The organism is Pseudomonas sp. WPR_5_2, assembly GCF_003634475.1.
Classification (GTDB): Bacteria; Pseudomonadota; Gammaproteobacteria; order Pseudomonadales; family Pseudomonadaceae; genus Aquipseudomonas; species Aquipseudomonas izuensis.
Map to the genome: position 1 here is coordinate 171114 of NZ_RBLA01000010.1, position 46208 is coordinate 217321.

45 protein-coding genes (1 of these 45 only partly in view) are annotated in these 46208 nt (G+C 60.7%); 20 read left to right on the forward strand and 25 right to left on the reverse strand.

Features of this window, described 5'->3' with window-relative positions; all coding sequences use genetic code 11:
• On the reverse strand, nt 1-286 hold the 5' end (the start) of the coding sequence (locus BJ917_RS29070) for an acyl-CoA dehydrogenase family protein (protein WP_121105767.1). 1364 nt of this gene lie to the left of the window's left edge; 286 of the gene's 1650 nt are visible here — the first part of the coding sequence; its start codon is at nt 284-286; its stop codon lies beyond the left edge, outside the window.
• Nucleotides 287-360: 74 nt separating this feature from the next.
• Nucleotides 361-2745 carry a hybrid sensor histidine kinase/response regulator gene (locus tag BJ917_RS29075; protein ID WP_121105769.1) on the reverse strand — a complete coding sequence of 795 codons (2385 nt, stop codon included), beginning with the start codon at nt 2743-2745 and terminating at the stop codon, nt 361-363.
• Nucleotides 2746-3134: 389 nt separating this feature from the next.
• Between BJ917_RS29075 and BJ917_RS29085 the strand changes: the two genes are divergently transcribed.
• The 4 genes from BJ917_RS29085 (at nt 3135) to BJ917_RS29100 (ending at nt 6648) form a co-directional block, all read left to right on the forward strand.
• A complete protein-coding gene (locus BJ917_RS29085) occupies nt 3135-3932 on the forward strand; it encodes a hydroxymethylpyrimidine/phosphomethylpyrimidine kinase (protein ID WP_095197261.1) in 798 nt (265 codons plus the stop codon).
• A gap of 18 nt (nt 3933-3950) precedes the next feature.
• Nucleotides 3951-4574, forward strand: coding sequence for a thiamine phosphate synthase (thiE, locus tag BJ917_RS29090; protein WP_096514928.1), 624 nt, complete (start codon nt 3951-3953; stop codon nt 4572-4574).
• Nucleotides 4575-4584: 10 nt separating this feature from the next.
• Nucleotides 4585-5868 carry a glutamate-1-semialdehyde 2,1-aminomutase gene (gene hemL, locus BJ917_RS29095; RefSeq protein ID WP_096514926.1) on the forward strand — a complete coding sequence of 428 codons (1284 nt, stop codon included), beginning with the start codon at nt 4585-4587 and terminating at the stop codon, nt 5866-5868.
• Between the two features lie 225 nt (nt 5869-6093).
• Nucleotides 6094-6648, forward strand: a complete 555-nt coding sequence (locus BJ917_RS29100) for a tetratricopeptide repeat protein (protein ID WP_096514924.1) — start codon at nt 6094-6096, stop codon at nt 6646-6648.
• A 113-nt stretch (nt 6649-6761) separates the two neighbouring features.
• Here the strand turns inward: BJ917_RS29100 and BJ917_RS29105 are convergent, their stop codons facing one another.
• The gene (locus BJ917_RS29105) at nt 6762-7091 is read right to left on the reverse strand and encodes a DUF1820 family protein (RefSeq protein ID WP_003185742.1); all 330 of its coding nucleotides are present in this window, start codon (nt 7089-7091) and stop codon (nt 6762-6764) included.
• A gap of 134 nt (nt 7092-7225) precedes the next feature.
• Between BJ917_RS29105 and miaB the strand changes: the two genes are divergently transcribed.
• The 5 genes from miaB (at nt 7226) to lnt (ending at nt 12617) form a co-directional block, all read left to right on the forward strand.
• On the forward strand, nt 7226-8554 hold the full coding sequence (miaB, locus tag BJ917_RS29110) for a tRNA (N6-isopentenyl adenosine(37)-C2)-methylthiotransferase MiaB (RefSeq protein ID WP_096514922.1): 1329 nt from the start codon (nt 7226-7228) through the stop codon (nt 8552-8554).
• 187 nt (nt 8555-8741) lie between these two features.
• Nucleotides 8742-9746, forward strand: a complete 1005-nt coding sequence (locus BJ917_RS29115) for a PhoH family protein (protein ID WP_121105773.1) — start codon at nt 8742-8744, stop codon at nt 9744-9746.
• A complete protein-coding gene (gene ybeY, locus BJ917_RS29120) occupies nt 9739-10233 on the forward strand; it encodes an rRNA maturation RNase YbeY (RefSeq protein WP_121105775.1) in 495 nt (164 codons plus the stop codon). The genes BJ917_RS29115 and ybeY overlap by 8 nt, the downstream gene beginning before the upstream one ends.
• A 5-nt stretch (nt 10234-10238) precedes the next feature.
• On the forward strand, nt 10239-11078 hold the full coding sequence (locus BJ917_RS29125) for an HlyC/CorC family transporter (protein WP_096514916.1): 840 nt from the start codon (nt 10239-10241) through the stop codon (nt 11076-11078).
• Nucleotides 11079-11093: 15 nt separating this feature from the next.
• Complete coding sequence (gene lnt, locus BJ917_RS29130) at nt 11094-12617, forward strand: apolipoprotein N-acyltransferase (protein WP_121105777.1); 1524 nt, start codon at nt 11094-11096, stop codon at nt 12615-12617.
• Between the two features lie 108 nt (nt 12618-12725).
• On the opposite strand, the gene BJ917_RS29135 is transcribed toward lnt, so the two are convergent.
• Together BJ917_RS29135 and BJ917_RS29140 are read right to left on the reverse strand one after the other, a co-directional pair.
• On the reverse strand, nt 12726-13487 hold the full coding sequence (locus BJ917_RS29135) for a YdcF family protein (protein ID WP_121105779.1): 762 nt from the start codon (nt 13485-13487) through the stop codon (nt 12726-12728).
• A gap of 105 nt (nt 13488-13592) precedes the next feature.
• Complete coding sequence (locus tag BJ917_RS29140; RefSeq protein WP_096514910.1) at nt 13593-13913, reverse strand: hypothetical protein; 321 nt, start codon at nt 13911-13913, stop codon at nt 13593-13595.
• A gap of 280 nt (nt 13914-14193) precedes the next feature.
• Here BJ917_RS29140 and leuS point away from each other — a divergent pair, with 280 nt between their 5' ends.
• From leuS to BJ917_RS29165, 5 genes are all read left to right on the forward strand, one after another.
• Nucleotides 14194-16800: a leucine--tRNA ligase gene (leuS, locus tag BJ917_RS29145; protein ID WP_121105781.1), complete on the forward strand. Its 2607-nt coding sequence runs from the start codon at nt 14194-14196 to the stop codon at nt 16798-16800.
• A gap of 88 nt (nt 16801-16888) precedes the next feature.
• A complete protein-coding gene (gene lptE, locus BJ917_RS29150; RefSeq protein ID WP_096515640.1) occupies nt 16889-17494 on the forward strand; it encodes an LPS assembly lipoprotein LptE in 606 nt (201 codons plus the stop codon).
• A 39-nt stretch (nt 17495-17533) separates the two neighbouring features.
• Nucleotides 17534-18571, forward strand: a complete 1038-nt coding sequence (holA, locus tag BJ917_RS29155) for a DNA polymerase III subunit delta (RefSeq protein WP_121105783.1) — start codon at nt 17534-17536, stop codon at nt 18569-18571.
• Between the two features lie 232 nt (nt 18572-18803).
• Nucleotides 18804-18968, forward strand: coding sequence for an alternative ribosome rescue factor ArfA (arfA, locus tag BJ917_RS29160; protein ID WP_003176285.1), 165 nt, complete (start codon nt 18804-18806; stop codon nt 18966-18968).
• 63 nt (nt 18969-19031) lie between these two features.
• Nucleotides 19032-20354 carry a lytic murein transglycosylase gene (locus BJ917_RS29165; RefSeq protein ID WP_096514904.1) on the forward strand — a complete coding sequence of 441 codons (1323 nt, stop codon included), beginning with the start codon at nt 19032-19034 and terminating at the stop codon, nt 20352-20354.
• A 92-nt stretch (nt 20355-20446) separates the two neighbouring features.
• On the opposite strand, the gene BJ917_RS29170 is transcribed toward BJ917_RS29165, so the two are convergent.
• The 13 genes from BJ917_RS29170 to BJ917_RS29230 all read right to left on the reverse strand — a co-directional run bounded on the left by BJ917_RS29170 (nt 20447) and on the right by BJ917_RS29230 (nt 33029).
• Entirely contained in the window at nt 20447-21397 is a 951-nt protein-coding gene (locus tag BJ917_RS29170; protein ID WP_096514902.1) for an LD-carboxypeptidase, read from the reverse strand.
• 173 nt (nt 21398-21570) lie between these two features.
• The gene (lipA, locus tag BJ917_RS29175) at nt 21571-22593 is read right to left on the reverse strand and encodes a lipoyl synthase (protein ID WP_121105785.1); all 1023 of its coding nucleotides are present in this window, start codon (nt 22591-22593) and stop codon (nt 21571-21573) included.
• A 1-nt stretch (nt 22594) separates the two neighbouring features.
• Nucleotides 22595-23242, reverse strand: coding sequence for a lipoyl(octanoyl) transferase LipB (gene lipB / locus BJ917_RS29180; RefSeq protein ID WP_121105787.1), 648 nt, complete (start codon nt 23240-23242; stop codon nt 22595-22597).
• A complete protein-coding gene (locus BJ917_RS29185; RefSeq protein ID WP_093229879.1) occupies nt 23242-23517 on the reverse strand; it encodes a DUF493 domain-containing protein in 276 nt (91 codons plus the stop codon). The genes lipB and BJ917_RS29185 overlap by 1 nt, the downstream gene beginning before the upstream one ends.
• Nucleotides 23518-23601: 84 nt before the next feature.
• A complete protein-coding gene (locus BJ917_RS29190) occupies nt 23602-24759 on the reverse strand; it encodes a D-alanyl-D-alanine carboxypeptidase family protein (RefSeq protein WP_096514898.1) in 1158 nt (385 codons plus the stop codon).
• Nucleotides 24760-24943: 184 nt separating this feature from the next.
• Entirely contained in the window at nt 24944-25954 is a 1011-nt protein-coding gene (locus BJ917_RS29195) for a septal ring lytic transglycosylase RlpA family protein (protein WP_096514896.1), read from the reverse strand.
• Nucleotides 25954-26964, reverse strand: coding sequence for a lytic murein transglycosylase B (gene mltB, locus BJ917_RS29200; protein ID WP_096514894.1), 1011 nt, complete (start codon nt 26962-26964; stop codon nt 25954-25956). Before mltB ends, BJ917_RS29195 begins: the two co-directional genes overlap by 1 nt.
• A 17-nt stretch (nt 26965-26981) precedes the next feature.
• Complete coding sequence (gene rodA, locus BJ917_RS29205) at nt 26982-28085, reverse strand: rod shape-determining protein RodA (protein ID WP_177435621.1); 1104 nt, start codon at nt 28083-28085, stop codon at nt 26982-26984.
• Nucleotides 28086-28116: 31 nt separating this feature from the next.
• Nucleotides 28117-30012, reverse strand: a complete 1896-nt coding sequence (gene mrdA, locus BJ917_RS29210; RefSeq protein WP_096514889.1) for a penicillin-binding protein 2 — start codon at nt 30010-30012, stop codon at nt 28117-28119.
• A 12-nt stretch (nt 30013-30024) separates the two neighbouring features.
• A complete protein-coding gene (gene rlmH / locus BJ917_RS29215) occupies nt 30025-30492 on the reverse strand; it encodes a 23S rRNA (pseudouridine(1915)-N(3))-methyltransferase RlmH (RefSeq protein WP_007937439.1) in 468 nt (155 codons plus the stop codon).
• Nucleotides 30493-30501: 9 nt separating this feature from the next.
• Complete coding sequence (gene rsfS, locus BJ917_RS29220) at nt 30502-30996, reverse strand: ribosome silencing factor (protein ID WP_008022922.1); 495 nt, start codon at nt 30994-30996, stop codon at nt 30502-30504.
• Between the two features lie 73 nt (nt 30997-31069).
• Nucleotides 31070-31789, reverse strand: coding sequence for a nicotinate-nucleotide adenylyltransferase (gene nadD / locus BJ917_RS29225; RefSeq protein WP_372237776.1), 720 nt, complete (start codon nt 31787-31789; stop codon nt 31070-31072).
• Nucleotides 31758-33029, reverse strand: coding sequence for a glutamate-5-semialdehyde dehydrogenase (locus BJ917_RS29230; RefSeq protein ID WP_096514885.1), 1272 nt, complete (start codon nt 33027-33029; stop codon nt 31758-31760). The genes nadD and BJ917_RS29230 overlap by 32 nt, the downstream gene beginning before the upstream one ends.
• 189 nt (nt 33030-33218) lie before the next feature.
• Here BJ917_RS29230 and BJ917_RS29235 point away from each other — a divergent pair, with 189 nt between their 5' ends.
• Complete coding sequence (locus BJ917_RS29235) at nt 33219-33917, forward strand: DNA-3-methyladenine glycosylase (RefSeq protein ID WP_096514883.1); 699 nt, start codon at nt 33219-33221, stop codon at nt 33915-33917.
• Nucleotides 33918-34104: 187 nt separating this feature from the next.
• Nucleotides 34105-35421, forward strand: coding sequence for a bifunctional DedA family/phosphatase PAP2 family protein (locus BJ917_RS29240; RefSeq protein WP_121105793.1), 1317 nt, complete (start codon nt 34105-34107; stop codon nt 35419-35421).
• Nucleotides 35422-35500: 79 nt separating this feature from the next.
• On the opposite strand, the gene BJ917_RS29245 is transcribed toward BJ917_RS29240, so the two are convergent.
• The 3 genes from BJ917_RS29245 to BJ917_RS29255 are packed head-to-tail and all read right to left on the reverse strand — an operon-like array spanning nt 35501 to nt 37181.
• Nucleotides 35501-36091 (reverse strand): LON peptidase substrate-binding domain-containing protein, encoded by a 591-nt coding sequence (locus BJ917_RS29245; RefSeq protein WP_096514879.1) that lies wholly within the window; start codon nt 36089-36091, stop codon nt 35501-35503.
• An 11-nt stretch (nt 36092-36102) separates the two neighbouring features.
• Entirely contained in the window at nt 36103-36819 is a 717-nt protein-coding gene (locus BJ917_RS29250; RefSeq protein WP_096514878.1) for an LrgB family protein, read from the reverse strand.
• Nucleotides 36816-37181 carry a CidA/LrgA family protein gene (locus BJ917_RS29255; protein WP_096514876.1) on the reverse strand — a complete coding sequence of 122 codons (366 nt, stop codon included), beginning with the start codon at nt 37179-37181 and terminating at the stop codon, nt 36816-36818. Before BJ917_RS29255 ends, BJ917_RS29250 begins: the two co-directional genes overlap by 4 nt.
• Before the next feature lie 198 nt (nt 37182-37379).
• Between BJ917_RS29255 and BJ917_RS29260 the strand changes: the two genes are divergently transcribed.
• The 3 genes from BJ917_RS29260 to BJ917_RS29270 all read left to right on the forward strand — a co-directional run bounded on the left by BJ917_RS29260 (nt 37380) and on the right by BJ917_RS29270 (nt 40336).
• A complete protein-coding gene (locus BJ917_RS29260; protein ID WP_096514874.1) occupies nt 37380-37835 on the forward strand; it encodes a MaoC family dehydratase in 456 nt (151 codons plus the stop codon).
• 113 nt (nt 37836-37948) lie between these two features.
• The gene (locus BJ917_RS29265) at nt 37949-39667 is read left to right on the forward strand and encodes a C13 family peptidase (protein ID WP_121105795.1); all 1719 of its coding nucleotides are present in this window, start codon (nt 37949-37951) and stop codon (nt 39665-39667) included.
• A gap of 27 nt (nt 39668-39694) precedes the next feature.
• Entirely contained in the window at nt 39695-40336 is a 642-nt protein-coding gene (locus BJ917_RS29270) for an oxidoreductase (protein ID WP_096514870.1), read from the forward strand.
• Nucleotides 40337-40462: 126 nt separating this feature from the next.
• Here the strand turns inward: BJ917_RS29270 and BJ917_RS29275 are convergent, their stop codons facing one another.
• The 4 genes from BJ917_RS29275 to BJ917_RS29290 all read right to left on the reverse strand — a co-directional run bounded on the left by BJ917_RS29275 (nt 40463) and on the right by BJ917_RS29290 (nt 44790).
• Nucleotides 40463-40747 carry a YceK/YidQ family lipoprotein gene (locus tag BJ917_RS29275; protein ID WP_096514868.1) on the reverse strand — a complete coding sequence of 95 codons (285 nt, stop codon included), beginning with the start codon at nt 40745-40747 and terminating at the stop codon, nt 40463-40465.
• Nucleotides 40740-41372, reverse strand: a complete 633-nt coding sequence (ubiX, locus tag BJ917_RS29280; RefSeq protein WP_096514866.1) for a flavin prenyltransferase UbiX — start codon at nt 41370-41372, stop codon at nt 40740-40742. The genes BJ917_RS29275 and ubiX overlap by 8 nt, the downstream gene beginning before the upstream one ends.
• Nucleotides 41369-42718 carry a UDP-N-acetylmuramate:L-alanyl-gamma-D-glutamyl-meso-diaminopimelate ligase gene (gene mpl / locus BJ917_RS29285; RefSeq protein WP_096514864.1) on the reverse strand — a complete coding sequence of 450 codons (1350 nt, stop codon included), beginning with the start codon at nt 42716-42718 and terminating at the stop codon, nt 41369-41371. Before mpl ends, ubiX begins: the two co-directional genes overlap by 4 nt.
• A 158-nt stretch (nt 42719-42876) precedes the next feature.
• Nucleotides 42877-44790 (reverse strand): sigma-54-dependent Fis family transcriptional regulator, encoded by a 1914-nt coding sequence (locus BJ917_RS29290; protein ID WP_121105797.1) that lies wholly within the window; start codon nt 44788-44790, stop codon nt 42877-42879.
• 298 nt (nt 44791-45088) lie between these two features.
• Between BJ917_RS29290 and BJ917_RS29295 the strand changes: the two genes are divergently transcribed.
• A partial coding sequence (locus BJ917_RS29295) for an aldehyde dehydrogenase family protein (protein ID WP_121105799.1) occupies nt 45089-46208 on the forward strand: 1120 nt, incomplete at its 3' end.

Below are 46208 nucleotides of genomic sequence, written 5' to 3' on the forward strand. Positions count from 1 at the left end.
GCATCAGTTGGTGATAGGCCGGGTGAAACTCCACCAGGTCGATACGGTGGCCAAAGCGGTCGTGACTGTTGAATACCGGTTTGTTCTGATTGGCCAGGAATCCCGCTTCCATCAGCGGCCCGCCGGCCAATGCGCCATAAGCCTCAATCCGCGACTCGGCCCAACCGGCCCCGAAACGCCGCGACCATTCCTGCAAAGGCAAATCGATGCGATACAGGTTGGCGCCGTCCAGTGAAGGCGGCTGGTTGGTGACTTCGTGGGTTTCGGCGAACTGATGCAGGTTCATGACGGGGCTCCTTTGGTCAGCCAAGGGATTTCAGTTAAGCACCGCCCCTTGGCCGATCAAAGTGTCATATCCGCCTAATTGTCGGCGCTTTCGCCCTGCTTCGGACAGAGCACCCGCCGATAGAGCGCAGCCTGCAAGTCTTCGAATTTCACCGGTTTGCTCAGGTAATCGATCAGCGCGCCGGTAGGACAGCGCTCTCGATCCACGCCCTGGGCGATCATGAACACCGGCAATTCGGCACAGCCTGGCAATTCCCGGATCTGGCAGCAGACAGACACTCCCTCCATCGGCGGCACCTGACCATCGAGCAATACGGCATCAAAGGATTCACCTTGCAGGAATTCGAGCGCGGCGATACCGGTATCAGCGGTGCGCACCCGGAACCCGAGCTTCAGCAACATACCGCGCATCACCAATTGATTGATGCTGTTGTCGTCCACCAACAGCACGGTGCAATCCTGTGGCAACCGCAGGCGTGGGAAGTCCCGCGTCATGAAGGACACTGACGGGGGCTCGACCGCCGGGAATTCGAACTCGACGTCGAGCTGGAAGCGACTGCCACGCCCAGGCTCGGAACGGTGCGTCAGGCGACCGCCGAGCAATTCGACCAGTTGCCGGCATATCGCCAGGCCGACCCCCAGACCGCCGTACTCGCGGGTCATCGAACCATCGAGCTGAAAGAATCGCTGATACATCGTCGCTTCACCCAGATCGGTGAAACCGATACCGGTATCGATCACCGCAAAGGACAGCGCCATTCGATCAGGGTTGACGGTTTTGCCGGTCACCCGCAGCGCCAGCCCACCGACCCGGGTGAACTTGATGGCGTTATCCAGCAGGCATTCCAGGCATTGCGCCAACTTGGCACTGTCACCGTGCAAACGATCCGGCACGCCGGGGGCCACGTCGACCTTGAAGTCCAGCGACTTGCTGGAAGCATTGCCGTCAAACTGCATGCGCAATGCGTCGACCACGCCGCGCAAGCTGAAGGTCGACGGGGAGGCCTTGAGCTTGCCGGCCTGCAATTCGGTCAGCGTGAGGATGCCGTTGACCATGCGCATCATGTCCCGCGCCGAGCCCGCGGCCGTTTGCTGGTATTGCTCCAGCTCCGGGTCCATTTCAACGGTCTGCATCAGTTCCAGCGAGCCGATCACGCCATTCATGGGCGTGCGCAATTCATGGGTCAGGGTCGCGAGGAATTCGTCCTTGAGCTGGTTACTGCGCGCCAGTTGCTGGTTGAGGACTTCCAGCTTTTGTCCCGCGTCGAACAGGGTTTGTGCCTGTTGCTCGCGCATGGCATTGATGCGGTCGGCCAGGGCCAGGGACAGCAGCGCCACCTCGATGGCCGAACCGATCTGGCTGGAATACATGGTCAGGAACACGTTCGGCAGATAACCCAGCACCATCAGGGTATTGATGATGCCGCCGAGCAAAAACGCCGACCAGGCAATGATGAAATAGCGCGCGACCCGCAGCCCGCGCAGCCAGGCGAAAATGCCCGCGGCAAAAATCACTACCGTGAAGATCAGCGCCAATGCCGTCGCCAGGCGCAGGGCCAGGGCATAACTGGTCATCAGCGATAACCCGACCACCAGTGCACTAAATACCACCAACGCCAGCAATAAACGGTCAAGCCAGCGGCTGTGGGTGGCCGTTTGCAGGAAACGGCGGGCGAACTGACTGCCGAACAGCCCGGCACAGCCAATGAAGAACGGCGTCGCCGCGTTGGCCCACCAGGGATTGTCCGGCCAGAAGTACTGCACGGCCGCACCGTTCACCGACAGCTGATACAAACCGAACGAGGCGATATAGAAAATGTAATAGAGATAGCTGGTGTCGCGCACGCTGAGGTAGATGAACAGGTTGTAAACCAGCATTCCCAGCAACACACCGTAAATCAGTCCCAACACGTAAAGCCTGACCGGCTGTGCTTCGAGGTACGCGGTGCTCGACCACAGCGTGACCGGTGCCTGTATCGAGCCCTGGCTCTGCAGGCGCAGATAGACGGTTTGTGTTTGGTCGGGGGTGAAATCCAGGTTGAACAGGAAGTTGTTCTGACGAATCTCGCGACTGGTGAACGGCAAGGCATCGCCGGTCTGGCGAACCAATTGATAGTTGCCGGCCGCATCGGGCAAGTACAAATCAAGGTGATCGAGGGGCGGATAGGCCAGTTCGAGCAGCCAGGTACGCTGCGCCGCCGGGTTGGTCGGACGGTATTGCAAATCGATTTTCAGCCAGAACACCGAACGCGAGTAACCGGCATTGAGGGTGGCTTTGTCGTGGGCTTTGAAGTTGCCTGCCGCCGCTTGGGCAAGCACATCCGCGATGGTCGCCTGACCAGCGGCGTCTTCAAGTACTTGCAAGGTTCGGCCCAGGGGGAGGCTTTGAGTGAACTCATCGAATTCGACGGCGTTCGCCAGGAGGGGCAAACACAATAGCAACATCAGCAAATAGCGCATTTATGCCCCAGCGTGGCCTGTCCGGTTCTGTCAGGAAGCCCCCCATTCCCTTTGAGCAGACGTAAACCGGTGTTACCTGTTATTGGTTTGGATCCACTCTAGCATAGCCGTTGATGGCCATTGAGCACTACTGAAATTTTTCATACAAAGGCTCTAGCACGGGTGTTCCAGCGAAGATTATTGAGATAGAGCTGTTTGACCGATCAAACCCCTGTCTGTAGGAGCGAGCTTGCTCCGGGCGACGTTCCGAAGATGAATTCATGGTCGCCGCGTTTATCCCGTAACCCGGCGTCATCATTAACGACCATCGCGAGCAATCGAGCGTCGACCGGCTGCTCCTATGGGCACCGTCATGACTCGTCGGTCGACTGGTGGTAAGCTCGCGCACCATGAATATCTACAGCTCTCGCCCCGTTGTCCTCTGTCTCTCCGGCCACGACCCAAGTGGTGGCGCCGGCTTGCAGGCAGATATCGAAGCCCTGCTCGCTCAGGGTTGCCATGCGGCTCCGGCCGTCACCGCCCTGACCGTGCAAGACACGGTCAATGTCACGGATTTCCGCGTCCTCGATCGTGAGTGGGTGCTGGCCCAGGCCAATGCCGTGCTCAACGACTCTGAAGTCGCAGCGGTCAAACTGGGCATGCTCGGTTCACTGGAAATGGTCGACACCGTTGTCGAACTGCTTTCGGCGCACCCGCATTTGCCAGTGGTCTGCGACCCGGTGTTGCGCGCCGGCGGCGGCGGACGACTGGGCAAGGACGAAGTCGGCTACGCCATGCGCGAACGCCTGCTGCCCCTGTCGATCATCGCTACCCCTAACCTTCCCGAAGCCCGGATCCTCGCCGAACTGCCCGAAGGCACCGCGGACGAGTGCGCTGAAAAACTCCTGCCGTTCGTCAAACACCTGCTGATTACCGGCGGTCATGGTGACGAAACTGAAATCCACAATCGCCTCTACAGCCGCGATGGCTTGCGCCAAACCTACACCTGCCAGCGCTTGCCCGGCAGCTATCACGGTTCCGGCTGCACCTTGGCCAGCGCCCTCGCCGGCCGTCTGGCCCAAGGTGAAAACCTCGCCAGTGCCGTTCAGACCGCGCTTAACTACACTTGGCGCACCCTGCGTGACGCCGAGCAACTGGGCAAAGGCCAGTTCGTGCCACGCCGCCTGCCACTGGACTTCTGTTCGTAACGCCATGAGGGCTGTCCGATGAAATTACGTGGCCTGTACGCCATTACCGACAGCCATTTACTGGACGGTAAATTGCTCGAGTACGTGGAGGCGGCGCTGCAAGGCGGCGTCACCCTGTTGCAATACCGCGACAAGAGCAGTGACGAAGCCCGTCGTCTGCGTGAAGCCGAAGCCTTGCGTGATTTGTGCGAACGCTACAACACCCGGTTGATCATCAATGATGACGCTGAACTGGCCGCACGCCTGAACGTCGGCGTGCACCTGGGACAGACCGACGGCCCACTGACCCCGGCCCGTGCGCTGCTCGGCTCCAGGGCCATCATCGGCTCGACTTGCCACGCGCAACTCGAACTCGCCGAACAGGCCGCCAAAGAAGGCGCCAGTTACGTCGCCTTCGGCCGCTTCTTCAATTCCAACACCAAGCCCGGCGCCCCGACCTGCAGCCTCGAACTGCTCGACCAGGCCCGCCAGCAGCTGCACCTGCCAATCTGCGCGATTGGCGGCATCACCCTGGACAACGCTGCTCCGCTGGTGGCTCACGGCGTCGATCTGCTGGCCGTGGTGCATGGCCTGTTTGGCGCCCAGAGCGCGGCTGAGGTGACCCGTCGCGCCCGTGCATTCAATGAATTATTAAAAGTCTGAGAGCCCGATCATGTCTCGTTCCGAAACGCTGTTTGCCAATGCCCAGAAACACATTCCCGGTGGCGTGAACTCGCCGGTTCGCGCGTTCAAGAGCGTCGGTGGCACGCCGTTGTTCTTCAAGCACGCCGAAGGCGCCTACGTCACTGACGAGGACGACAAGCGCTATGTGGATTACGTCGGGTCCTGGGGCCCGATGATCCTCGGCCACAGCCATCCGGATGTGCTGAACGCCGTGCGCAAACAGCTGGAGCACGGTCTGTCCTACGGCGCACCGACCGAGATGGAAACCCAGATGGCTGATCTGGTTTGCTCGCTGGTGCCGTCGATGGAAATGGTGCGCATGGTCAGCTCCGGCACCGAAGCGACCATGAGCGCGATCCGTCTGGCCCGTGGTTTCACCGGTCGCGACAGCATCATCAAGTTCGAAGGCTGCTACCACGGCCACTCCGACAGCCTGCTGGTCAAGGCCGGCTCCGGCGCACTGACTCAAGGCGTCCCGAGCTCGGCCGGTGTACCGGCGGCCTTCGCCAAACACACCCTGACCCTGCCGTTCAACGACATCGACGCCGTTGAAAGCATGCTCGCCGAAGTCGGCCAGGACGTGGCGTGCATCATCGTCGAGCCGGTCGCCGGCAACATGAACTGCGTACCACCGGCCCCCGGCTTCCTCGAAGGCTTGCGCACCTTGTGCGACAAGCATGGCGTGGTACTGATCTTCGACGAAGTGATGACCGGCTTCCGTGTCGCCCTCGGCGGCGCCCAGGCGCACTACGGCGTAACGCCGGACCTGACCACCTTCGGCAAGATCATCGGTGGCGGTATGCCGGTGGGCTGCTTCGGCGGCAAGCGTGAAATCATGTCGCGCATTGCTCCGCTCGGCCCGGTTTACCAGGCTGGCACCTTGTCGGGTAACCCGCTGGCCATGGCGGCTGGCCTGACCACTCTGCGCCTGATCAGCCGTCCGGGCTTCCACGCCGAGTTGACCGACTACACCACACGCCTGCTCGACGGTCTGCAAGTGCGTGCCGATGCAGCGGGCATTCCGTTCGTGACCACCCAGGCCGGTGGCATGTTCGGTCTGTACTTCAGCGGTGCCGACGACATCGTGACCTTCGATGACGTCATGGCCAGTGACGCCGCCCTGTTCGGCCGTTTCTTCCACCTGATGCTGGAAGGCGGTGTGTACCTGGCACCGAGCGCGTTCGAAGCCGGCTTCACCTCGATCGCCCACGGCGAAGCCGAATTGAAACTGACCCTGGATGCCGCCGAGCGCGCATTCGCAGCCTTGAAATAATGCAGTAGCGCTGACGTTGGCCATCGCCAGCGTCAGCTTTCACCTACACCCCAGCGCTTTTTCCTACTCATCTGCCAATAATCCCCCGCAAAGTGGGCGATATATTTCCCGTGCAGCAGAAAAACGAGTAAAGACTTTGTAAGGTTGGCCCTGCTTATTTCATAATGCGCGCTTATTGGATCCCCTCGATGGGTCCGCGCGCCCTTCAGAGGTAAGTCGATTCCCATGAACCGCACCGGCCGCGCCCTTTCACTGGGCTGCCTGTTGCTCCTTCAGCCCCTGCTCGCGCTCGCACAAGCAGGCGGTAACTCGTTGTTAATCCCAGCGATGGGTCGCTGCACCCTCAATACCCAGCCGCAAGACCTGGCACAGGCGTTGGCCGCCTGTCAGAAAGCGTCGGATGAAGGGGATGCGCAAGCGCAATACGAGTTGGGTGAGTTCTACTACGAAGGCAAAAACGCGCCGCGCGACCTCAATCAAGCCCTGAGCTACTTCGAAAAGGCCTCGCTGCAAGGCCATGCCCAGGCGCAATTCAAACTCGGCACCATGTTCTTCCACGGCGAAGGCGTCCCGGCCAATAACGTCCAGGCGTACATCCTGTTGAAAATGGCCGCGGTCAACGGCGCTGAAGATGCGCTGGACACCGCCGACGAAGTCACCGAGAAAATGCCCCGCGAAGAGCTCGAAGTCGCCACCCAGGTGCTCGGGCAAATTTTCCGCAAATACCTGATGGAACTGCAGAGTGCCGATGGGCGTACGCCCTTTTCGCCTCTTCCCTAGTTTTTTACCAGCCTTTCTGACGCCATCGCGAGCAAGCTATGCTCCTACCGAGGCGTAACACCTTCCTGTGGGAGCAAAGCTTGCTCGCGATTGGGGCGACTCGGTCTTGGGCCTTACTTCTCAGGCATCGGCATCGGAAACGGCATCACATTGCCGACCGCGCCGCGGGCTTCGCTGATTTTCGGGGTGCCCAGGCGCTCGACTTCATCGATGCGCACGATCGAATGCATCGGTACGAAACTGCGTACGACACCTTCGAATTGCGCCTTGAGCTTCTCTTCGCTCGGATCGACGACCACTTGCGTGCGCTCGCCAAAGACGAACTCTTCCACTTCCAGGAAGCCCCACAGATCGCTCTGATAGATCTGCTTGGCGTACATTTCGAACACCTGGCCCTGGTTGAGGAAAATCACCTTGTAGATTGGAGCTTCGCGTTTGGTCATGGCGGGCGGACAACACATCGGGGTAAAAATGAGGGCGCGAACTATAGCATAGCCACCGGACGCACAGCGGTAGGAACCTGGGAACATGTTCCCTATAATGCGCGGTTCTTCGAATCACGTGATGACCCTTTTCCATGGCCAAGAAGCTTTACATCGAAACCCACGGTTGCCAGATGAACGAGTACGACAGCTCGCGCATGGTCGATCTGCTGGGCGAACACCAGGCCCTGGAAGTCACTGCTCGGGCAGAAGATGCCGACGTGATCCTGCTCAACACCTGCTCGATCCGCGAGCGCGCCCAGGATCGCGTCTACTCGCAGCTCGGCCGCTGGCGCGAACTGAAACTGGCCAATCCGGACATGGTGATTGCCGTCGGCGGTTGCGTGGCCAGCCAGGAAGGCGCCGCCATCCGCGATCGCGCGCCCTATGTCGACGTGGTGTTTGGCCCGCAAACCCTGCACCGCTTGCCGGAAATGATCGACGCCGCGCGCACCAGCAAGTTGCCGCAAGTCGATGTTTCGTTCCCGGAAATCGAAAAATTCGACCACTTGCCCGAGCCGCGCATCGACGGCCCGAGTGCCTACGTGTCGGTGATGGAAGGTTGCAGCAAGTACTGCACCTTCTGCGTGGTGCCCTATACCCGCGGCGAAGAAGTCAGCCGTCCGTTCGACGATGTGATCGCCGAGATCATTCACCTGGCCGAAAATGGCGTGCGCGAAGTGACGCTGCTGGGGCAGAACGTCAACGGTTATCGCGGCACCACCCATGACGGTCGCCTGGCCGATCTGGCCGAGCTGATCCGGGTGGTCGCGGCCGTCGATGGCATCGACCGCATCCGCTACACCACCTCGCACCCGCTGGAATTCTCCGACAGCCTGATCCAGGCCCATGCCGAGGTCCCCGAACTGGTGAAACACCTGCACTTGCCGGTGCAGTCGGGTTCGGACCGGATCCTGGCCGCGATGAAGCGCAACCACACCGCGCTTGAGTACAAATCCAAACTGCGCAAGCTGCGGGCCGCCGTGCCTGGTATCTGCATCAGCTCGGACTTCATCGTCGGCTTCCCGGGCGAGACCGAAAAAGACTTCGAACAGACCATGAAGCTTATCCAGGACGTCGGCTTCGACTTCTCCTACTCGTTCGTCTACAGCCAGCGTCCCGGAACACCGGCTGCCGATCTGGCCGATGACACGCCGGAAGCGCTGAAAAAAGAGCGCCTGAATGCCCTGCAACATCGCTTGAACCAGCAAGGTTTCGAAATCAGCCGACAAATGGTCGGTTCGATCCAACGCATCCTGGTCACCGACTACTCGAAAAAAGACCCCGGCGAGTTGCAAGGCCGCACCGAAAATAACCGTATCGTCAACTTCCGCTGCGACAATCCGACTTTGATCGGCCAGTTCGCCGATGTGCGCATCGATGCAGCGCAGCCACACTCGTTGCGGGGCTCGCTGATCCAGTAACACCGCAAAACCCTGTAGGAGCAAAGCTTGCTCGCGATTGCCACGCCGCGGTCCGCCGGACAGATGGCGTTATCGTTCATCGCGAGCAAGCTTTGCTCCCACAGGAATATTTAAGAGCTTTCGCACCCAGGCCACTGGCGTTATCCTTGATTTCATCACTATTGCCCCAGGGCGGCTAAATACGACCTTGAACGCACCCATCGAACCACATCGTTTCATCCTCGAGCCTTTTGAGGCGCGCCGTTTCGCCAATCTGTGCGGGCAATTCGACGAGCACTTGCGCTTGATCGAACAGCGCCTGACCATCGAGATCCGCAATCGCGGAAACCAGTTCGAACTGATCGGCGAGCGTAAACACACCACCTCCGCGGAAAACCTCCTGCGCCGCCTGTACCGGGAAACCAAGGGTACCGAGCTGTCGCCGGACATGGTTCACCTGTTCCTGCAGGAATCCGCCGTCGAGGAGCTGGACAACCATTCGCCCGCCGACGCCTCCGTCGCCCTGCGCACCAAAAAAGGCATGATTCGCCCACGCGGCGTGAATCAGCAGCGCTACGTGAAGGAAATCCTCGGCAACGACATCAACTTCGGCATTGGCCCGGCCGGTACCGGCAAGACCTATCTGGCCGTTGCCTGCGCGGTGGACGCCCTGGAACGCGAGCAGATCCGTCGCATCCTGCTGGTGCGCCCGGCGGTCGAAGCGGGAGAAAAACTCGGCTTCCTGCCTGGCGACCTGTCCCAGAAGATCGATCCGTACCTGCGCCCGCTCTACGATGCGCTCTACGAAATGCTCGGCTTCGAACATGTGGCCAAGCTGATCGAGCGCCAGGTCATCGAAGTCGCGCCGCTGGCCTACATGCGTGGTCGTACGCTGAACAACAGTTTCATCATCCTCGACGAAAGCCAGAACACCACCGTCGAGCAAATGAAGATGTTCCTGACCCGGATCGGCTTCGGTTCAACGGCCGTCATCACCGGTGACATCACCCAGGTCGACCTGCCACGAGGCACCAAATCCGGTTTGCATCACGTGATCGAAGTGTTGAAAGACGTGCCAGGCATCAGTTTCACCCACTTCCAGCCCAAGGACGTCGTGCGCCATCCGTTGGTGCAGCGCATTGTCGAAGCCTATGAGCGCTTCGAAAATCGTGCGGCTGATGAAGCACCAAAGGACAACCGCCGCGATGCTTGAGCTTGACCTGCAAATCGCGACCGAAACACCCGCCCCCAGCGAAGCCGATTTCCGCCAGTGGTGTGAACTGGCCCTGCGCCAGCGCACCGCCGACTCCGAAATGACCATTCGACTGGTCGACGAAGCCGAAGGCCGCGAGCTGAACCACACCTGGCGGCAGAAGGATTATGCCACTAACGTATTGTCATTCCCGGCCGACGTGCCGGACGAGTTTCTCGACATCCCGTTGCTGGGCGACCTGGTGATCTGCGTCGCCGTGGTCGAGCGCGAAGCTGCCGAACAGGGCAAGGAACTCAAGGCCCATTGGGCACACCTGGTGATTCACGGCTGCTTGCATCTACTCGGTTACGACCACATAGATGATGACGAAGCCGAAGAAATGGAAGCACTGGAACGGGCATTGCTTGCAGAACTGGGCTATCCCGATCCGTACGCGGACGACGAAACCGAAACCTCCCCAACCGCCACAACAAAGGATTCAGAGTAATCGCTATGAGCGAAGATCGATCGAGCAACGGGCAGAAGTCCTGGCTGGGTAAAATCACCCAGGCTTTTGCCCACGAGCCGAAGAACCGCCAGGAGCTGCTGGAGCTGCTGCGCGATGCACACCAGAACAAACTGCTGGACAGCGAAGCGCTGGCCATCGTCGAAGGTGCCATCCAGGTGGCTGACCTGCAGGTACGGGACATCATGGTCCCGCGCTCGCAGATGATCAGCATCAAGGCGACCCAGACACCCCGCGAGTTCCTGCCTGCCGTCGTCGACTCGGCCCACTCCCGCTACCCGGTGATCGGCGAAAGCCACGATGACGTGATGGGCGTGTTGCTGGCCAAGGACTTGCTGCCGCTGATCCTCAAGGAGAACGGCGACCACTTCAACATCAAGGATCTGCTGCGCCCGGCCACCTTCGTGCCGGAATCCAAGCGCCTGAACGTATTGCTGCGCGAGTTCCGCGCCAACCACAACCACATGGCCATCGTCATCGACGAGTACGGCGGCGTGGCAGGCCTGGTGACCATTGAAGACGTGCTGGAGCAGATCGTCGGCGACATCGAAGACGAGCACGACGTCGAAGAAGACAGCTACATCAAGCCGCTGCCCAGCGGTGATTTCCTGATCAAGGCCCTGACACCGATCGAAAACTTCAACGAGTTCTTCGACAGCGAATTCTCCGACGACGAGTTCGACACCGTTGGCGGCCTGGTGATGAGCGCATTCGGACACTTGCCAAAGCGTAACGAAATCACTGAAATCGGCACCTATCGTTTCCGCATCCTCAATGCGGACAGTCGCCGAATTCATTTGCTGCGCCTGACGCCTATCGCCCGGTAAAAACTAAGGATTGAAATGCGCTGGATAACCCGCCCCGGCTGGCCCGGTAACCTGCTGGCCGTGGCGGCCGGTGCAATCACCACCCTGGCCCTGGCGCCGTTTGACATCTGGCCACTGGCCTTGCTGGCCGTCGGGTTGTTCTATGCCGGCCTGCGTGAACTGAGCCCGCGCCAGGCCCTGGGTCGTGGCTGGTGCTTCGGCTTCGGCCTGTTCGGCGCCGGGACCAGCTGGATCTACTACAGCATCCACCATTTCGGCGGCGCCTCGGTCCTGCTGGCCGGGTTCCTGATGCTGATATTCACCGCGGCGATTGCCTGGTTCTTCGCCCTCCCGGCCTGGCTCTGGGCGCGCTGGCTACGGCGCAACGAAGCGCCGCTGGCCGATGCCCTGGCTTTCGCGGCGCTGTGGGTTGGCCAGGAAGCGTTCCGCGGCTGGTTCCTGACCGGCTTCCCATGGCTTTATTCCGGGTACAGCCAGCTTGACGGCCCTTTGACCGGGCTTGCCCCCGTCGGCGGCATGTGGCTGATTTCCTTCACGCTGGCCCTGACCGCCGCGCTGGTTTACAACGGCTTGCGCCTGGTCCGCAGTGGCCGTAAAGGTTTCATCGCACTTGGCGCCCTGCTGCTGGTAGGCCCATGGGTGGCCGGCATGGCGCTCAAGCATCATGCATGGACCAGCCCGGCGGGCGCGCCGCTGAGCGTCGCGGCCATTCAGGGCAACATCGAACAGAGCATGAAATGGGACCCGGCGCAGCTCAATGCCCAGTTGGCGCTGTACCGCGACATGAGCTTCAGCTCCAAGCGTGTAGACCTGTTGATCTGGCCGGAAACCGCGATCCCGGTGCTCAAGGAGTCAGCTGAAGGCTACCTGGACATGATGGGCAAATTCGCCGCCGAACGGGATTCGGCAATGATTACCGGCGTACCGATCAGGGAAGTCGTTCGTCATGAGAAACGCTTCTTCAACGGCATAACCGTAGTGGGTGAAGGCGATGGCACCTACCTCAAACAGAAGCTGGTGCCGTTCGGCGAGTACGTTCCACTGCAAGATGTGTTGCGGGGATTGATTGCGTTCTTCGACCTGCCAATGTCGGACTTCGCTCGCGGCCCCGCCGATCAGGCCATGTTGCAAGCCAAGGGCTACCAGATCGCACCGTTCATCTGCTACGAAGTGGTGTATCCGGAGTTTGCCGCCGGCCTCGCCGCACAAAGCGAACTGCTGCTGACCATCAGTAATGACACCTGGTTTGGTACGTCCATCGGTCCATTGCAACATCTGCAAATGGCACAGATGCGCGCATTGGAGGCCGGCCGCTGGATGATCCGGGCCACCAATAACGGCGTCACCGGCCTGATCAACCCGTTCGGCCAGATCACGGCGCAGATCCCGCAATTCGAACGCGGCATCCTGTACGGTGACGTCGTGCCGATGCACAACCTGACGCCTTACCTGCAATGGCGTTCGTGGCCATTGATCATTGTCTGCGTGTTGTTGTTTGGCTGGGCGCTGGTGGCGAACCGGATGGCCAAAACCGTCTGAACCGATGATTTGCAGGAGCTGGCTTGTCGGATCGCCGCACCGCAGCGAAGGCGCCACCGTTTTCGCCGGCAAGCCGGCTCCTGCAGAAAGACCGTAATCATTGGATTATCAATAAAACAACGAATACCCCACCTGCCCCACCGCCTCGTTTATCAACTGCCCGCTACGCCAGATCGCGTTGATTTCCGGCATCCAGCCGCCCAGCGGCTTGCCGTTGTCGTCGGTACCCAGAAATCCCATCGGCGCAGGCACCACTTCAAACCCGGCCTTGCGAAAACTCCAGACCGCTCGCGGCATGTGCCAGGCCTGGGTCACGAGCACCACCCGTTTGATACCTTCGGGCAATAACACCTCTGCACTGAGCTGCGCATTCTCCCAGGTCGTACGGCTGCGCCCTTCCTGCCAACGCACGGTCACACCGAAATCATCGTGCAACGAGTCAGCCATCAATTTTGCTTCAGTCGGCGGAGTGCCGTAATGCAGGCCGCCACTGGTCAGAATCGGTAAGCCCGAGGCCTTGGCCAGACGTGCTGCATAGCGCTGACGTTCCAGGCCTACGCCCGTTGGCTGATCTTCACCCCACGCCAGATCGCCCCGCTCGCGGCCCGATCCCAACACCACGATTGCATCCGCGCGCTGCCCCAACGTCACCCACTCCTCGAGCGCCAGCGGCGGTTCACGCTCCAGTAGTGAGGCGCTCCATTGCACCACGACTGGCAGGCTCATCAGCCAGAAACCGCCCAACCCGAGGGCAAAGCAGAAGCTGGCGAGCCGTGGCCTTGAGCGGCGCAAGCACCAGGCAAGCAAAAGCAGCAGCAACAGAATGCCTGGCGGCAAGAGAAGTTGTTTCACGAAATAACGAAAAGGCATCAGGCATCCCCTTGAAGATGCCCGAAGCCTATGTGGAATGACACAATGCGACAATCAATACGGAAGGACTATGCTTCAGAAAATCATGGAGCATGGCTCTGTGCCCTATTTGCACTGCAGCGACCGGACCTTTACCGCGTCTCTGCCGGGTGCCTTGTCCTTGAGCCAGATGATCTTGGCCGAACGTGGTGCGTCGAGTTGCTTCACTGCTTCAGACAAGCATCCGTGCGTCTCACGTTCACTGCGATCCAGATACGCCTTGACCAGAGCAAACTCTGCGGGGCTCAGGCCGCGCAGCTCCAGTTCCAGTGGGCGTTCGTCGCGCAGCCGACCAGCGGTTTTTGCCGCTTCCAGGGCCATGCCCAGACGATCGATCAGTCTTTCGTACAGCTCCGGTTTTGTAGCTTTTTGCCGTGACTCAACCATCCCTCACCTCATTGGAAGATAAGACCTACTCCCCAGTTAGAGCTTAGCCTCCATGCACAAACCGGCTGAACGCCGCGACCAACGGCCCTCGCAGCGGTTTTGGCGAGACGCGTGGCAGTAATCAGGGTTTCCCTCGGTAGAGTGCGGTCATGTATGCTACGACGCTTCCTGTAACTCCACTTCCAGCTCGCCTGGACACCGAAACGCCGAATTGGCGCCTTCATCGTCCAGCGTTGCATTGAAGAGGATTAGGCCACCCCTATTCAGTTCAAAAGTAGCCATGCACGAACAATATCAGCCCCGTGAAATCGAAGCCGCCGCCCAGTCGTTCTGGGACGAGCAAAAGTCCTTTGAAGTCAGTGAACAGCCAGGCAAGGAGACTTACTACTGCCTGTCGATGTTCCCTTACCCCAGCGGCAAGCTACACATGGGGCACGTGCGCAACTACACCATCGGCGACGTGATCTCCCGCTATCAGCGCATGCAAGGCAAGAACGTCCTGCAACCCATGGGTTGGGACGCCTTCGGCATGCCGGCGGAAAACGCCGCGATGAAGAACAACGTAGCGCCCGCCAAGTGGACCTACGAAAACATCGCCTACATGAAAACCCAGCTGCGCAGCCTGGGCCTGGCAGTGGACTGGTCGCGCGAAGTGACCACCTGCAAGCCTGACTACTACCGCTGGGAACAATGGCTGTTCACTCGCCTGTTCGAAAAAGGCGTGATCTACAAAAAAAGCGGCACCGTGAACTGGGACCCGGTCGACCAGACCGTTCTGGCCAACGAGCAGGTGATCGACGGACGCGGCTGGCGTTCCGGCGCGCTGATCGAAAAGCGCGAAATTCCGATGTACTACTTCAAGATCACCGCCTACGCGGATGAACTGCTGGAGAGCCTCGACGAGTTGACTGGCTGGCCTGAACAGGTCAAGACCATGCAGCGCAACTGGATCGGCAAGTCCCGCGGTATGGAAGTGCAATTCCCGTACAACGTCGATTCCATTGGCGAAACCGGCACGATGAAGGTCTTCACCACCCGTCCGGACACCCTGATGGGCGCGACCTACGTCGCCGTGGCCGCCGAACACCACCTGGCCACCCTGGCTGCCCGGAACAATCCTGAGCTGCAAGCGTTCATCGCCGAATGCAAAAGCGGCAGCGTCGCCGAAGCCGACGTCGCCACCCAGGAGAAAAAAGGCCTGCCGACCGGCCTGTTCGTCGAGCACCCGCTGACCGGCGAAAAACTGCCGGTATGGGTCGCCAACTACGTGCTGATGCACTACGGCGATGGCGCGGTCATGGCGGTCCCGGCGCACGATGAGCGTGATTTCGAATTCGCCCACAAGTACAACCTGCCGGTCAAGTCCGTGGTACGCACCAGCTCCGGTGAGACCAACCCGGCACCGTGGCAGGACGCCTACGGCGAGCACGGTACGCTGATCAACTCCGGCGAATTCGACGGCCTCGACTTCGCCGGCGCTTTCGACGCCATCGAAGTGGCGCTGATCAAGAAGAACCTTGGCGCTTCTCGCACCCAGTTCCGCCTGCGCGACTGGGGCATCAGCCGTCAACGCTACTGGGGCTGCCCGATCCCGATCATCCACTGCAAAACCTGCGGTGACGTGCCGGTGCCGGAAGATCAACTGCCGGTCGTGCTGCCGGAAGACGTCGTGCCCGATGGCGCCGGCTCGCCACTGGCGCGCATGCCCGAGTTCTACGAATGCAGCTGCCCGAAGTGCGGCCAGCCTGCCAAGCGTGAAACCGACACCATGGACACCTTCGTCGAGTCCTCCTGGTACTACGCACGCTATGCCTCGCCGCGCTATGAAGGCGGCCTGGTGGAAAAATCGGCAGCCGACCACTGGTTGCCGGTGGACCAATACATCGGCGGCATCGAACACGCCATTCTTCACCTGCTTTACGCACGTTTCTTCCACAAACTGATGCGTGACGAAGGCCTGGTGAGCTCCAACGAGCCCTTCAAGAACCTGCTGACCCAAGGCATGGTGATTGCCGAGACTTACTACCGTCGCGAAGCCAACGGTGCCTACACCTGGTTCAACCCGGCGGACGTCGAACTCGAGCGCGACAGCAAGGCCAAGGTCATCAGCGCCAAGCTGATCGCCGACGGTCTGCCGGTTGAAATCGGCGGCACCGAGAAGATGGCCAAGTCGAAGAACAACGGCGTCGACCCACAGTCGATGATCGACCAGTTCGGTGCTGATACCTGCCGCCTGTTCATGATGTTCGCCTCGCCACCTGACATGAGCGCGGAATGGTCCGACTCCGGTGTGGAAGGTTCGCACCGTTTCCTCAAGCGCGTCTGGCGCCTGGCTCAAGCGCACGTCACTCAGGGCCTGCCGGGCAAACTGGACGTTGCCGGCCTGAACGACGAGCAGAAAGCCATTCGCCGCTCGATCCACCAGGCCATCAAGCAAGCCAGCCACGACGTCGGCCAGAACCACAAGTTCAACACCGCCATCGCCCAGGTGATGACGCTGATGAACGTGCTGGAAAAAGCCGCACAGAGCACCGAACAGGATCGCGCACTGGTTCAGGAAGGCCTGGAAACCGTGACGTTGCTGCTGGCACCGATCACCCCGCACATCAGCCACGAACTGTGGAGCCGACTGGGTCACGCCGATCCGGTGATCGACGCCGCCTGGCCAGTGCTGGACGAAAGCGCACTGGTGCAGGACAGCCTGCAGCTGGTGATCCAGGTCAACGGCAAGCTGCGCGGCCACATCGAAATGCCGGCCAGCGCCAGCCGCGAAGAAGTCGAAGCCGCCGCACGGGCCAACGAGAACGTGCTGCGTTTCGTGGACGGTCTGACCATTCGCAAAGTGATTGTGGTACCCGGGAAACTGGTCAACATCGTCGCCAGCTAATGGGATCAGGCGCCAGGTCATGCCTGGCGCCGCGTCAAACCTTTCGGGCCGCAAGAGCGGCCCACATGGTTTCAAGGGGAGCAACACAATGATCAAACGCAACTTGCTGGTGATGGGCCTTGCGGTCCTGCTGAGCGCCTGCGGTTTCCAGCTGCGCGGCACCGGCACCACCGAACTGGCGATCAAGGAAATCGACCTGAGCGCCCGCAACGCCTATGGCGAAACCGTGACGCAACTGCGTCAGGTACTCGATAGCAGCGGCGTCAAGGTCTATACCGGTGCACCGTACAAGCTTGTGCTGACGGATGAGCAGGAAACCCAGCGTATCCTCAGCTACGCGGGCGCCGGTCGTACTGGCGAATATCAAATGAACACCGTGCTTAACTACAGCATCCTCAGCCACGGCAACCTGACGCTGATGGCCGACAAGCTTGAAGTCGGGAAGGTCTTCATTCATGACGGCAACAACCTGGTGGGTTCCGACCAGGAGGCTGCCGATGCCCGCCGGGAAATGCGTCGCGAGCTGGTACAGCGCATGATGCTGCGCCTGCAACAGATCACTCCAACTCAATTGGAGCAGTTGCAGCAGACTGCCGAGGCCAAAGCCAAGGCAGATGCCGCGGCACTGGAAGCGGCGCGCAAGGCTGAAGCGGATACACCGCGTCAGTCGCCTATCGAACTGCCGCGGCAGTAAGACTTACGGGGCGTTCAGGCGCCCCGTTCGCCCTCTCTTATGAAGCTCGCTCCCGCCCAACTCGGCAAACACCTGCAAGGTGCCCTCGCGCCGGTCTACGTGATCAGTGGCGACGACCCCTTGCTGTGTCAGGAAGCCGCCGACGCCATCCGCGCCGCTGCCCGTCAGCAGGGCTTCGATGAGCGCCAGGTTTTTGCCGCCGACGCCAGTTTCGACTGGGGTACGTTGCTGCAGGCCGGTGCCAGCATGTCGCTGTTCGCTGAGAAGCGCTTGCTTGAACTGCGCCTGCCCTCTGGCAAACCGGGTGACAAAGGTGCCGCCGCGCTCATTGAATACTGCTCGCGACCGGCCGAAGACACGGTGTTGCTGATCAGCCTGCCAAAGCTCGATGGCAGCGCGCAGAAAACCAAGTGGGGCAAGGCGCTGATCGAAGGCCAGCAGACACAGTTCGTGCAGATATGGCCGGTGGATGTCAGCCAGTTGCCGAGCTGGATCCGCCAACGTTTGTCCCAGGCCGGACTGTCCGCCACACAGGATGCCGTCGAACTGATCGCCGCCCGGGTCGAGGGCAACCTGTTGGCTGCCGCCCAGGAAATCGAAAAGCTCAAGCTGATGGCCGAAGAAGGTCAGATCACTGTCGAAACCGTGCAGGCTGCGGTGGCTGACAGCGCGCGCTTCGATGTCTTCGGACTGACCGATGCGATTCTCAACGGTGAAGCCGCCCACGCGCTGCGCATGCTCGAAGGGTTGCGCGGTGAAGGTGTCGAACCACCGGTGATTCTCTGGGCCCTGGCCAGGGAGCTGCGTCTGCTGGCCAATATTTCCCTGCAATACAGCCAGGGCACGCCGCTGGACAAAGCCTTCAGCCAGGCCAAGCCGCCCGTTTGGGACAAGCGCAAACCGCTGATGAGCAAAGCCCTGCAACGCTATTCAGCGCAACGCTGGGCGCAATTGCTGCTCGAAGCACAGCGCATCGATGCGCAGATCAAGGGGCAGGCAGCCGGGTCACCGTGGATGAGCTTGAGCCGGTTGACGCTGTTGATGGCTGGCCAGCGGTTGTCGTTGCCCGCCGAGTAAGGCTCTTTGTGGCGAGGGAGCTTGCTCCCGCTGGGCTGCGAAGCAGCCCCAATCCACGCACCGCGTTTATTCAAGAAATTGCGTTTACCCGTTTTACGACTGCTTCGCAGCCGAGCGGGAGCAAGCTCCCTCGCCACGGTTTATCATTCCTACGCAATGCAGGGACTAGACAGAGCCCCCACTTGAGCAGATGATTTGCCCCGCAAAACCCACTCAATCGCGAGAGCCCATCATGAGCAAAAAGCCATCCAAACATGGCCCAAACAAGGCCAAATCCATCATCGCCCAGCCACTGTTCCGCAGCCGTCAGGAACGAGCCGGCAAGGGCAAAGGCAGCTACCGCCGCGAAGCCTTCCAGTCTAATAGCTGGGAGGCTTCTTACTTTCTGGCCGCCTGAAAAGGCAAGCATCCGCTCAACATGTTAAGGTCTGTACTTGATTCGTTTTCCCTGGACCCGTGCATGCCCCTTAGTCTTTCCCGTCGTTGGCCCCTGCGCCAATTGATCGCTGCCTCCAGCCTCATTTTGCTAGTCGCCTGCGCGGAAAAGCCCACCGCCGCCGACGCACAGCCGCTTCAGACACCCCCTGTCGCCACCGCCCCTGCCGTCGTTGCACCCGTGGTGCCGAGCGACGAAAACCTCGATATCCAGCCGACCCAGACCTTTGCCGAATGGCAGGCGGGCTTTCGCAAGGATGCCCTGGCCGCCGGTATTCGTGCCGATTTGTTTGATCGGGCCTTCGCCAATGTCAGCTTCGACCCCAGCGTGATTCGTGCCGATCGCAGCCAGCCGGAATTCGCCCGGCCGGTGTGGGAATACCTCGACGGCGCCCTGTCGCCGCTGCGGGTACGCAAAGGTCAGTCGTTGGTCAGCGAGAACGCCGCCATCCTGCAAAGCATCGAGCAACGCTACGGCGTCGACCGCGAGGCATTGGTCGCGGTGTGGGGCATGGAAAGTAATTTCGGCCAGTTCCAAGGCAACAAGTCAGTGATCAACTCGCTGGCCACCCTGGCCTACGAAGGCCGGCGTCCGGCTTTCGCCCATGCGCAATTGATCGCCGCGCTGCAGATTCTGCAACAGGGTGATATCGAACCCGAGAAAATGCTCGGTTCCTGGGCCGGCGCCATGGGCCAGACCCAATTTATCCCGACCACCTATAACACCCACGCCGTGGACTTCGATGGCGATGGTCGTCGCGATATCTGGGGCAGCTCCACCGATGCCCTGGCCTCGACGGCGCACTACCTGCAAAGCTCTGGGTGGCAGAAAGGCCAACCGTGGGGCTTCGAAGTTCAGCTGCCGGGCAATTTCAACTATATGTTGGCCGACGGCACCATTCGCAAGAGCGTCGCCGAATGGCGGCAAATCGGTGTCATGCTACCCAACGGCAGCCAGGTTCCGGCGGGCTCCGAGCAATTGTCTGCGGCGTTGCTGCTACCGGCCGGTTATCGCGGTCCGGCGTTCCTGGTACTCGATAACTTCCGTGCGATCCTCAAGTACAACAACTCGTCGTCCTACGCACTGGCGGTAGGACTGTTGTCCGAACGCTTCCACGGGGCAGGCTTGATTAGCGGGACGTGGCCCAAGGATGATTTGCCGTTGAGCCGCACCGAACGTATCGAACTGCAAAACCTGTTGAGTGCGCAGAACTATGATGCGGGCACCGCGGACGGCATTATCGGCGCCAACACACGCAAAGCGATCCGCAGCGCACAACAGTCGTTTGGCTGGCCGGCGGACGGTTATCCGACGCACAAGTTGCTAGAAGGCCTGCGTAACCGTTAAGAAGCTTCGCTGGCAAGCCAGCTCCTACAGGAATGCGTGATCTCTGTAGGAGCTGGCTTGCCAGCGAAGACTGATTATCAGGCAATGATAATCTAACGTTTGACGACGACATCCTGCTCCAACACCAACTCCTTGCTCCCCGCATCCAGCCTGACCAGCGCCCCCATGGGCAATGTCAGGTTCGGGTCGCAATGCCCGCTGCGCCACCCGGACAACACCGGAATCCGCAACGGCTCGAATGTCTGCTTGAGCAACCGCTCAAGCGCAGGCACTTCAACCCCGGCCATGTCCCCCACCAACACACCACGCAACTTGCCCAGCGTGCCGGCCAGCCGCAAGTGAGTCAGCAACCGATCGATTCGATACAGCGGCTCATTGATGTCCTCGATAAACAGGATGACACCCTCGGCATCGAGCTCGTAAGGCGTGCCCATGGTCGCGGCGATTATCGACAGATTACCGCCCAGCAAGCGCCCGTGGGCGATGCCTGGCTCGATCGTCGTCAGCGGATAGGCCACGGGGTGTGCCAACACACTACCCGCCTTCAACTGCCCGCGCAGCATGTTGAAAAACGAAGGTTCGGTGGGCTTTTGCTTGTCCCCCAGCAGGTCCGCATTGAGTAGCGGGCCATGGAAAGTCACGAAGCCTGCATAACGACTGATCGCCAGATGCAGCGCAGTGATGTCGCTGTAGCCAATGAACGGCTTGGCGTTGTTGCGCAGCAGTTCGAAATCAATGCGATCGAGCAACCTCGGAGTGCCGTAACCACCACGCAGGCAAATGATGGCATCGACCTCGCCGTCGGCGAACGCGGCATGCAGATCATTGAGTCGCACCTCGTCACTGCCAGCCAGGTAGCCATTCTTCTCGTAGACGCCAGGAAAAATCTTCAGCGAATAACCCCGCGCGTGCATCCATTGCACAGCTTTATCAGTGTCCAGCGGCGCGGGACCGGCCGGCGCGATAACGCCGATCAGCCCCTGCGACGGCAAGGCCGGAACCGGAGTGTGAGGACAAAGGGGGTGGGGCGTTCGAACGGTCATCCATGAATCTCCCTGGGTGAAAACCTAAACACACAGTAGTCAGGAACGGGGACAAACAGAAGAGGGTTTGTCGTCCTGAAGGTTGCAGGAAACGGCGGCCATTGCCGTAGGCAATGCAAAAAAACGCCCGCAAGACTGAAAGCCTTGCGGGCGTTTTCATGACTGGCAAACGATCAGGACGACATCAGCTCGGCCTTGACCAGTTTTGCCTGCTCGTCAGCATGGTACGAGGAACGCACCAGCGGACCGGAAGCGACGTTCTTGAAGCCCATCTTGTAACCTTCCTCGGCGAACCAGGCGAAGGTGTCCGGATGCACGAAGCGTTGCACCGGCAAGTGGCTGCGGGACGGCTGCAGGTACTGGCCCAGGGTCAGCATGTCGATATCATGTTCGCGCATGCGCTTCATGACTTCGATGACTTCGTCGTCGGTCTCGCCCAGACCCAGCATCAGGCCGGACTTGGTCGGAATGTGCGGCATCATCTGCTTGAAGCGTTGCAGCAGGGTCAGCGACCACTGGTAGTCCGAACCCGGACGCGCAGCCTTGTACAGGCGTGGCACGGTTTCCAGGTTGTGGTTGAACACATCCGGCGGCTCGGCGGCGGTGATTTCCAGGGCGATGTCCATGCGACCACGGTAGTCCGGAACCAGGGTTTCGAGCTGCACGTTCGGCGACAGTTTGCGGATTTCACGGATGCAATCGGCGAAATGCTGGGCACCGCCGTCGCGCAGGTCGTCGCGGTCCACCGAGGTGATGACCACGTACTTCAGGCGCAGGTCGGCGATGGCGATGGCCAGGCTCTCCGGCTCATTGACGTCCAGTGGCTTCGGACGGCCGTGGCCGACGTCGCAGAACGGGCAGCGACGGGTGCAGATGTCGCCCATGATCATGAAGGTCGCGGTGCCGCCGGAGAAGCACTCGCCCAGGTTCGGGCAGGAGGCCTCTTCGCACACGCTGTGCAGCTTGTGTTTGCGCAACAGCGCCTTGATGCGGTCGACTTCCGGAGAGACCGGAATGCGTACTCGAATCCAGTCAGGCTTTTTCGGCAGCTCAGTGGTCGGAATGATCTTAACCGGGATGCGTGCAACCTTCTCGGCGCCGCGCAGCTTTACGCCGGCTTCAACCTTGGGACGCGGGGCCGGGCGCTCGGAGACATCGAGCGTCGGGATTACGGTTTGCACTGCATCAGTAGTCATATCAGTCGATTCCGCCCGTGAGGGTCGTCTGCTCAGCATAGTCGAGGTGTTTGACGAGCTGCGCACGCAGCCGGGCACTAACCTCGGCAAATTCAATCGATCCTGCGTGATCGCTCAGCTGGGTCATTGCCAGCCCGGCGTAGCCGCAGGGATTAATCCGTCGAAACGGTTCCAGGTTCATGTCCACGTTCAGGGCCAGGCCATGAAAGGAACAACCGTGGCGGATCCGCAGACCCAGAGACGCGATTTTCGCGCCGTTGACGTAGACACCCGGGGCATCCGGCTTGGCCGCGGCGGTCACGCCATAGCTGGCGAGCAGCTCGATCAGGCACGACTCCATGCGGGTGACCAGGTCACGTACGCCGAAACCCAGCTTGCGTACGTCCAGCAACAGGTAGGCCACCAATTGCCCGGGACCGTGATAGGTCACCTGGCCACCGCGATCGACCTGCACCACCGGGATATCTCCCGGCAGCAGCAAATGCTCGGCCTTGCCCGCCTGGCCCTGGGTAAACACCGGTGGGTGCTCGACCAGCCAGATCTCGTCGGCGGCATCGCTGCCGCGTTCGTTGGTGAAGCGCTGCATGGCATGCCAGACCGGCTCGTAAGCCATCTGGCCGAGTTCGCGAAAGCCCAGCGTGCCGGACATCACAGCACCATGTGCACGAAACCGGTAGCCCGCAGAAAGCTGTTGATGTTGTACAGCTGGTCCTGGTCGGTCGCGACGATGTGCAACTGAATGGTGGTGTACTTGCCGTTGCTGCTTTGACGCTCATCGACACGTGTATCGTTGATCGTCGCGTACTTCTTGACGATTTCGATGATCTTGTCCTTGTTGCCTGCGCCCGTATCGCAAATCACCTTAACCGGATAATCAGTCTGGGGAAATTCGATCTTTGGCGCCTTTACTTCGGTATCGGTCATGGCGTAACGGCCTCGTAAGCGTAAGCCGTGGCGACGGCATGGCCCCGTGCCGGATCAGCGCGGGGGCCATGCAGGTGCACACTATCAGTTGAACAAGCCGTAGAAGAATAGACGGATGCTATCCCACATGCGACGGAAGATACCACCCTCTTCGACGGCATCCAGAGCGATCAGGTTGGCGCTGTGCACCACCTTGTCGTCCAGTTTGACTTCGACTTTACCGATCACGTCGCCCTTGGCGATTGGCGCAACCAGTTGCGGGTTCATGGTCATGCTGGCGGCGAGCTTTTTCAACTGGCCTTTTGGCAGGGTCATGGTCAGGTCTTCAGCCAGACCGGCCTTGACCTGGTTGGTGGAACCTTTCCAGACAGGCGCCTGGGCCAGCTCGGTACCTTTTTGATAGAAGGTCTGGGTTTCGAAGAAACGGAAACCGTAGGTCAGCAGCTTCTGGGTCTCGGCGGCGCGAGCCACTTCGCTGTTGGTGCCGAACACCACGGCGATCAGGCGCATGCCATCACGTACAGCCGAAGACACCATGCAGTAGCCCGCTTCGTCGGTGTGACCGGTTTTCAGGCCGTCGACCGTCTTGTCGCGCCACAGCAGCAGGTTGCGGTTCGGTTGCTTGATGCCGTTCCAGAAGAACTCTTTCTGCGAGTAGATCGCGTAGTGAGCCGGGTCTTCATGGATGATGGCGCGAGCCAGCACGGCCATGTCATGAGCCGACGAATAGTGCTCAGGGTTCGGCAGACCGGTCGGGTTCATGAAGTGGGTGTTGGTCATGCCCAGGTCGGCAACGGTTTTGTTCATCAGGTCGGCGAACGCGTCTTCGCTGCCGGCGATGTGCTCGGCAACTGCCACACTGGCGTCGTTGCCCGACTGGATGATGATGCCGTGCAGCAAGTCGCTGACGGTCACCTGCGAGCCGACCTTGATGAACATCCGCGAACCGCCGGTGCGCCAGGCGTTTTCGCTGATGGTCACCGGGTCGTTTTCACCGATCTGGCCGCGACGGATTTCCAGGGTCGCGATGTACGCTGTCATCAGCTTGGTCAGGCTGGCTGGCGGCAGACGCTGGTCACCATTGTTTTCGACCAGCACGTTGCCGCTGCTGGCGTCCATGAGCACGTAGGCCTTGGCGGCCAATTGCGGTGGCGACGGCATCATCTCGACCGCGAACGCGGCAGGTGAGAGCAGCAGCGGGACTAAAAGGCACAGGCGTTTGGCAAAGGTGGTGATGTTCATCCGTCTCTCGAAATCGCTAATGGAAACTTGCCCGATGGCAAAACTATTCAGACGGCCTTCTAACGGGCCATCGCGTATTCAGTTGCTCACTCTGTAACCCTTGCCGGGTTTTTGTTCTTCGACGAGCCAACAACCTGGTTCACCCCCCAAAACCGCAGATGAACCGTCAATCAAGTCCTACGTATTACTCGGTCACAACACTCGGCGAACCAAGGTTGGCCAGGCGCACACTATTCTGCACTTGCTGGATTTCACCCGGCGAACCGATCGGTCCCAGGCGAACCCGATGCAGCGTTTGTTGATTGCGCACGATCGAGCTGATGAACACCGGAGCGCTCACCATCCCGCTGAGCTTCGACCTCAGGAGTTCTGCAGCGTCCGGGTTGGCGAACGCGCCCACCTGCAGATACTGGCCAGAGGCTGGTGCAGAAGCGTTTTTTTTTGCGTCCGCAATTTGTACGGGGACAACGGCGGCGGCATGTTGCTGCGGCGGTGGCGTCCATTGCTCGACGGTACCGGCCGAGGCCGTCATCGCCGGGGCGCTATTCTGCGCGACTTGTGGCTCGTTGAGCATTAAAGGCGCCGGACGGCCCTTGGCCGCCCAATACGCTTGTGGATCGATACCCTCGACCTTGACACGTGCGGTGCCGGTTTCGGCATAGCCGAGTTTCTTGGCCGCCGCGTAGGACAGGTCGATGATCCGGTCCGAATAGAACGGTCCACGGTCGTTGACTCGCAGGATCACGGTCCTGTTGTTGTCCAGGTTGGTCACCCGGACGTAACTCGGCAGCGGCAGGGTCTTGTGTGCGGCACTCATGCCATACAAGTCATAGACTTCGCCGTTGGCGGTGTTCTGGCCATGGAACTTGGTGCCGTACCAGGACGCCGTGCCCGACGCCACATAGGTCTTGGATTCCTGCAACGGGAAATAGGTTTTGCCCAGCACGGTGTACGGGTTGGCCTTGTACGGGCCGGTGTGCAAGGTTGGCGTGGCATCCGGGATGCGCGAAACGTCGACGTCCCACCAGGGTGCGCCATCTTTGTGGGCGCGGTTGATGTCCAGCCCCGGCGCCGAGCGCACGGCGGTGGAAGATTTCTGCGTCGGCGAGCGACTGGTCGAACAACTGGCGACCAGCACTGCCAACGCGGCAAATGCCATCAGCTTCAGGGGTTTATTCATAGGCAATGCCCGCATTACTTGACGCCCCGTGCTTGGACCAGCTGTTCAGACAGTTGATGTACGGCCATGGCGTACATCACGCTGCGGTTATAACGCGTAATTGCGTAAAAATTGTTCAGGCCCATCCAGTATTCAGGGCCATTGTCGCCTTCCAGGCGAAAAGCGGTAACCGGCATATCATCGCGCAGCGCATCATGACTTGACCAGCCCAGGGCCCGCAACTCTCCAACGGTTTTAGCCGGCTCTATACCGGTGGTCAAACCTTCGTCCACCTGATCACCGCGCACATCGGCGCGGCTGACCACCGGCTCGCCGGCGACCCAGCCATGACGCTTGAAATAACTGGCGACGCTGCCGATGGCATCGTCCGGGTTGTTCCAGATATTGATATGGCCATCCCCGTCGAAATCCACTGCATAGGCGCGGAAGCTACTGGGCATGAACTGCGGCAAGCCCATCGCCCCGGCATAGGAACCCTTGAGGGTCAACGGGTCAACCTGCTCTTCCCGGGCCAGTAGCAGGAACTCTCGCAATTCCTTGCGGAAAAATTCGGCACGGGGAGGATAGTCGAAACCCAGCGTCGACAAAGCATCAATTACGCGGAAATTACCGGTATTGCGGCCGAAAAAGGTCTCAACGCCGATGATCGAGACGATAACCTGCGCCGGCACGCCGTATTCCTGTTCGGCACGAGCCAGTACGGCCTCATGCTGTCGCCAGAAGTCCACGCCGCGGGCGATGCGAGCATCGGTGATGAACATCGGGCGATACTCATTCCACTGCTTGACCCGCTCGGCGGGCTTCGAAATCGCATCCAGGATCGACTGTTTACGCTCGGCTTCGCGGAACACGCCCATCAACTGTTCGCCGGCGAAACCATAATCGCGGGTCATTTCACCGACGAACTCGGCCACCTGGGGTGAGCCTTCGTAATCGCCGGCCAACGCTTCCTGCGCGATGCCAATGATGCCTACCAGGCCGACCCACGGCGCATGTCGAGTCGCCCAGCCACGCATTACTTGCATTGAACTCTTCACCTTATTCAAACCTGCGCGATCCACTTGCGATGGGTATGGATCGACATCAAAACCCCAAACGCTGACAGCAGCGTCACCAGCGAAGTTCCTCCGTAGCTAATGAACGGCAACGGCACCCCCACCACCGGCAACAGGCCACTGACCATACCGATGTTGACGAACACATAGACAAAAAACGTCATGGTCAGGCTGCCCGCGAGCAACTTGCCGAACAAGGTTTGGGCCTGGGCGGTAATCACCAGCCCACGACCGATCAGCAACAGGTAGATCAGCAACAGTGCGCAAATACCCACCAGGCCGAACTCTTCACCCATGACCGCAATAATGAAGTCGGTATGGCTTTCCGGAAGGAAATCCAGATGCGACTGGGTACCCAGCAACCAGCCCTTGCCGAACACACCACCGGAACCGATGGCGGCCTTGGACTGAATGATGTTCCAGCCGGTGCCCAGCGGATCGCTTTCCGGGTCGAGGAACGTCAGGATCCGCTGTTTCTGGTAGTCGTGCATGATGAAGAACCACATGGCGACTGCCACGGGCACAGCGGCGGCAAGCACGCTGAGAATCCAGCGCCAGCGCAACCCACCCATGAACAGCACGAACGCACCACCGGCCAGGATCAGCAGCGACGTGCCAAGGTCCGGCTGACGCACAATCAGAATGAACGGCAAACCAATCAGAAACAGACTGACGCCGACATGCTTGAGCTGCGGCGGCAAGGTGCGCTTGGACAGGTACCAGGCGATGGTCGCCGGCATCAGGATCTTCATGAACTCCGAAGGCTGGAAGCGGATCACCCCGGGAATATTGATCCAGCGTGTGGCGCCCATGGCGTTGTGGCCCATGACATCCACCACCACCAGCAACAACACACCGATCACATAGCCAACCGGCACCCAGCGGGCCATGAAGCGCGGTTCGAACTGGGCGATGACGATCATCGACACCAGGCCGATGCCGAACGAAGTGGCCTGCTTGGCCAACAGGTCCCAGCTTTTGCCACTGGCTGAATACAGCACGAACAGGCTGCCGGCGGCGAGGGTCAGCAGCAGGATCAGCAGCGGGCCGTCGATATGCAGGCGCTGCAACAGCGTCGCGCGACGCCGCATCACATCCTCGCTGGAGAGCATGCGATCAAAATTATTCATCATGGGCCGTAGCCTCCACGCTAGTAGGGCCGGCGTATTCGGCTTTGAGATGACCGTTCTGATCCAGCAGCCAGGCGTCCATGACTTGACGCACCACCGGCGCGGCCACGCCGGAGCCGGACTCACCGTTTTCGACCATCACCGACACCACGATTTTCGGATCGTCGGCCGGCGCGAAGCCCACGAACAAGGCATGGTCGCGATGACGCTCCTGCACCTTGGAGCGGTCGTACTTCTCACCCTGCTTGATCGCGACCACCTGGGCCGTACCACTCTTGCCGGCGATCCGGTACTGCGCACCGATCGAGGCCTTGCGCGCCGTACCCCGGGCGCCGTGCATCACCTGTTGCATGCCGTGGTTGACCTTGGTCCAGTCCGACGGGTCGCGCAGGATGATGTCCGGCATCGGGTTCTGATCCACCGGCTTCGCGCCTTCGATGGTCTTGGCCAGATGCGGACGGTTCCAGACACCTTTGTTGGCCACCAATGCCGTGGCCTGGGCCAGTTGCAGCGGCGTCGACTGCATGTAGCCCTGACCGATACCAAGAATCAGCGTTTCGCCCGGGAACCATGCCTGACGACGTGTGGCACGCTTCCACTCGCGGGTCGGCATCAGCCCCGGCGACTCTTCGAACATATCCAAAGACACCTTCTGACCAATGCCGAACTTGCTCAGGTACGACGACAATCGATCGATCCCCAGCTTGTGGGCCAGGTCATAGAAGTAGGTGTCGTTGGAGCGCATGATCGCCGTGTCGAGGTCGACGAAGCCATCACCGGTGCGGTTCCAGTTGCGGTACTTGTGATCGTAGTTGGGCAGCATGTAGTAGCCCGGGTCGAACACCCGGCTCGAGGCCGTCACCACGCCCGCGTCCAGGCCGGCGATCGCCACCGCCGGCTTGATGGTCGAACCCGGCGGGTAAAGGCCACGCAACACGCGGTTGAACAGCGGCCGGTCGATGGAGTCGCGCAGTTCGGAATAGGCCTTGAAGCTGATGCCGGTGACGAACAGGTTCGGGTCGAAACTCGGCTGGCTGACCATTGCCAGCACTTCACCGGTTTTCGGGTCCAGCGCCACCACCGCGCCACGACGACCACCGAGCGCAGCTTCGGCGGCTTCCTGCAATTTGATGTCCAGGCTCAGGACGATGTCCTTGCCGGGAATCGGATCGGTACGCTTGAGCACGCGCAATACGCGGCCTCGGGCGTTGGTCTCGACTTCCTCGTAACCCACCTGGCCGTGCAATTCAGGCTCGTAGAAGCGCTCAATGCCGGTTTTACCGATTTGATGGGTGCCGCTGTAGCTCACCGGGTCCAGAGACTTCAGCTCTTTCTCGTTGATCCGCCCCATGTAACCCACCGAATGCGCAAAATGCGCGCCCTGCGGGTAGTGACGGACCAGCTGCGCGACCACTTCCACCCCCGGCAGGCGGAACTGGTTCACGGCGATCCTGGCGATCTGCTCTTCGGTCAATTCGAACATGATCGGCACCGGCTCGAACGGCCGACGCCCCTGGCGCATGCGCTTCTCGAAAATCACCCGGTCCTCGGGCGTGAGTTCCAGCACCTGAACGATCACATCGAGCACCTGCTGCCAGTCGCCAGAGCGCTCGCGCGTCATGCTCAGGCTGAAGCTGGGCCGGTTGTCGGCAATCACTACACCGTTGCGGTCGTAAATCAACCCGCGGGGCGGCGGAATCGGCTGCACATGGACCCGGTTGTTTTCCGACAGGGTCGAGTGGTACTCGTACTGGATGACCTGCAGAAAATACAGGCGCGCAATCAGCACGCCGATCAATGTCACGACCGCAATTGCCCCGAACACGACGCGGCCACGCACCAGACGGGCGTCTTTTTCGTGGTCCTTGATGCGGATCGGCTGGGTCATGAGAGCGAAAAACTACTTGTGGTAAGGGTGGCCGGACAGCACGGTCCAGGCACGATACAGCTGTTCGCCGATCAGGATGCGCACCAGCGGGTGCGGCAACGTCAACGGCGAGAGCGACCAGCGCTGATCGGCACGGGCACAGACTTCCGGCGCCAGCCCTTCGGGGCCACCGACCATGAAATTCACCGTGCGCGAGTCAAGCCGCCAGCGATCGAGTTCGACCGCCAGTTGCTCGGTGCTCCAGGGCTTGCCGTGGACTTCGAGGGTGACAACACGCTCGTTCGGCCCGACCTTGGCCAGCATGGCTTCGCCTTCCTGACGGATGAAGCGCGCCACGTCGGCGTTCTTGCCACGGGTGTTGAGCGGTATTTCCACCAGTTCCAGCGCCAGCTCGGAAGGAAGACGCTTGGCATATTCATGCCAGCCTTCTTCCACCCATTTGGGCATGCGTGAACCGACGGCGATCAGTCGCAGTCGCACAGCCGTTCCTTATTCCTGGTCTTTGTTGAGCTTGTTGAAATGCTCGTGACCAACTTCAGGGCTGTGGTGTTTGCCATCGGCGGCACGGCTCTGCTCGGCACCCTTCCACAGGCGCTCCAGGTCGTAGAACTGACGGGCGTTGGAGGTCATCATGTGGACGATCACGTCGTCCATGTCCAGCAACACCCAGTCGCTGTCGCCCTTGCCTTCTTCACCCAGCGGCTTGATACCCAGGGCTTTGACGGCCTCGCGGACCTTGTCCAGCATCGCGCCGATCTGGCGGTTGGACGTACCGGTGGCGATGATCATGTAGTCAGTGATGCTCTGCTTGTCACGGACATCAATCACCAGCACGTCCTGGGCCTTGACGTCTTCCAGAGCCGCTACGGCGATCTTGACCAGCTCATCGCCTTTAGGCGGCTCGGCAGCGAGGACCTTCTCAGGCAGCGGGGCACTCTTGAACGTGCCTTTGCGCTTAACTTTGTTTACGTCGTTGTTCGTCATATAAAACTCGTTTTGCTCGTATGTTCGGGCGCTTCAATACACGTTGTTGCCACGTGCCTTGAGGCACTCCTCTTCAGTTCGACGCACGGTAGAGTCCGTGCGCATCGATGTAGGCCAGGACCGCGTCGGGCACCAGGAAACGTACCGACTTACCGCTGGCCAGCAGTTGACGGATCTGGGTGGCGGATACCGCGAGCGGTGTCTGCCAGACGAATGCAATCTGTCCGCTCGGCCCTTTGAGGGCCAGCGGGTCGCTCACCGAGCGCGCTGCCAGCAGGTTGCGCAAGGCATCCGGCGGTTCGCTGTCGGCATCCGGGCGTTGCAACACCAGGATATGGCAATGCTGGAGCAACTCTTCCCAGCGGTGCCAAGTGGGCAGGCCGCAAAATGCGTCCCAGCCCAAAAGCAGAAAAACCTGGGTCTCGTCGGCCATTTCGGCGCGCATCGACTCCAGGGTATCGATGGTGTAGGACGGTTTGTCCCGCTGCAATTCGCGGGCGTCCACCACCAACGGTGCCACACCGGCCACCGCGCACTCGACCATCGCCAGACGGTCTTTCGCCGACACTTGCGGCGTATCCCGATGAGGGGGCCTGGCACTCGGCACCAGGCGCAACTCATCGAGCGCCAGCGATTCGGCGACTTCCAGCGCGCCGCGCAAATGGCCGACGTGCACCGGGTCAAAGGTTCCGCCCAGAACGCCGATGCGTCTGGAAGGCGCGCTGGCGGTTACCGGGGCTGACGGGTCGAGGTGGCCCAAGTCAGACCGGCTCCTGTCCGCGCAACTGGCCATCACCGACCACGACATACTTCTCGCAGGTCAGACCTTCGAGACCGACCGGGCCGCGGGCGTGCAGCTTATCAGTAGAAATGCCGATCTCCGCACCCAATCCGTATTCAAAGCCATCGGCGAAGCAAGTCGGGGTGTTGATCATCACCGACGAGGAGTCGACTTCAGCCACGAAACGCCGGGTGTCGCCCTGGTGTTCGCTGACAATCGAATCGGTGTGATGAGAGCCGTAATGGTTGATGTGCTCGATGGCCTGCTCCAGCCCGTCGACCACGCGGATCGACAGGATCGGCGCCAGGTATTCGGTACTCCAGTCTGCTTCGGTGGCCGGCAGCGCATCGATGATCGACCGGGTGCGTTCGCAGCCGCGCAGCTCGACGCCTTTTTCGCGGAACTGGGCAGCCATCGCCGGCAAGAAATCCTTGGCAACGATCTGATCGACCAGCAGCGTTTCCATCGCACCACAGATGCCATAGCGGTACGTCTTGGCATTGAATGCAATGCGCTGGGCTTTCGGCAGGTCGGCGTGGGCGCTGACGTAAACGTGGCAGATGCCGTCCAGGTGCTTGATCACCGGCACACGGGCATCGCGACTGACGCGTTCGATCAGGCCACGGCCACCGCGGGGCACGATGACATCGACGTACTCCGGCATGGTGATCAGCGCGCCCACGGCGGCGCGATCGGTGGTTTCGACCACTTGCACCACGGCAGCCGGCAGATCGGCCTCGGCCAGCCCGCGCTGGATGCAGGCGGCGATGGCGCGGTTGGAATGTATGGCCTCGGAGCCGCCCCGAAGGATGGTCGCGTTGCCGGATTTCAGGCACAGGCTGGCGGCGTCAATGGTCACGTTGGGCCGCGACTCGTAAATGATCCCGATCACGCCCAGCGGTACGCGCATCTTGCCGACCTGAATCCCCGACGGCCGATAGCTCATGTCACGGATCGCGCCGACAGGGTCCGGCAGCGCGGCCACCTGTCGCAACCCTACGATCATGCCGTCGATACGTGCCGGGGTCAGCGCCAGGCGCTCGAGCAGCGCCGGCTCCAGACCATTGGCGCGGCCGGCTGCCAGGTCCAGCTCATTGGCGGCCGTCAGCTCGGCGCGGGCAGCGTCCAGCGCATTGGCGGCAGCCTGCAGCGCGCGATTTTTCTGCGCAGTGCTGGCACGGCCGATGACGCGGGAAGCCTCGCGGGCAGCGCGACCCAGGCGGGTCATATAGTCAAGAACGGACTCAGTCATGGTCTGGCGTGGTCTTTGATAAGGTCTTGGTAAAGAGTAAAGCGGCAGATTATAGCTGTCGTGTCTCCCGACTAACAGCGGTGACGGGCGGATGGTCGAAATGGAGGGCAATTTGCCGATGTTCAGGCGGGATTAAGCTGCAAATTGTTATCATCACGCCCCCATCAGCCCTGATAAACGCCGTTCATCATGTCCAACCTGACTGATCGAGCGTCCGCAATGAGCCCGCCCAAGGGCCTCCCGGACGCGTTTTTCGACCGCGACGCGCAAATTCTGGCCCGGGATTTACTGGGAAAAGTCATTCGCCATCGGATCGGCGACCTGTGGCTCAGCGCCCGAATCATCGAGACAGAAGCGTATTACTGTGCCGAAAAAGGCAGCCACGCATCCCTTGGCTACACAGAAAAGCGTAAGGCTTTGTTTCTGGATGGCGGCCACATCTATATGTACTACGCCCGCGGCGGCGACTCCCTGAACTTCAGCGCCCAGGGCCCGGGCAATGCGGTACTGATCAAGTCCGGCTACCCGTGGGTCGACGAACTGAGCGGACCGGCGAGCCTGGCGCAAATGCTGTTGAACAACCCCGACGCCCAGGGTCGCCCTCGCCCATCGCAAAAGCTCTGCGCCGGGCAAACCTTGTTGTGCAAGTCGCTGGGCTTGAAGGTACCGGTCTGGGACGCCAAGCGCTTCGATCATGAAGTGCTGCTGGTGGAAGACGTCGGCCAGACGCCTGCCCATGTCATCCAGGCCACGCGCCTGGGCATTCCCCATGGTCGCGATGAACACTTGATGTACCGCTTCGTCGACGCGTCCTACGCAGCCTACTGCACGCGGAACCCGCTGCGACGGGGGCAGGTCGAAGGTCGCGATTACATTGTGCTGTCCTGACACGGACTTGAAGCTGAAGGAATTTCGTGTGGGAGCGAGCTTGCTCGCGATGACGGCGGCACATCACGTATCAGTGTGACTGACACTCCGCAATCGCGAGCAGGCTCGCTCCCACAAGGTTTCAGTGTTGTTTAGAGATTTGTGTTTTGCCCCTGGAATCAATTGAACATTCAATGGAGTTGTATTTATGGGCCCATGGCTCGATAGCGTGACCGGCTGGTTGACGGTCAACCCGCAATGGCTGGCGGCAGCGGTGTTCATCGTGGCCTTCGTCGAATGCCTGGCGATTGCCGGGCTGATCGTGCCCGGCACGGTGTTGTTGTTCGCCGTGGCGGTACTGGCCGGTAGCGGAGCACTGTCGTTGAGCGAAACGCTGCTGCTGGGCTTTCTCGCCGGGGTGCTCGGCGATGTGGTTTCGTATTTCCTGGGGCGCCATTTTCACCAGAACATCCGCCGTCTGCCAGGCCTGCGCCATCACCCGCAATGGATTGCCGGAGCCGAGGTGTACTTCCAGCGCTATGGCATCGCCAGCCTGTTGGTCGGGCGTTTTATCGGACCTTTGCGCCCCATGCTGCCGATGGTGGCCGGGATGTTCGATATGCCGTTCCCACGGTTCTTCGCCGTCAGCCTGCTGGCCGCTGCGGGTTGGTCAGTGGCCTACCTGTTACCGGGCTGGGCCACCGGCGCGGCGATTCGCTTGCCGTTACCCGATGGCTTCTGGCCCCAGGCCGGGGTCGTCGCCGGCAGCATTGCGCTGATGGTCGGCCTGAGCGCCACCAGCAGTCTGCGCAAGCATCGCAAGGCCACGATGTTCATTACCGGGATGAGTTTTCTGATTCTGGCGGCGCTGTTTATCGGTTACTCGCACCTGACCGCCCTCGACCAGGGACTGATGACCCTGGTGCAGGAACATCGCAGCCCGATGCTCGATGAAGTGGCCGTGGTGTTCACGCTGATCGGTGAGTTCCACAACATGCTGGTGTTCAGCGCCTTGCTGGTTGTACTGCTGCTGATGACCCGGCAATGGCGCCAGGCAATCTTCGCGTGCAGCACATTGCTGTTCACCGCGCTGGGCAACACCGCGACCAAGAACTTCTTCGCCCGCGTGCGTCCGGAAGTGTTGAGCAACCCATTGACCAGCTACAGCATGCCTAGCGGTCATGCCTCGGGCGCCTTCGCGCTATTTCTGACCCTCGCCGTCCTCGCCGGTCGCGGGCAACCGCCACGGATGCGCCTGACCTGGCTGCTGGTGGGCTGCCTGCCGGCGCTGGCAATCGCGCTGTCACGGGTATATCTCGGCGCGCACTGGCCGACGGATGTACTGGCAGGTGCGATGTTGGCGGCCTGTGTCTGCGCAGCCAGCCTGTGGCTGTGTCAGCGCCGGACTTCGCTCAACGCCATGCCGCCCAAGGTCTGGTGGCTGGTACTGCCATCATTGGTGGCACTGTTCGGATTCTTCGTGTTGCGGCATTTGCCGGATACGCTGTTGAGATACGCCTACTGAAGATCAATTGATCGCAGCCTTCGGAATGTACGCCTTGTCCCTGTGGGAGCTGCCGCAGGCTGCGATCTCTTCAGAAACGTCAGGCAAACAACTCTCCCTGCAACTCATCCAGCAACGCCTGAATCGCATCCAGTCGTTGCTGCGGATCGTCGAGCTGCAGCAGGTCGATCTTGTCCAGCTCTGCGAATGGCAACAAATAGGCAAGCTGATTGGCCAGCGACTGTTGCCCGGCCGCTTCGGTGCCCATGTTCAGCGCTTCGACCATCGGGTGTTCGGCCAGTGCCCTGAGCAGGGCCACCAGATCGGCGTCCTCATCCTGCAGCGGTTGCTCGGGCTCTTCGCCCAGCCACTCGACTTCGGCCACGATCAATTGATCACGCTGCACTTCGGTACGCAGCACGTGAAAGCGCCGGCCACCCTGCACCCGGATGCCCAACAGGCCATTGTCCTGCTGCTTGAAATCGGTGATCAGCGCTTCACACCCGACCAACGCATAACCCGCCGGGGCGATGCCGACCTCTTCGCCGTCAAGGATGCACACCACGCCAAAGCCGCCACCCTGCTTCATGCAGCGACCGATCATGTCCAGATAGCGCGCCTCGAAAATCTGCAGGTCGAGGATGCAACCTGGAAACAGCACCGTGTTCAGCGGAAAAAGCGGCAAGCTCATAGATATGTCCTTTACACCATCATCGACACCGCCAATGGCAGCAACACCGCCGTGGCCACGCCCATCAAACTCATCGCCAGCGCCGCGAAGGCACCGCACTCTTCATTTTCCTGCATCGCCACCGCCGTGCCGACCGCGTGAGCCGTCATGCCCAACGCCATGCCGCGGGCCTCGGGGCTGTGCACGCCAAGCCGGTTCAGCAGGCTCGGTCCGAAGATCGCGCCGATCACCCCGGTGATCAACACGAACACCGCCGCCAGCGCCGCGACGCCACCGATCTGTTCGGCCACCAACATGGCAATCGGCGACGTCACCGACTTCGGCGCCATGGTCATCAGGATCATGTGTTCAGCGCCGAACCACCAACCCAGCAACACGCCCATGCCCGTGGCAACCACACCGCCTATCACCAGCGTAGTAAATATCGGCCAGAACAACTGCCGAATCCGCCGCAGGTTGAGGTACAGCGGCACGGCCAATGCGACGGTGGCCGGGCCCAGCAGGATGCTGAGGATCTCGGTGCTCTTGCGGTACTCGGCGTAACTCAGGCCACAGCCTACCAGCACACCGATGACCAGCAACATGGAGACCAGTACCGGTTGCAAAAAGATCCAGCGGGTTTTCTCGAAAGCCGCCAGCACCAGCTGATAGGCGCCGAGGGTAATGCCGATACCGAACAATGGATGGTGAATCACTGACGTCCAGGCGCCCTGCCAGTCCAGGATCATTGGCTGTCCTCACGAGGGTGGGCATGACGCTTGATCAGGCGCTGCATCAGCACGCCCGCGAACGCCATGGACAGCACCAGTGACAACACCAGTGCACCGACGATGGCCCAGAAATCCGCTGCGATGTCTTTGGCGTAAACCATCACACCTACCGCGGGTGGCACCAGAAGCAATGGCAGATAACGCAGCAGGCTGCTGGCTGCCAGGTTCAGCGGCTCCCCCACCTGGCCACGGCTGATCAAGTACACCAGAAGTAGCAGCAAACCAATGATCGGCCCCGGCAGCACCGGTAGAAACAAATGGTTGATGGCTGTGCCGAGCAATTGGAACAGCACCAGCCAGGTCAAGCCTCGTAATAACATCCCTCTTCTCCCGCAAACCCCCTCACCCGCAATGACGGGCCGGGCATTATAAGCACGGCTGCCGTATACATCGGCATTCGCCAATGGCATGGTCGGTTGACCGCAGCGATTTGCCATGTTGATCTAAAGTGGTAAGCCGGGAGGTCAAATCCCCCCAAACTCAAAACTATAAAACCGATGAACCCAAGGAGAGTCTCAATGCCCTTTGTTCCAGTTGCAGAGCTCAAAGATTATGTCGGCAAGGAACTTGGACGTTCCGAATGGCTCACGATCGATCAGGAGCGCATCAACCTGTTCGCCGAAGCTACAGGGGACTATCAGTTCATCCATGTCGATCCGGTCAAAGCCGCGCAAACGCCATTTGGCAGCACTATTGCTCACGGATTCCTGTCGTTGTCGCTGATCCCGAAATTGATGGAAGACATCCTCGTCATGCCCGAAGGCTTGAAGATGGTGGTCAATTATGGCCTGGACAGCGTGCGCTTCATTCAGCCAGTCAAGGTCAACTCCAGGGTGCGGCTCAAGGTCGATCTGACCGAAGTCATCGAAAAGAAACCCGGCCAATGGCTGCTCAAGGCCACTACCACCCTGGAAATAGAAGGCTCGGACAAACCGGCGTATATCGCTGAGCCCTTGTCGCTCTGCTTCGTGTAAACCTTGCCGGGTGCGAAGCAGCTCACGCTGTTTCGCACCCGCTGCGTTCATACCGACTGTATAAGGACACATAGCTGCGGCATACTCGCTCGCCTAATTGCCCGGAACCCGCTATGCGCTCACTTGCACTCCTCGCCTTGACCCTGATGCTCACCGCTTGCGGCAATGGCGAATCGCCAATGCCTCCCGACGCCCGCCTGCCGGACGGCGGACGCTATCGCGGCGCCCTGGTCGATGGGATGCTGCAAGGCCAGGGCCGTATCGATTACCCGAACGGCAGTTGGTATGCCGGCGAGTTCGACAAGGGTCAATGGCACGGCCAGGGCGAGTGGCACGGCAGCAACGGCGAGGTCTACCGCGGACAGTTCAACCAGGGACTGTTCGACGGCCAGGGCAGCCTGAGCACCAACGGCAGCAGTTATAACGGCCACTTCAAGCTCGGCCGGCGTGACGGTGAGGGCACCCTCAAAGAAAACGGCATGACGTACCGTGGCGAATTCAAGTCTGATCAGTATTCAGGGCTCGGACATCTGGAACTTGAAGACGGCAGCACTTACCAGGGCCAATTCGCCCATGGCAAACCCAACGGCGAAGGCCAGCGCGGCGATGGCAGCGGCAATCAATTCACCGGGCATTTCGTCGACGGTCAGCTGGAAGGCAACGGGACATTCAACAGCGCTGACGGCGACATCTACGTCGGCGGTTTCAAGAACAATCAACTGCACGGCAAGGGTCGTTACGAAAACGCTGACGGCGATGTCTGGCTGGGTCAGTTCAAGGAAGGCTCGCTCAATGGCAAGGGTGAGTTGATCGGTGCCGACGGCAGCCATTATATCGGCCACTTCAACGACTGGCGCTTCAGTGGTCAAGGCCGCTTGAACCTGGCCGACGGCAGCTTCTACATCGGCCAGTTCGACGGCGATGCCTATTCCGGTCGCGGCACCCTGGTACTGACCGATGGTGCAGTGCTCAGCGGCACCTGGATCAACGGCCAGCGTGTGCGTGATGCCGATGGCAAGTTGCTGCCCGACACCCTCGAACTCGGCCTATTGGCCCAGGGGCGACTGCTCGAAGACGCGCTAAGCAACGTGCCGGCCTCGACCCCGGCGGTAGAACTGTACACCCTGACGGTGGGCGGCGACGGTAAGCAAAGCGTATTCCTGCGAGAGTCCGACTACGTCGCGAACATGCTCACCAGTCGCTTTGGTGCCTTCGGTCAGATCCGTCTGGTGAACCATCGCGATCACCTCAGCGACCGGCCAATGGCTACCCGGGAAAACCTGCGTCGCGCGGCCGTGACCCTGGCCGAACGCAGCGGCCCGGAAGATTTGATTTTCATTTACCTGACCAGTCACGGTACCAGTGAGCACGAACTGGTGCTGGACCAGCCCCGCATGGAACTGGCCGATCTGCCGGCCGACGAACTGGCCGCGGTGCTCGCCCCCCTGAAAAACCGCGACAAGATCATCGTGATTTCATCCTGCTACTCCGGTGGGTTCATTCCTGCCCTCAAGGACGAGCGCACCCTGATCATGACCGCCTCGCGGGCCGACCGCGTGTCGTTCGGCTGTTCGGAAGAAGCCAACTTCACCTACTTTGGCGACGCCTTGTTCGCCCAGGCCCTGAACCAGACCGATGATCTGGAACAAGCCTTCAAGCGGGCCAAGGCCACCGTCGCCGAGCGCGAGCTGGCCGACAGCTACGAAGCCTCGGAGCCGCAGATCTGGGCGCCGAAAACCGTGCTTTCGCACTGGCAACTGTTGCGCAAACAGCAGGCGCGCAAAGCGCTGCAAAGTGTGTTGATTGACGGCAAGGATGCAAAGACCAACTAAGCTGATGAGTATCAAGGGAGAAACACTATGTACTTGACGCCTCAGCACGTATTGCTTGCCGGAGCCACCGGTTTGACCGGTGAACACCTGCTCGATCGATTGCTCAATGAGCCAACGATTACGCGGGTACTGGCTCCTTCACGCCGACCGCTGGCCAGGCATCCCCACCTGGAAAACCCGGTCGGCGACCCGGCGATGTTCCTGCCGCAATTGAGCGGACGCATCGACATCGCCTATTGCTGCCTGGGCACCACCATCAAACAGGCGGGCTCGGAAGAGGCGTTTCGCGCGGTGGATCTGGACATGGTGGTGGCGTTCGCCAAGCGTGCCCGGGAGATGGGCGCGCGACACTTGATCGTGATCAGCGCATTGGGGGCCGATCGCAGATCGCCGAATTTCTACAACCGGGTCAAGGGCGAGATGGAATACGCATTGCGCGCGCAGGACTGGCCACAACTGACCATTTGCCGACCCTCGTTGCTGCTGGGTGAACGCATCGAGCCGCGCCTGGCGGAGAAAGTCGCCGGGCCGCTGTCACGGTTGATACCCGGCAAGTACCACGGCATCGAAGCCTGCCAAATGGCCCGCGCCATGTGGCGCCTGGCGCTGGAAGAGCAGGATGGGGTGCGGATTGTCGAATCCGACGAGCTGAGGAAGCTAGGCAAATAGTTTCTAGCGTCCGATAGGACGCAATCGCGAGCAGGCTCGCTCCCACATTTGATCCGGGTCGTTCACAAATCCAATGTGGGAGCGAGCCTGCTCGCGAAGGGCGCGACACCGATTCAATGCCGAACGCTACAACCCACCCGTCGCCTGAAAATTAACACCCAACACCGTCAACAACGACAACGGCAACAGCAGCGTGTCGAGCAACGCGCTGGCCGGCAGGTCGACCCCCGGATAGCCCGGCGCCTCAGCGCCGAAACGATCCTTGGCGCAACAGCCGCCATTCATCGCGTACAGATCCAGCCGCGTCCCCGCATACACCACCGGCGCCCCCGGTTTGGCGGCATCCAGCGTTCGCGCCGTGGCACAGCCGGCCAACTGCATGACCAGCAGCACCACCAACAACTTATTCATCGCTGCTCAAATGGTGCTCGCCCCAACGCGGCAACATGTCCTGGGGAATGCCCAGCAGATTGAGAATCCGCGCCACCACGAAATCGATCAGGTCGTCGATGGTTTGTGGCTGATGATAGAAGCCTGGCGATGCAGGCAGAATCGTCACACCCATGTTCGACAACTTGAGCATGTGTTCCAGGTGAATGCTCGAATACGGGGCTTCACGCGGCACCAGAATCAGCTGGCGGCGCTCCTTCAACGTCACATCCGCGGCACGTTCGATCAAATTGTTGCAGGCGCCGGTCGCGATGGCCGACAAAGTCCCCGTTGAACACGGCACCACCACCATCGCCGCCGGCGCGCCGGAACCCGAGGCCACCGGCGACATCCAGTCTTCCTTGCCATACACGCGGATCTGTCCGGCGGCAGCACCGGTGTATTCGGTGAGGAAGGCTTGCATCATTTGCGGCTTGGCGGGCAGCGTGACATCGGTTTCAGTTGCCATCACCAGTTGTGCGGCCTTGGAAATCAGGAAATGCACTTCGCGGTCTTCGCGCACCAGGCAGTCGAGCAGGCGCAAGCCGTACTGGGCGCCGGAAGCGCCAGTCATCGCCAGCGTGATGCGGTCCGGGCCGTTGTTCATTTGAGCGCCTCGGCGAGTTTGCCGTGCAGGCCGCCGAATCCGCCATTGCTCATGATCACGACGTGGGTGCCCGGTTGAGCCTGACTTTTCACGCGGTCGATGATGCCTTCGAGCGAGTCGCTGACAATCGAAGGCACAGTGCACAGCGCTGCAGTGGCCGCCAGGTCCCACCCGAGATTGGCCGGTGCGTACCAGATCACCTGATCGGCATCGACCACGCTTTCCGGCAACCCATCGCGGTGCGCGCCGAGCTTCATGGAATTGGAACGCGGTTCGATGATCGCGATCAACGGCGCATCGCCAATGCGCTTGCGCAGGCCGTCGAGCGTGGTGGCGATGGCGGTCGGGTGGTGAGCGAAGTCGTCATAAATGGTGATGCCACGCACGTCCGCGACTTTCTCCATCCGCCGCTTCACGCTTTTGAAAGCGCTCAATGCAGCGATGCCCATCGACGGCACCACACCCACATGCCGTGCCGCCGCCAGGGTCGCCAGTGCGTTGGCAACGTTGTGCTGACCGGTCATGTCCCACTCGACCACGCCCTGGGAAACCCCTTCGAACATCACTTCGAAGGCCGAACCATCGTCACTGAGCAACTTGACCTGCCACTGACCGCCGGCACCGGTGGTTTGCACCGGGGTCCAGCACCCCATTTCGATGACGCGGTGCAATGCCGGTTCAGTGGTCGGATGAATCACCAGGCCTTCGCTCGGGATGGTCCGCACCAGGTGGTGGAATTGCCGCTCGATGGCGGGCAGGTCAGGGAAGATATCGGCGTGATCGAATTCCAGGTTATTCAGGATCGCCGTGCGCGGGCGGTAATGAACGAACTTGGAGCGCTTGTCGAAAAAGGCGCTGTCGTATTCATCGGCTTCGATCACGAAAAACGGGGTACCGCCCAGACGCGCCGACACCGAAAAGTTCTGCGGCACGCCACCAATCAGAAAGCCCGGGCTCATGCCCGCGTGCTCCAGCACCCAGGCGAGCATGCTGCTGGTGGTGGTCTTGCCGTGGGTGCCGGCAACCGCCAGCACCCAGCGACCTTGCAATACGTGATCGGCCAGCCATTGCGGGCCGGAGACGTAAGGCAGGCCTTTGTTCAGGACATATTCCACCGCCGGGTTGCCACGGGACATGGCATTGCCGATCACCACCAGGTCGGGTGCCGGATCGAGTTGCGCCGGGTCGTAGCCCTGGGTCAACTCAATGCCCTGAGCCTCAAGCTGGGTGCTCATCGGCGGGTAGACGTTGGCATCGGAGCCGGTCACGTGATGGCCAAGTTCCTTGGCCAGAACCGCCATCGAACCCATGAAAGTGCCGCAGATACCAAGAATATGAATGTGCATAGTCGACCTCGTAAAACATGGCCGCAGGTTAGCCTAGGGAGGGGAAAATCGCACCTTGTGTTTCAGACATTGAGGACGCCTTCGCGAGCAGGCTCGCTCCCACAAGGACTGTGCATACCCTGTGGGAGCGAGCCTGCTCGCGATGGCCGCGACGCGGTTTAACGGGCTATCCCGTGCTTACGCAGCTTTCGGTAGAGGGTATTGCGACTCACGCCCAGCTGTTCCGCCGTATGCGTCATATGCCACCGCGTCTGCTCCAGCGCATTCAACAACGCCAGCCGCTCGGCATCCTCTAGCGGATGCCCGGACGCCTCTTCAAGTACCTGCATGGTCACCGGCCGCGCCTGTCGGATCATTGCCGGCAAATCCTCCAGTCCGATCCGCCCGCCGTCGCACAACGCCGCCAGCGTGCGCAGCACATTGCGCAATTGCCGAACGTTGCCCGGCCAGGCAAACCCCAGCAATGCCTCCCGCGCCGGCCCATCGATCGACACCTCTTCCCCGCCCGCTTCTTCGGCCAGTAAAAAGTCGAGCAGCTGAGACTTGTCACTGCGATCACGCAATGCCGGCAGCGCTACCTCCAGCCCGTTGAGCCGGTAATACAGGTCCTCACGAAAACTGCCGTCCTCAACCCGCCCCAGCAAATTGCGGTGTGTGGCGCTGATGATCCGCACGTTGACCGGCTCCGGCTCGCCACCGATCGGCACCACCTGGCGATCCTCCAGCACCCTTAACAGGCGCGTCTGCAAGGCCAGGGGCATGTCGCCGATTTCGTCGAGGAACAAGGTTCCGCCATCGGCCTGCTGTAACTTGCCGCGCATGCCTTCCTTACGCGCCCCGGTGAAACTGCCGCCGCGATAGCCGAACAATTCGCTTTCAATCAGGCTTTCGGGAATGGCGGCGCAGTTGAGGGCGACAAAAGCTTTTGTGGCCCGCTGACTGGCCTGATGGACGGCTTTGGCGAAGGCCTCCTTGCCCGACCCGGTTTCACCGTTGATCAGCAAGGGCACGTCCCGTTCGTACACGCGCAGGGCCTTGCGGAAATCCGCCTGCAACGCGGCATCGCCCAGGCAGATGCCCGACAGCTGTGCAGACTCTTCACGCACCGGACTGGGCACCAACGGCACCGGCACGCGGCGCGGCTGACCGCGCAACACGGCAAACAGGCTGCGCCCGTCACGGGTGCGCAACGGCCAACTGGCGCTGGCGTTGGCGCTCGCGCGGCCGAGCAGCTCGTCCAGTGCGCAGTCGAAAAACGCCTCCACCGGTTTGCCCAGCAAGCCGCCGCGAACATGCCCCAACAGGTTCAGTGCGCTCTGATTGACCGCGCAGATCCGCCCCTCCCCATCGAACGCCAGCAGGCCTTCACTGAACAACCCGACGGACTCGGCCTGCAGATGAAAACGCAGCAGCCATTGATTGTCGAAATAACGCAGGAAATAGCAGCTCTCGATCATCTTCGCCGAAAGATTGACCAGGGCCATGGTGTGGAACTGACTCTGGCGCGAAACGTCGGGGCGCGCCGAAGACACATCGAGCACCGCCAGCAGCTCGCCATGCGGGTCGAATACCGGGCTCGCGGAGCACGTCAGGCCGGTATGCCGGCCGCGAAAATGTTCATCCTGGTGGATCGTCAGCGCCTGGCGCTCCACCAGGCAGGTGCCGATGCCATTGGTGCCTTCGCAGGCCTCACTCCAGTCGGCGCCGAGCCAGAGCCCGGCGCGCTCGAAAATCTTCCGTTCGGCGGGGGCCGTCACGCAGTTGAGGATCACGCCCCGTGCATCGGTCAACAGCACCGCATGCCCGGCACCGGAGAGCTGCTGATGCAGGCTGGTCATTTCGTTGCCGGCAATGTGCAGCACTTGCTGCAGGCGTTCGCGGCTTTCAAGCACGCGCCCATGCTCCAACACCGTCGGTGCCATGGTCAGGGTCGGATCGAGGTGATAATCCTCAAGGCAACGCAACCAGGAACGGGCGATGGACGGATCACTGCCAGGGCCGTGCAGGTGGGCTTTGCCCTGGGTCACGGTCAGCACTTGCCGGGCATGGCGACTCAAATGGTTGTCGTGCATTTCTTATTGTTCTCCCCGAGCGGTTTGCAGCTCCTACAGGTCATGCCGAGCATCCTCCAGCCTAGCCTGCAATGCAATGCTGGCAAGACCGGGCAGTCACAGCCTGTGCCACAAACGGTACAAAGTGTCACTCAGCCTGTACCGATAGCGTCACAGACGCCGCCCGCCCGTCTGACAAAAAAACGCGCAAGGCCTTGATTTGCCTGACCTGCAGGGCAGTGGCCCAACCTTTGCTCTACGCTTATACAAGCGCACATGCGCGTCTCTAATAAGTACAAAAGCCAAGGAGAAACCAATCATGCGTTACGCTCACCCCGGTACTGAAGGCGCTATCGTTTCGTTCAAAGCCAAATACGGTAACTACATCGGCGGCGAGTTCGTCGCGCCTGTCAAAGGTCAGTACTTCACCAATACCTCGCCAGTGAATGGCCAACCGATTGCCGAATTCCCCCGTTCCACGGCCGAAGACATCGACAAGGCCCTGGACGCTGCCCACGCGGCGGCCGATGCCTGGGGCGCCACGTCCGCCCAGGCGCGCTCCCTGGTCCTGTTGAAAATCGCCGATCGCATCGAACAAAACCTCGAACTGCTGGCAATCACCGAATCCTGGGACAACGGCAAGGCCGTGCGCGAAACCCTCAACGCCGATATTCCGCTGGCCGCCGACCACTTCCGCTACTTCGCCGGGTGCATCCGGGCCCAGGAAGGCAGCGCCGCCGAAATCGACGGCAATACCGTGGCCTATCACATCCATGAACCACTGGGCGTGGTCGGCCAGATCATCCCGTGGAACTTCCCGATCCTGATGGCCGCCTGGAAACTCGCCCCGGCCCTCGCTGCCGGTAACTGCGTGGTGCTCAAGCCTGCCGAGCAAACCCCGCTGGGCATTACCGTACTGGTCGAGCTGATCGGCGACCTGCTGCCGCCTGGCGTGCTGAACATCGTGCAAGGCTTCGGCAAAGAAGCCGGCGAAGCCCTGGCCACCAGCAAGCGCATCGCCAAAATCGCCTTCACCGGCTCGACCCCGGTCGGCTCGCACATCATGAAATGCGCGGCCGAAAACATCATTCCGTCCACCGTGGAGCTGGGTGGCAAATCGCCGAACATCTTCTTCGAAGACATCATGAAGGCCGAACCGTCCTTCATCGAAAAAGCCGCCGAAGGCCTGGTGCTGGCGTTCTTCAACCAGGGCGAAGTCTGCACCTGCCCTTCCCGCGCCCTGGTGCAGGAGTCGATCTACGACGAATTCATGCAAGTGGTGATGAAGAAGGTCCTGCAGATCAAACGTGGCGACCCGCTGGACACCGACACCATGGTCGGCGCCCAGGCATCCGAGCAGCAATTCGACAAAATCCTTTCGTACCTGGAAATCGCCAAGGGCGAAGGCGCCGAGCTGCTGACCGGCGGCAAGGTGGAAA

Bases quoted from the DNA above. Each gene is read 5' to 3' on its own strand.
- BJ917_RS29075 (WP_121105769.1), bottom strand. From the start codon at position 2,745: ATGCGCTATTTGCTGATGTTGCTATTGTGTTTGCCCCTCCTGGCGAAC.
- BJ917_RS29085 (WP_095197261.1), top strand. From the start codon at position 3,135: ATGAATATCTACAGCTCTCGCCCCGTTGTCCTCTGTCTCTCCGGCCAC.
- thiE (WP_096514928.1), top strand. From the start codon at position 3,951: ATGAAATTACGTGGCCTGTACGCCATTACCGACAGCCATTTACTGGAC.
- hemL (WP_096514926.1), top strand. From the start codon at position 4,585: ATGTCTCGTTCCGAAACGCTGTTTGCCAATGCCCAGAAACACATTCCC.
- BJ917_RS29100 (WP_096514924.1), top strand. From the start codon at position 6,094: ATGAACCGCACCGGCCGCGCCCTTTCACTGGGCTGCCTGTTGCTCCTT.
- BJ917_RS29105 (WP_003185742.1), bottom strand. From the start codon at position 7,091: ATGACCAAACGCGAAGCTCCAATCTACAAGGTGATTTTCCTCAACCAG.
- miaB (WP_096514922.1), top strand. From the start codon at position 7,226: ATGGCCAAGAAGCTTTACATCGAAACCCACGGTTGCCAGATGAACGAG.
- ybeY (WP_121105775.1), top strand. From the start codon at position 9,739: ATGCTTGAGCTTGACCTGCAAATCGCGACCGAAACACCCGCCCCCAGC.
- BJ917_RS29125 (WP_096514916.1), top strand. From the start codon at position 10,239: ATGAGCGAAGATCGATCGAGCAACGGGCAGAAGTCCTGGCTGGGTAAA.
- lnt (WP_121105777.1), top strand. From the start codon at position 11,094: ATGCGCTGGATAACCCGCCCCGGCTGGCCCGGTAACCTGCTGGCCGTG.
- BJ917_RS29135 (WP_121105779.1), bottom strand. From the start codon at position 13,487: ATGCCTTTTCGTTATTTCGTGAAACAACTTCTCTTGCCGCCAGGCATT.
- BJ917_RS29140 (WP_096514910.1), bottom strand. From the start codon at position 13,913: ATGGTTGAGTCACGGCAAAAAGCTACAAAACCGGAGCTGTACGAAAGA.
- leuS (WP_121105781.1), top strand. From the start codon at position 14,194: ATGCACGAACAATATCAGCCCCGTGAAATCGAAGCCGCCGCCCAGTCG.
- lptE (WP_096515640.1), top strand. From the start codon at position 16,889: ATGATCAAACGCAACTTGCTGGTGATGGGCCTTGCGGTCCTGCTGAGC.
- holA (WP_121105783.1), top strand. From the start codon at position 17,534: ATGAAGCTCGCTCCCGCCCAACTCGGCAAACACCTGCAAGGTGCCCTC.
- arfA (WP_003176285.1), top strand. From the start codon at position 18,804: ATGAGCAAAAAGCCATCCAAACATGGCCCAAACAAGGCCAAATCCATC.
- BJ917_RS29165 (WP_096514904.1), top strand. From the start codon at position 19,032: ATGCCCCTTAGTCTTTCCCGTCGTTGGCCCCTGCGCCAATTGATCGCT.
- BJ917_RS29170 (WP_096514902.1), bottom strand. From the start codon at position 21,397: ATGACCGTTCGAACGCCCCACCCCCTTTGTCCTCACACTCCGGTTCCG.
- lipA (WP_121105785.1), bottom strand. From the start codon at position 22,593: ATGACTACTGATGCAGTGCAAACCGTAATCCCGACGCTCGATGTCTCC.
- lipB (WP_121105787.1), bottom strand. From the start codon at position 23,242: ATGTCCGGCACGCTGGGCTTTCGCGAACTCGGCCAGATGGCTTACGAG.
- BJ917_RS29185 (WP_093229879.1), bottom strand. From the start codon at position 23,517: ATGACCGATACCGAAGTAAAGGCGCCAAAGATCGAATTTCCCCAGACT.
- BJ917_RS29190 (WP_096514898.1), bottom strand. From the start codon at position 24,759: ATGAACATCACCACCTTTGCCAAACGCCTGTGCCTTTTAGTCCCGCTG.
- BJ917_RS29195 (WP_096514896.1), bottom strand. From the start codon at position 25,954: ATGCGGGCATTGCCTATGAATAAACCCCTGAAGCTGATGGCATTTGCC.
- mltB (WP_096514894.1), bottom strand. From the start codon at position 26,964: ATGCAAGTAATGCGTGGCTGGGCGACTCGACATGCGCCGTGGGTCGGC.
- rodA (WP_177435621.1), bottom strand. From the start codon at position 28,085: ATGCGGCGTCGCGCGACGCTGTTGCAGCGCCTGCATATCGACGGCCCG.
- mrdA (WP_096514889.1), bottom strand. From the start codon at position 30,012: ATGACCCAGCCGATCCGCATCAAGGACCACGAAAAAGACGCCCGTCTG.
- rsfS (WP_008022922.1), bottom strand. From the start codon at position 30,996: ATGACGAACAACGACGTAAACAAAGTTAAGCGCAAAGGCACGTTCAAG.
- nadD (WP_372237776.1), bottom strand. From the start codon at position 31,789: ATGGCCAGTTGCGCGGACAGGAGCCGGTCTGACTTGGGCCACCTCGAC.
- BJ917_RS29230 (WP_096514885.1), bottom strand. From the start codon at position 33,029: ATGACTGAGTCCGTTCTTGACTATATGACCCGCCTGGGTCGCGCTGCC.
- BJ917_RS29235 (WP_096514883.1), top strand. From the start codon at position 33,219: ATGTCCAACCTGACTGATCGAGCGTCCGCAATGAGCCCGCCCAAGGGC.
- BJ917_RS29240 (WP_121105793.1), top strand. From the start codon at position 34,105: ATGGGCCCATGGCTCGATAGCGTGACCGGCTGGTTGACGGTCAACCCG.
- BJ917_RS29245 (WP_096514879.1), bottom strand. From the start codon at position 36,091: ATGAGCTTGCCGCTTTTTCCGCTGAACACGGTGCTGTTTCCAGGTTGC.
- BJ917_RS29250 (WP_096514878.1), bottom strand. From the start codon at position 36,819: ATGATCCTGGACTGGCAGGGCGCCTGGACGTCAGTGATTCACCATCCA.
- BJ917_RS29255 (WP_096514876.1), bottom strand. From the start codon at position 37,181: ATGTTATTACGAGGCTTGACCTGGCTGGTGCTGTTCCAATTGCTCGGC.
- BJ917_RS29260 (WP_096514874.1), top strand. From the start codon at position 37,380: ATGCCCTTTGTTCCAGTTGCAGAGCTCAAAGATTATGTCGGCAAGGAA.
- BJ917_RS29265 (WP_121105795.1), top strand. From the start codon at position 37,949: ATGCGCTCACTTGCACTCCTCGCCTTGACCCTGATGCTCACCGCTTGC.
- BJ917_RS29270 (WP_096514870.1), top strand. From the start codon at position 39,695: ATGTACTTGACGCCTCAGCACGTATTGCTTGCCGGAGCCACCGGTTTG.
- BJ917_RS29275 (WP_096514868.1), bottom strand. From the start codon at position 40,747: ATGAATAAGTTGTTGGTGGTGCTGCTGGTCATGCAGTTGGCCGGCTGT.
- ubiX (WP_096514866.1), bottom strand. From the start codon at position 41,372: ATGAACAACGGCCCGGACCGCATCACGCTGGCGATGACTGGCGCTTCC.
- mpl (WP_096514864.1), bottom strand. From the start codon at position 42,718: ATGCACATTCATATTCTTGGTATCTGCGGCACTTTCATGGGTTCGATG.
- BJ917_RS29290 (WP_121105797.1), bottom strand. From the start codon at position 44,790: ATGCACGACAACCATTTGAGTCGCCATGCCCGGCAAGTGCTGACCGTG.